General features: G+C 45.7%; 50 protein-coding genes and 2 pseudogenes (2 of these 52 running past the window's edge). 20 read left to right on the top strand and 32 right to left on the bottom strand.

The features are described from left to right. Positions 1-331: the start of an N-acetylmuramic acid 6-phosphate etherase gene (gene murQ, locus R7Q11_RS03110; RefSeq protein WP_225466166.1), read on the bottom strand. It extends 572 nt beyond the left edge of the window; only the first 331 of its 903 coding nucleotides appear in the window; the start codon lies at positions 329-331; its stop codon lies off the left edge, out of view. Positions 332-573: 242 nt separating this feature from the next. On the opposite strand from murQ, the gene R7Q11_RS03115 reads away from it, so the two are divergent. Beyond that, positions 574-1425 (top strand): SIS domain-containing protein, encoded by an 852-nt coding sequence (locus tag R7Q11_RS03115; protein WP_005383578.1) that lies wholly within the window; start codon positions 574-576, stop codon positions 1423-1425. 19 nt (positions 1426-1444) lie between these two features. Here the strand turns inward: R7Q11_RS03115 and mpaA are convergent, their stop codons facing one another. Further along, complete coding sequence (gene mpaA, locus R7Q11_RS03120; RefSeq protein ID WP_225466167.1) at positions 1445-2155, bottom strand: murein tripeptide amidase MpaA; 711 nt, start codon at positions 2153-2155, stop codon at positions 1445-1447. Between the two features lie 141 nt (positions 2156-2296). Here mpaA and R7Q11_RS03125 point away from each other — a divergent pair, with 141 nt between their 5' ends. Next, the gene (locus R7Q11_RS03125; RefSeq protein WP_225466168.1) at positions 2297-3922 is read left to right on the top strand and encodes an ABC transporter substrate-binding protein; all 1626 of its coding nucleotides are present in this window, start codon (positions 2297-2299) and stop codon (positions 3920-3922) included. 63 nt (positions 3923-3985) lie between these two features. Here the strand turns inward: R7Q11_RS03125 and R7Q11_RS03130 are convergent, their stop codons facing one another. After that, on the bottom strand, positions 3986-4570 hold the full coding sequence (locus tag R7Q11_RS03130; RefSeq protein ID WP_225466169.1) for a flavodoxin family protein: 585 nt from the start codon (positions 4568-4570) through the stop codon (positions 3986-3988). 222 nt (positions 4571-4792) lie between these two features. Between R7Q11_RS03130 and R7Q11_RS03135 the strand changes: the two genes are divergently transcribed. Beyond that, positions 4793-5101, top strand: coding sequence for a hypothetical protein (locus R7Q11_RS03135; protein ID WP_225466170.1), 309 nt, complete (start codon positions 4793-4795; stop codon positions 5099-5101). A 338-nt stretch (positions 5102-5439) separates the two neighbouring features. Here the strand turns inward: R7Q11_RS03135 and R7Q11_RS03140 are convergent, their stop codons facing one another. The 7 genes from R7Q11_RS03140 to R7Q11_RS03170 form a co-directional block, all read right to left on the bottom strand. Next, complete coding sequence (locus R7Q11_RS03140) at positions 5440-6033, bottom strand: mechanosensitive ion channel family protein (RefSeq protein ID WP_042522270.1); 594 nt, start codon at positions 6031-6033, stop codon at positions 5440-5442. Positions 6034-6526: 493 nt separating this feature from the next. Beyond that, positions 6527-8641, bottom strand: a complete 2115-nt coding sequence (locus R7Q11_RS03145; RefSeq protein WP_225466171.1) for a type I secretion system permease/ATPase — start codon at positions 8639-8641, stop codon at positions 6527-6529. 15 nt (positions 8642-8656) lie between these two features. Then, positions 8657-10570, bottom strand: coding sequence for an EAL domain-containing protein (locus R7Q11_RS03150; RefSeq protein ID WP_005383568.1), 1914 nt, complete (start codon positions 10568-10570; stop codon positions 8657-8659). A gap of 5 nt (positions 10571-10575) precedes the next feature. Beyond that, the gene (locus R7Q11_RS03155) at positions 10576-11259 is read right to left on the bottom strand and encodes a transglutaminase-like cysteine peptidase (RefSeq protein WP_225466172.1); all 684 of its coding nucleotides are present in this window, start codon (positions 11257-11259) and stop codon (positions 10576-10578) included. A gap of 114 nt (positions 11260-11373) precedes the next feature. Further along, a complete protein-coding gene (locus tag R7Q11_RS03160) occupies positions 11374-12765 on the bottom strand; it encodes an HlyD family type I secretion periplasmic adaptor subunit (RefSeq protein WP_005374562.1) in 1392 nt (463 codons plus the stop codon). 173 nt (positions 12766-12938) lie between these two features. After that, complete coding sequence (locus tag R7Q11_RS03165; RefSeq protein ID WP_005383565.1) at positions 12939-14162, bottom strand: sigma-54-dependent transcriptional regulator; 1224 nt, start codon at positions 14160-14162, stop codon at positions 12939-12941. Next, positions 14159-16030 (bottom strand): ATP-binding protein, encoded by a 1872-nt coding sequence (locus R7Q11_RS03170; RefSeq protein ID WP_225466173.1) that lies wholly within the window; start codon positions 16028-16030, stop codon positions 14159-14161. Before R7Q11_RS03170 ends, R7Q11_RS03165 begins: the two co-directional genes overlap by 4 nt. A gap of 115 nt (positions 16031-16145) precedes the next feature. Here R7Q11_RS03170 and pdxH point away from each other — a divergent pair, with 115 nt between their 5' ends. Next, positions 16146-16781 carry a pyridoxamine 5'-phosphate oxidase gene (gene pdxH / locus R7Q11_RS03175; RefSeq protein ID WP_005374570.1) on the top strand — a complete coding sequence of 212 codons (636 nt, stop codon included), beginning with the start codon at positions 16146-16148 and terminating at the stop codon, positions 16779-16781. A 73-nt stretch (positions 16782-16854) separates the two neighbouring features. Here pdxH and R7Q11_RS03180 read toward each other — a convergent pair whose 3' ends face one another. Then, entirely contained in the window at positions 16855-17574 is a 720-nt protein-coding gene (locus R7Q11_RS03180; protein WP_017820063.1) for a PAS domain-containing protein, read from the bottom strand. Positions 17575-18545: 971 nt separating this feature from the next. On the opposite strand from R7Q11_RS03180, the gene R7Q11_RS03185 reads away from it, so the two are divergent. The 4 genes from R7Q11_RS03185 to putP all read left to right on the top strand — a co-directional run bounded on the left by R7Q11_RS03185 (position 18546) and on the right by putP (position 25243). After that, positions 18546-19358 (top strand): AraC family transcriptional regulator, encoded by an 813-nt coding sequence (locus R7Q11_RS03185; protein ID WP_104976367.1) that lies wholly within the window; start codon positions 18546-18548, stop codon positions 19356-19358. 404 nt (positions 19359-19762) lie between these two features. After that, positions 19763-22894 carry a bifunctional proline dehydrogenase/L-glutamate gamma-semialdehyde dehydrogenase PutA gene (putA, locus tag R7Q11_RS03190; protein WP_213906628.1) on the top strand — a complete coding sequence of 1044 codons (3132 nt, stop codon included), beginning with the start codon at positions 19763-19765 and terminating at the stop codon, positions 22892-22894. Positions 22895-22905: 11 nt separating this feature from the next. Continuing rightward, complete coding sequence (locus tag R7Q11_RS03195; RefSeq protein ID WP_006740880.1) at positions 22906-23613, top strand: 1-pyrroline-5-carboxylate dehydrogenase; 708 nt, start codon at positions 22906-22908, stop codon at positions 23611-23613. Positions 23614-23749: 136 nt separating this feature from the next. Further along, positions 23750-25243, top strand: a complete 1494-nt coding sequence (gene putP, locus R7Q11_RS03200; RefSeq protein ID WP_005374582.1) for a sodium/proline symporter PutP — start codon at positions 23750-23752, stop codon at positions 25241-25243. 124 nt (positions 25244-25367) lie between these two features. Here the strand turns inward: putP and R7Q11_RS03205 are convergent, their stop codons facing one another. Then, positions 25368-25901 carry a GNAT family N-acetyltransferase gene (locus tag R7Q11_RS03205; protein WP_017820066.1) on the bottom strand — a complete coding sequence of 178 codons (534 nt, stop codon included), beginning with the start codon at positions 25899-25901 and terminating at the stop codon, positions 25368-25370. 148 nt (positions 25902-26049) lie between these two features. Here R7Q11_RS03205 and R7Q11_RS03210 point away from each other — a divergent pair, with 148 nt between their 5' ends. Next, on the top strand, positions 26050-26289 hold the full coding sequence (locus R7Q11_RS03210) for an RNA recognition motif domain-containing protein (protein WP_005374587.1): 240 nt from the start codon (positions 26050-26052) through the stop codon (positions 26287-26289). Positions 26290-26380: 91 nt separating this feature from the next. Here the strand turns inward: R7Q11_RS03210 and R7Q11_RS03215 are convergent, their stop codons facing one another. Both R7Q11_RS03215 and R7Q11_RS03220 read right to left on the bottom strand, forming a co-directional pair. After that, positions 26381-26815, bottom strand: coding sequence for a hypothetical protein (locus R7Q11_RS03215; RefSeq protein WP_017820067.1), 435 nt, complete (start codon positions 26813-26815; stop codon positions 26381-26383). Between the two features lie 5 nt (positions 26816-26820). Then, positions 26821-27096: pseudogene (locus R7Q11_RS03220) on the bottom strand (GNAT family N-acetyltransferase); the annotation flags it as partial. Between the two features lie 358 nt (positions 27097-27454). On the opposite strand from R7Q11_RS03220, the gene R7Q11_RS03225 reads away from it, so the two are divergent. Beyond that, complete coding sequence (locus R7Q11_RS03225; protein WP_005374593.1) at positions 27455-27703, top strand: hypothetical protein; 249 nt, start codon at positions 27455-27457, stop codon at positions 27701-27703. A 292-nt stretch (positions 27704-27995) separates the two neighbouring features. Next, on the top strand, positions 27996-28472 hold the full coding sequence (locus R7Q11_RS03230; protein WP_005374595.1) for an Lrp/AsnC family transcriptional regulator: 477 nt from the start codon (positions 27996-27998) through the stop codon (positions 28470-28472). Between the two features lie 103 nt (positions 28473-28575). Here R7Q11_RS03230 and R7Q11_RS03235 read toward each other — a convergent pair whose 3' ends face one another. Together R7Q11_RS03235 and R7Q11_RS03240 are read right to left on the bottom strand one after the other, a co-directional pair. Continuing rightward, positions 28576-29283 carry a DUF445 domain-containing protein gene (locus R7Q11_RS03235; protein WP_225466174.1) on the bottom strand — a complete coding sequence of 236 codons (708 nt, stop codon included), beginning with the start codon at positions 29281-29283 and terminating at the stop codon, positions 28576-28578. A gap of 591 nt (positions 29284-29874) precedes the next feature. Beyond that, positions 29875-31725 carry an ABC transporter ATP-binding protein gene (locus tag R7Q11_RS03240; RefSeq protein ID WP_005374597.1) on the bottom strand — a complete coding sequence of 617 codons (1851 nt, stop codon included), beginning with the start codon at positions 31723-31725 and terminating at the stop codon, positions 29875-29877. 404 nt (positions 31726-32129) lie between these two features. Here R7Q11_RS03240 and R7Q11_RS03245 point away from each other — a divergent pair, with 404 nt between their 5' ends. Both R7Q11_RS03245 and R7Q11_RS03250 read left to right on the top strand, forming a co-directional pair. After that, positions 32130-33131 (top strand): arginine deiminase-related protein, encoded by a 1002-nt coding sequence (locus R7Q11_RS03245; protein WP_033906610.1) that lies wholly within the window; start codon positions 32130-32132, stop codon positions 33129-33131. A 265-nt stretch (positions 33132-33396) separates the two neighbouring features. After that, a complete protein-coding gene (locus tag R7Q11_RS03250) occupies positions 33397-34635 on the top strand; it encodes a DEAD/DEAH box helicase (protein WP_064355017.1) in 1239 nt (412 codons plus the stop codon). A gap of 54 nt (positions 34636-34689) precedes the next feature. Here the strand turns inward: R7Q11_RS03250 and R7Q11_RS03255 are convergent, their stop codons facing one another. Then, positions 34690-35394, bottom strand: coding sequence for an MOSC domain-containing protein (locus R7Q11_RS03255; RefSeq protein ID WP_064355016.1), 705 nt, complete (start codon positions 35392-35394; stop codon positions 34690-34692). 111 nt (positions 35395-35505) lie between these two features. On the opposite strand from R7Q11_RS03255, the gene R7Q11_RS03260 reads away from it, so the two are divergent. Both R7Q11_RS03260 and R7Q11_RS03265 read left to right on the top strand, forming a co-directional pair. Next, a complete protein-coding gene (locus R7Q11_RS03260; protein WP_171053537.1) occupies positions 35506-36321 on the top strand; it encodes an AraC family transcriptional regulator in 816 nt (271 codons plus the stop codon). Between the two features lie 88 nt (positions 36322-36409). Next, the gene (locus R7Q11_RS03265) at positions 36410-37402 is read left to right on the top strand and encodes a zinc-dependent alcohol dehydrogenase family protein (protein WP_225466175.1); all 993 of its coding nucleotides are present in this window, start codon (positions 36410-36412) and stop codon (positions 37400-37402) included. A gap of 73 nt (positions 37403-37475) precedes the next feature. Here the strand turns inward: R7Q11_RS03265 and R7Q11_RS03270 are convergent, their stop codons facing one another. From R7Q11_RS03270 to R7Q11_RS03280, 3 genes are all read right to left on the bottom strand, one after another. Beyond that, positions 37476-38171 (bottom strand): VC0807 family protein, encoded by a 696-nt coding sequence (locus tag R7Q11_RS03270; protein ID WP_005383527.1) that lies wholly within the window; start codon positions 38169-38171, stop codon positions 37476-37478. Positions 38172-38337: 166 nt separating this feature from the next. Next, positions 38338-38868: a sigma-70 family RNA polymerase sigma factor gene (locus R7Q11_RS03275; RefSeq protein WP_255209459.1), complete on the bottom strand. Its 531-nt coding sequence runs from the start codon at positions 38866-38868 to the stop codon at positions 38338-38340. Positions 38869-38988: 120 nt separating this feature from the next. Then, a complete protein-coding gene (locus R7Q11_RS03280; RefSeq protein ID WP_005374612.1) occupies positions 38989-39675 on the bottom strand; it encodes a DJ-1/PfpI family protein in 687 nt (228 codons plus the stop codon). A 126-nt stretch (positions 39676-39801) separates the two neighbouring features. Here R7Q11_RS03280 and R7Q11_RS03285 point away from each other — a divergent pair, with 126 nt between their 5' ends. Both R7Q11_RS03285 and R7Q11_RS03290 read left to right on the top strand, forming a co-directional pair. Beyond that, positions 39802-40758: a LysR family transcriptional regulator gene (locus R7Q11_RS03285; RefSeq protein ID WP_017634524.1), complete on the top strand. Its 957-nt coding sequence runs from the start codon at positions 39802-39804 to the stop codon at positions 40756-40758. A 127-nt stretch (positions 40759-40885) separates the two neighbouring features. Beyond that, positions 40886-41425, top strand: coding sequence for a CAP domain-containing protein (locus R7Q11_RS03290; protein ID WP_017820077.1), 540 nt, complete (start codon positions 40886-40888; stop codon positions 41423-41425). Between the two features lie 77 nt (positions 41426-41502). On the opposite strand, the gene R7Q11_RS03295 is transcribed toward R7Q11_RS03290, so the two are convergent. From R7Q11_RS03295 to R7Q11_RS03310, 4 genes are all read right to left on the bottom strand, one after another. Beyond that, positions 41503-41922: a VOC family protein gene (locus R7Q11_RS03295; protein ID WP_005374615.1), complete on the bottom strand. Its 420-nt coding sequence runs from the start codon at positions 41920-41922 to the stop codon at positions 41503-41505. A gap of 1241 nt (positions 41923-43163) precedes the next feature. After that, complete coding sequence (gene ahpF, locus R7Q11_RS03300; protein WP_005374617.1) at positions 43164-44732, bottom strand: alkyl hydroperoxide reductase subunit F; 1569 nt, start codon at positions 44730-44732, stop codon at positions 43164-43166. 169 nt (positions 44733-44901) lie between these two features. Then, the gene (ahpC, locus tag R7Q11_RS03305; protein WP_005374632.1) at positions 44902-45459 is read right to left on the bottom strand and encodes an alkyl hydroperoxide reductase subunit C; all 558 of its coding nucleotides are present in this window, start codon (positions 45457-45459) and stop codon (positions 44902-44904) included. Positions 45460-45764: 305 nt separating this feature from the next. Then, positions 45765-46223 carry a MarR family winged helix-turn-helix transcriptional regulator gene (locus tag R7Q11_RS03310; protein ID WP_225466176.1) on the bottom strand — a complete coding sequence of 153 codons (459 nt, stop codon included), beginning with the start codon at positions 46221-46223 and terminating at the stop codon, positions 45765-45767. 137 nt (positions 46224-46360) lie between these two features. Here R7Q11_RS03310 and R7Q11_RS03315 point away from each other — a divergent pair, with 137 nt between their 5' ends. Beyond that, a complete protein-coding gene (locus tag R7Q11_RS03315; protein ID WP_005374640.1) occupies positions 46361-46783 on the top strand; it encodes an organic hydroperoxide resistance protein in 423 nt (140 codons plus the stop codon). Between the two features lie 78 nt (positions 46784-46861). On the opposite strand, the gene R7Q11_RS03320 is transcribed toward R7Q11_RS03315, so the two are convergent. Together R7Q11_RS03320 and R7Q11_RS03325 are read right to left on the bottom strand one after the other, a co-directional pair. Continuing rightward, a complete protein-coding gene (locus R7Q11_RS03320) occupies positions 46862-47959 on the bottom strand; it encodes a YdcF family protein (RefSeq protein ID WP_104976375.1) in 1098 nt (365 codons plus the stop codon). A gap of 298 nt (positions 47960-48257) precedes the next feature. Beyond that, the gene (locus R7Q11_RS03325) at positions 48258-49157 is read right to left on the bottom strand and encodes a GyrI-like domain-containing protein (RefSeq protein WP_213880237.1); all 900 of its coding nucleotides are present in this window, start codon (positions 49155-49157) and stop codon (positions 48258-48260) included. Between the two features lie 184 nt (positions 49158-49341). On the opposite strand from R7Q11_RS03325, the gene R7Q11_RS03330 reads away from it, so the two are divergent. Beyond that, complete coding sequence (locus tag R7Q11_RS03330; protein WP_064376333.1) at positions 49342-50205, top strand: helix-turn-helix domain-containing protein; 864 nt, start codon at positions 49342-49344, stop codon at positions 50203-50205. Positions 50206-50296: 91 nt separating this feature from the next. Next, a pseudogene (locus R7Q11_RS03335) lies at positions 50297-50884 on the top strand (GNAT family N-acetyltransferase). Positions 50885-50994: 110 nt separating this feature from the next. Here R7Q11_RS03335 and R7Q11_RS03340 read toward each other — a convergent pair. The 6 genes from R7Q11_RS03340 to R7Q11_RS03365 all read right to left on the bottom strand — a co-directional run. Next, the gene (locus R7Q11_RS03340) at positions 50995-51261 is read right to left on the bottom strand and encodes a DUF2999 family protein (RefSeq protein WP_038135740.1); all 267 of its coding nucleotides are present in this window, start codon (positions 51259-51261) and stop codon (positions 50995-50997) included. A gap of 79 nt (positions 51262-51340) precedes the next feature. Then, positions 51341-52450, bottom strand: a complete 1110-nt coding sequence (locus tag R7Q11_RS03345) for a lipocalin-like domain-containing protein (protein WP_213869410.1) — start codon at positions 52448-52450, stop codon at positions 51341-51343. Beyond that, on the bottom strand, positions 52450-54960 hold the full coding sequence (locus tag R7Q11_RS03350; protein WP_225466238.1) for an ABC transporter permease: 2511 nt from the start codon (positions 54958-54960) through the stop codon (positions 52450-52452). Before R7Q11_RS03350 ends, R7Q11_RS03345 begins: the two co-directional genes overlap by 1 nt. Then, entirely contained in the window at positions 54947-55657 is a 711-nt protein-coding gene (locus tag R7Q11_RS03355) for an ABC transporter ATP-binding protein (RefSeq protein WP_017820083.1), read from the bottom strand. Before R7Q11_RS03355 ends, R7Q11_RS03350 begins: the two co-directional genes overlap by 14 nt. A 225-nt stretch (positions 55658-55882) precedes the next feature. Further along, a complete protein-coding gene (locus R7Q11_RS03360; protein WP_005374689.1) occupies positions 55883-56128 on the bottom strand; it encodes a DUF3297 family protein in 246 nt (81 codons plus the stop codon). A gap of 105 nt (positions 56129-56233) precedes the next feature. After that, on the bottom strand, positions 56234-57671 hold the 3' portion of the coding sequence (locus R7Q11_RS03365; RefSeq protein WP_225466177.1) for a U32 family peptidase. The gene runs 554 nt beyond the window's last position; 1438 of the gene's 1992 nt are visible here — the last part of the coding sequence; its start codon lies beyond the right edge, outside the window; it ends in the stop codon at positions 56234-56236.

Raw genomic sequence — 57671 nt, forward strand, 5'->3', positions numbered from 1 at the left:
CTTTCAAAATCGCCTGATGTCCACCAGCAATTAAGCCAATCACCATATCTGGGTGCGTGCCGTAGGTAGGAGGACACTCGCTCGCATCAAGAATGCCTAAGCGACCTGACGTACCAGCTCCCATGTAAATTAAACGGCCACCATTTGCAAAAGCTTGGGTAATTGCGTCAACTGTCTCTGCAATTTGTGGTAGCACCGCTTTTACCGCGAGCGGGACTTTTTGATCCTCTTCATTAATGACTTGCAGCATCTCGATTGTCGAAAGCGTATCGATCTCGGCACTGGCTGGGTTACGGCTTTCTGTCACCAATCTGCTTAAATCAATTTTCATGTTTTGCACTCTTTGTAATGTTCAATCTGAGGGCGATTTTATGGAATAAAATATTCAGGTTTGGTGATAAAAATCACACTTGAGGTTATTCTTTATGCAGGAGAAATTTGGAATAATGAGAGAAAATATACGTCTATTACATCCGGGATTAACTGTCTTGGTTAGAATAATCAGGGGGTTAAATCAAACGCCTATTATTTCTGTTTTGGAATAATTTATTTAAAATTTTTGAGGTTTTTGTTGTGTCAGTTATCAATAGGATAGTAGCGAGGCGTACTCAGCTTTCGCAAAGCGGTCGTTTGGTTGGCGATTGGATTGTTGAAAACGCAGAAAAGGCGGCGCTGCTCACCAGCCAAGAACTTGCGGCGCAAGTAAAAGTGAGTCAATCGAGCATTGTGAAATTTACTCAGCGTATCGGCTTTAAAGGTTACAGCGAGTTTAAGTTAGCTCTGAATGAAGAGATTGGCCGTAAGCATGCGATGCAGTCGACACCGCTGCACAGTGATATTTTGGCTGACGACCCCATTGCGGTAATTTCACAGAAACTGGTGAAAGCGAAAACCGACGCTATGTTTCAAACCACCAATACGCTGTCTTACGAAGCGTGTCACCAAGCGGTGAAATGGTTGAGTGAAGCGCGTCGAGTGCAAGTGGTCGGGATTGGGGGCTCTGCACTGACCGCGAAGGATTTAAGCTTTAAACTGCTTAAACTTGGTATTACGGCGCTTTCTGAACAAGACAGCCACGTGCAGATTGCTGTTGCCCGCACGCTCTCTCCAGAAGATGTTCAGATCGCAATCTCGTTTTCGGGTGAGCGCAAAGAAATTCTCGTCGCGGCAGAAGCGGCAAAAGAGCAGGGCGCGAAGGTGATTGCGTTATCTGCGCCTGGAAGAAGTCGCTTGCGCGGTATTGCCGATATTACGTTTGATACGATTGCCAATGAAACGGAACATCGCAGCTCATCCATTGCTTCGCGTACCGCGCAAAACGTGATCACCGATTTGCTGTTTATCATCTTGGTTCAGCAAAGAGACGACAGTGCCCGTCAGTTGATCAGCGATATCAGTACCGACATCAAACAGATCCTAACATGATCGCTTGTTTAACAGCGGACTAGAGATCCGGATCGTGCCTCAGCAAAGCAATAAAAGCAGAGAGATGTTTTTCAATGGTGAGATCGGCAGAAATCGCTGGTAACTCCAACGTGATGCAAGGTAAATCACGTTCACTACACCAAGTGCCGAATGAGCCGGGTGTTTCGTAGTCGATATCGTCAACGATTGGCAGTTGGAACTGCTCGCCGAGCCATTTGGCAAGGTCGGAATGTTTGGGATCATCCACAAAAGCAAGCGGTTCATGAAACGACACCACAAACTTTGGCTTGCGCAGTTCAATCAAGTTAATTAATGCGCTAACTTCAGGCTCTAGTTGGTTTTTAGTGCCAGTTTTCACCTTTACGTCTCGAATGGGTGTGTGAGAGCTCCATCGATACACGGTGCCATGCTCAGTCCAATTTTGGGTTGGAAACGCGCGATTGAGATCCACTTGGTTTGCATTTGCGCGTGTGCCTAGCTGGTTGCCGTCCGGATTCATTGACAGAATCACATCATGTCGTAAGTTTTCTGCAGGCAAGCTTCTTAGCGCGCAGGACAAACCTGCAATCGAGGCCGTCTCGTCCCCGTGAGTGCCTGCCAAAATCAAACCTCGCGAAGCACTTTCGACTTGAGCCGGAAAATACAATAATGGCGCACCAAGCACGGATTGACCGTATGATGTTGGCCGAATTAAAAATGCCGCTCTTTCCGTTCTTGGAATTAGACTCACCGTAATCTCCTGATTGATGAAGTAGTATCAATATCTAAGCTAATTACACCTAGCTAAACTGAACCGTTTAAACTCGTCAACGGTTGAAATGTTAATTGTGGCACTTGCTTCACAAGACGCGTTAGGAGAACGAAAAACGATATGGATTTTAAAAAACATTCAACGGCGTTGCTGATTTCCTCTTTATTCACCCCTTTTCTTGCTACATCAGTTGCTGCGGATACCTTACCTAAAGGCATTCAACTTGCCGCAGAACAGCATTTAGTACGTGCGAATGACGCAGAGGCGGCGACGCTTGACCCAGCGAAAGCCGAAGGTCTGCCAGAAATGCATGTGATTCGTGACTTATTTGAAGGGCTTGTGATTCAAGATCGTGACGGAAACATTATTCCCGGTGTGGCAGAATCATGGGAAACCAACGACAACCAAACCTTTACTTTTCACTTGCGCAAAGACGCGAAATGGTCGAATGGCGAGCCTGTGACAGCGGATGATTTTGTTTATTCACTGCGCCGAGCGGTGAACCCGAAGACCGCTTCTCCAAATGTTTGGTATCTCAAACTCACCAAGATCAAAAACATCGCCGATGTAGCAGAGGGCAAAAAGCCTTTGGACGATCTCGGTATCAAGGCAGTGGATAAATACACCCTACGTTTTGAGTTGGACAGTCAAGTGCCGTACTTTGTTGCTATGACTGGGCACACGTCCATGATGCCAGTGCATCAAGCGACAGTGGAAAACCGCGACAAGCCGTGGAGCGATCCAGACCAATTTGTTAGTAACGGTGCATTCACATTGGATAAGTGGGTCGTGAATGAGCGCATTGAACTGGTTAAGAGTCCAAGTTACTGGGACAGCGCAGATACGCATCTAAACAGAGTGACTTACATTCCGTTTGAAAACCAAAACGCGTCTATCAATCGTTATGCGGCAGGAGAGCTGGATATCACGTCAGATGTGCCGACTCATATGGCGCAGAAGCTTAAACAAGATTACAAGCAGGCTTACACGGTGGTGCCATTATTGTGCACGTATTACTACGCGTTCAATACCACTCGTCCGCCATTTGATGATGTGCGAGTGCGTCAAGCGGTGTCGTACTCCATCATGCGCGATGTGATTACGAATGGTGTCACGCAAGTGGGCAACCTTCCTGCTTATACTTTTGCGCATCAGTACACCGCAGGGTTTGATGCGACGCCGCCTGAATACAGTAAGTGGAGTCAGCAACAACGTGACGAGAAAGCGCATCAGTTGTTAAAAGAAGCGGGTTACAGCCAAGACAAGCCGCTCGATTTTAAATTGCTGTACAACACCAGTGAGGCAAACAAATCGATCGCGGTTGCGATAGCGTCGATGCTACAAAAAAATCTCGGTGCAAACGTGGAGTTAGAAAACCAAGAGTGGAAGTCGTACTTAGTGGCGCGTAAACAAGGCAATTTCGATGTGATGCGCGCTTCCTGGTGTGGTGATTACAATGAAGCGTCTACTTTCCTGAGCTTACTTCGCTCAGGTTCTTCGGGTAACTTTGCACGTTACAGCAGTGAAGCGTACGACAACGCGATGAACAGTGCATTGGCAGCAACCGATGAGAAAGCGCGCCAAGGTTTCTATGATCAAGCCGAGCAATTGTTGGCGGCGGATATGCCAATCGCACCGATTTACTACTACATGCAAGCGCGTTTGGTTCGTCCTACGGTTGGCGGTTTTGCCAAGAACAACGTAGAAGGTCGTATCTACTCGAAAGACCTCTACATCAAGAAGTAGCGCTCAAAACAAGCGATAAATATGAAGCCCCGAAGATGTATCTTACGGGGCTTCTTTTTATTGTTAGCGAGTGGAGAGTTTATTCACGAGCATAGCGACTCGTTTGCCAAGATACTTCGCCGTTGCAACATCAGAGGCATGCAACTGACCATCTTCATCACCTTGTGCAACAATACCGCCTTGTACACCATAACGATTCAGGTTTTGCTCCCCAGAATTGCTGATCTTATCCAACCCGACCCACATCATGCCGTGTTGGTTAGCGAGCGTTTGGAGATATTGTAATGTGCAAGATTGGTCGCCATTCAACGCTCCTCCGCTAGTAAAACCTGCTGCCACTTTATTTGCCCACTTCTGGTAATACCAAGATTCACTGCTTGCATCTGCAAATGCTTTAAACTGTGCTGCTACACCGCCCATATAGGTCGGTGAGCCAAAGATAATCGCATCACACTCAGCAAGTTCATCCATTAGGTTAGGATTCACAAAACGTCCCTCAATAATCTCACTGCCTTCAATTCGGTGAGAGAGGATTTCACATTCACCTTGCTGCTTAATGCCTTGTTGTTCAACGCCTGCGGCAATCGCGCGAGCAAGTTGACCAGTAACGTCGGTTTTAGAGAAATAAATAATCGCAATTTTGGACACAATGGTTCCTTTTTTCATTGTTGATTTTTAATCGTGCGACTAAGGCTAAAACCTCAAGCTAAGTTGAGGTCAAGAAGAGATTTGAGATAGATAAAGTACGAATTGGTATCTAAAGAGCTTTCTTATAGGGTAAGTCGACGGCATAACTAAAGTGAATGCAACGACGATGAATGTCGTGTATAAAAGCGTTAAAGGAAGATCTTAAAGATGTAGAAAACTCTCTTGGAAACAATGATAAAGGTACTGATGCTAGTGATGATTAATAGGCGGAAAAATAGATTAAAATATGTAAACTCAGACCTGATCCAAGGCGGGAAAAGTACATTTCATCGTTTCTTAAGGCGAGGGATTATTATCATTATGGTAGGAGGCCTTTCTACAGCCTCTTCCACGGTATTTGCACACTTTATAGCGGGGGTGTTTGATGTGGATATGAATGTTCATCCAGAGAGCTTAGAAGAAAAAGTGCATGCACTACTTTTTGTTCCGGTCAGTCTGTTTTTTACCTCTTTTATGCCCTTATCTCGCTAAAAATTAGTGGGTGGCTCATAATGAAGCTAAAAATATAAGCCTAACTAAAACCATGTCCTTGTATTTTAAGGAAGATGGAACTAGTGACGATTTTTTCTTTGCTTGCACCATCTCTATTTTTTGTATTTATTTAAGGTTCGTAAATAAGAAGCTTCCTTTGGTTAAAGTGGCGCTTTTGGTTTCGGCGATGTGTCATGTTTTTATCATGAAAGAATACAGTGGTGACCTTCAGCTTATACGTTTTGTCTCTTCACTGTTTTTCGCCATTAACTTTGGGTTATTTGTGACCACCAGTTGATACTAAAAAGCCGATGTAGATACATCGGCTTTTTAGTGGGTTATTTCTTTCTGCGAGTATAAATCCGAGATTTTACTTTACTTGGCTCTGGCTTGTTTTTCGCCAGCTTTAGCACTGCTTTTTGCAAAATCTGGTTGTTTGGGTAAGTGATTAAGTTTCCGTTGTCGTGCTTAATTAACACGTGAAACATACTGATTTCTTGAATCTCACCGCAGATGTCTTCATCTTTATCTACGACTTTAATTCGGTCACCCACTCGGTATGGGAAGACAAAAAAGATCAAAAAGCTGGCAGTGATGTTGCTCAGAATTGACCACTGCGCAATAAACGCCACACCTAATACGGCAAAAATGGACGATAGGAACAAAGACACATCGCCATAGCCAATACCTGTGATAATGGCAAAAATAGAGGCGGTCAAAAATAGCAGCGCGACATTGAAACAGCGCTGAATAAAACTTAAACGAGCCTTTTTTACACCTTTCGTTGTTGCCAAATTTAGGATGGCTCGATTTACAATCCTCTTCAGGATGCGATACGCGATCAGGACAAAAATGCCCATCAATAGTTTGTAACCGAGGGAGCCCGTAGTGAAATACTGGCTCACTTGCTCTAATTGGATCCAATCATTCATTTCTTCATCTCGACGATATCTAGAAAGCGGCTTTTATAGCTGATTTTTTGCTGTAAGTAATCACAATTTTTCTTTACACCATTTGTCTCTGTGTTGAGGTTCCACAGAGTACTATATAAGTTAATCAAAGACTTAGTGAGTATTACGAACTCAATGGCTTCATTACTTATATTCAATCAAAGCTGACGTGATTTTGAAGAGAGCAATCTTTGAGCTGTATCCCATATCCGACATTCTATGACGCTAGTTCCTTATAAACGAGCTGAATATGACTTTTGTCCTGATAACCTAAGGTTTATTAATTGAAATAGCTTTTAGGGCGTTGAAAAATGGAAGAAGATGAAAAGGCGATTATGATTTTATTCGTGATTGTTGGCCTTGTACTCGTTTGGGTCGCGCTTGAAGAACTTAATTATCTCGGGCTCACAATAAAATAAGCCCCGTTAAACACAAGTTAAACGGGGCCCTTGTCTTTTATCAATGTGAATTCAGGCTAGCTAACCGCACGCACTTTGCCTTGTTTCAAATCGTTCAGCACTTGCGCTTTAGGGCCATCTGCGATGATGCTGCCTTTCTCCATCACAATTACGCGATCAACGATGTCGAGCATAGACGTTTTATGCGTAATCAGAATCAGCGTTTCACTAGGTTTCAACTGTGCTAATTGATGTTTAATGTGCATCTCTGAGCGATTATCCATCGCACTGGTTGGTTCATCCATGAGTAGAACAGGAGGACGACCCAAAAATGCACGAGCGATCGTGACTGCTTGACGTTGACCACCCGAAAGCATTGCACCGCCTTCACCAACTTGGCGTTCTAAGCCCGCTGGGTCAGATTGCGTAAACGCAGTAACACCGGCACGATTCGCTGCTTCTAGTACGTCACGGTCATCGGTTAATGGGCGACCTAGCGTAATGTTGTCGCGGATAGAACCAAAGAATAGATTCGAATCTTGCGGCACACAACCAATATTACGGCGAATGTCGACATGATGCAGTTGTGCGATGTCGGTATCATCAATGCGAACATGACCTTCCGTCGGCTGATACAAGCCCATGATGAGACGTTCTAACGTGGTTTTACCCGAACCGATACGGCCTATGATCGCTACTTTTTCGCCTGGGTTAATGGTCAAGCTCAAATCTCGAATCGACGCCACCGGTGAATCTGGGTAGTGGAAGGTCACGCGTTCAAGTTCAATTTTGCCTTGTACTATTGGACGGTGAATGTAACGTTTACCTTCTTCTTGTTCATCCGGCATCTCCATGACTTGATTGATAATTGTCATAGAAGACTTCGCTTGGTTGTAGCGCGTAGAGAGTAAGGATAACTGAACCAAAGGACCAATCGCGCGGCCGCTAAGCATGGTTGCGGCAATCAAACCGCCCATGGTTAAGTCGCCTTCTGCAATTAAGTAAACGCCTAGGATGATCATCCCTACGTTACTACTTTGCTGCACAAAACCTGCCGCGTTTTGAATGCTATCCGTAATTCGGCGGCTTTTTATATTCCAGTTCGCCATGTGCGCAACTGCCTCTTCCCAGCGGTATTGGAATTGGCTTTGCGCACTGAGCATTTTTACGGTTTCTAACCCAGCCAGGCTCTCTATCAAATTGGCATATTTTTGCGATGCTAGGCGTGAACCCTCCTCTATGGAGCGACGCAGCGGCCCTTGTATCAGTAGCGAGTGAATAATCAAAATGACCACGCCCACCATCGGTACATACACAAGATCGCCAGCCATTAGCCATATAATCACTAAGAACAGAATGGCAAAAGGCAAATCAATGAGAGCACTGACGGTCGCTGAAGTAAAAAACTCTCGAATAGATTCGAATTCTTGTAAATGGCGAGCGAAGGCACCGACCGAAGGCGGCTTCGATTCCATTCTAATCCCCATCACTTTGCTGAACAGTTTGGATGAAATCAGAATGTCAGACTTCTTGCCCGCCACATCAATGAAGTAATTTCTCAGCGACTTGAGAATGAAGTCAAACAGGAACACGACAAAGATGCCACTTGCTAGTACCCATAGGGTTTCAAACGCAAGATTCGGAACCACTTTGTCGTACACCAAGCGAGTGAATAGCGGAGCGGCAACCGCAAAGAGGTTGATGAGAAGTGATGCGATTAAAACATCACGGTAGATGCGTTTTGACTGCCACAAGGTTGACCAGAACCAGTGGCCTTCGTTGGTTTTGAGCACTTCGGGAGAGCGCTCATCGAAACGGAATTGCTTTTTAACTAAAAAGTACCGACCAGTGTATTGCTCAAGTAGGTCTTCTAATGGAATAGAGATCGGCACCATTCCACTTTCTAGGGTGGTGACTTCGGCCTCGCGTTTCTCCATATTGATGCTGTTGAGAACGCAAGAGTCACCGCCTTTAAGAACTAAGATTGCCGGCAGAATTAGGCTAGAGATGCTCTCCAGCTCTGCGCGGTTTTCCTTGGCAACCAATCCGGCCCTTTCCGCTGCTCTTGGTAGCAAAAATGGGGTCAGTTTACCGTCAGATAGCGGTAGTCCGTTGACTAGCGCTTCTGGCGAGTTAGCTAACCCATAGTAACGGCTAACGTAGATGAGCGAATTCAGTAAAGGGTCTTTCATCGTTGATAAACCTTTTTATTCCTTGTCGACGATGAATCCTTGGAATACCTCAACAAAATGTTCAGTGAGGAAGTCCAACTGGATTTGAGTTTCGATACGCGATGCGATAGTCGTAATACCAAGGTTGTGGGCAGTACGAGAGATCGACGTTAGCGTGAATTTCTGTTTTTCGTCGTGCAAGTTGTGTGTGAATAGGTAATCGAGCTTCACATAGTTCGGGCGGAACTCTTGGATGTATTCCAAAGATTGGAAGTTACGTCCGTAGTTATCTACGCCGAACTCAGCACCTGATTGGCGAATGGCATTACATAACAGTGCTGTGTGGTGAGGCTGATCGATAAAGCATTCCTCTGGAATTTCAAAGTGTAGCTTAGAGGCCACTTTGGCGTGTTTTTCCAGCATGCTAGTTGTCCAGCGAATAAACGATGGTTGAGATAAGCTGCTTTGCGCGATGTTAATCGCGACTGGGTCATTAAGTTCACCACTTTCTAGCATCTTAATCATTGATTCAATGACATACTGGTCAAAGATGTTGGTGGCGTCTAACTGTTCTAGTGCGAATAGGTATTGATTCGCACGATACGTTTCACCATCTTTTTCGATGCTTGAAAATACTTCGTTGTGGAATACTTTACCCCATGTGTTTTTCGCAGCTTGGAAACGGAATTTAACCCAATCACTATGAATGGCTTCTTCAACCAACGCTTTCCATTGCTGTTTACCCATCAAACTAGAAGGTGTATCACTGCCAATGAAGCCGTATGGCTTGTCTGGTTGCGCTTTGGCTTTCGATAGTGCGTTGTCCACCATCGAGAGGATTTCAGAGCGCGTTTTCTGATCTTTGCTGTGTGCAACCCCTAGTGACGCTTTAGGTTTTGCTAAGCCTGTTGGGTCAGTATTTAGGCCGTTCACACAATTGACGATGCTGTCCGATAAAATGCGTAACTCGCTCTCATCCATATGAGGGAAAAGCAAGCCGAACTCATCACTAGACAAGCGAGCAATAGTGGCTCCCGGTACATCAATGGTGTTTTTCAAACGTTGAGACAGTTCTTTAACGTGGGCATCTGCGCGTTGGTAATCTTTGGTCTCGTAAATGTCCCCAATGTATTCAGCATGGAGTAGCGCGATACCCCCTTGCGTTTGCTCTGCAAGCCATTGGTCGATTTGGTTGATGTAGAATGAGCGGTTACCCAATTTAGATATAGGATCGAGGTAAGCCTGAGCACGCAGACGTTGCGCCTCTTTGGCTTGCTCTTTGAATGATAGCTCGATTTGAGCAGACATCATGTTAATGCCATCTACCACCGCGATAAGATCTTTGGTTCTTGGACGAGCAAGCGGTTCACCAAATTGGTTATTCGCGATTTCATGCATTTTATTTACGATGGCCGTTAATGGTTTTAGCGAGCGACGTAGGATGTATGAAATTGCCACTAAACCAGCTAGAAAAATAACACTGAATACAGACAGCAAGCCAATAAAACCTTGCCAGAGCTGCTCGTAAGCTGCGCCTGGATGGCTAATGATTTCTACTTCGGCGAGCTGCATCCAACCACTGGTCACAACACGCTTATCGTGAATCGCTTTAAATAGATTCATGTCGATAAACCATTGTGGCACCGTACTTGGTTTAACTGGGTAAGTACGCACGATCTGGTAGTCAGAATCTAATGCTGTAAGACGAACAACGGAGTAGGTGCTGCCGTCAAATAGAGCATTAATCACGGACTCAACCGCGACTTTATCTTTGTCCTTTAGGTAAGGAGCCAGTGCCAAACCTACGGTGTTAATAGTGTTGTTGACCTCTGAACGTTGCTGTTGCTCCAAGCTGTCTCGAGTCGTGTTGAATTGGATTACGAATACTGATGCCAACAAGAGTATAAAGACCGTAACCATCCCCACCACAAGCTTCTTATATAGGGTCATGTTTCTCACTCGTCATAGTTAATTTTAGGTTTATTTAACTGCAACTTACGTTCGCGCGAGCGTAAGTCATTCCAAAGGCTCAACCGTGATGCTTTCCCTGCCAGCTCTCCAGTGCTAGCAGATGACTTCATCAACCACAGGTTTGTACCATTAAAACTGTATATCGGTAGCAAGTCGCTACGCTTAGAGGCTCGGACAATGTCAGGATTGATATTATCGAGAATGAGCGGCTCAGAACGTGGGGTAGGGTAGTAAGCTAATACCATGTGAAACTGATTCAGTTCGATGGCTTTTACGTATATTAACCGCATCTTTGAATCTGGTATTCCTAGCTCGAGTAAAGAGAAGTACTTAGCAATAGTGAAATCTTCACAGTCTCCTGCGTTACTCCCTAAAAATTCGAGTGGCGTAGCCCAATAATCTGTCTTTCCCCACAGTTTTATGTCGTCAACGAAATACAGCTGATTAAAAAAGTCGTTAACGCCAGCGAGCTGTTCATGAGTCTCTAATTGTTTAAATAAGTCGAGGTTCTTTCGCCATGTATTTACGCGCAATCCCGCACGTTCGCCGTACACCGCTGTGACCGTATTGACCCATCGTTGTTCTTTACTGTTCAGCGCACCAAGTTGGAACGACAAACAACTTAAGCTGATTAATAATGTAACTTTACGCTGCAAATTGGATCGCATATTCGACTCGTATCACAAGTATACTCTTCTAGAGAGTTCGTCAGTGAGAAATAAGTGCTTTTTATTTAATCACTTATCGCTCAATACTCTCTATCGCGAGTATCTTAATGTGGTTTACTCCTTCAAGGCGTTAGTTTTGGCACTTAAGATAGGCTTAAGTAGATACTCCAAAACGGTTCGCTTCCCTGTGATGATATCGACCGATGCTGTCATTCCTGGAATGATTGGTAAATCTGCATCTTGACCAAAGTTTGTTTTTTCGGTGCGTACACGAACAATGTAGAAGCTGTTGCCTTCTTCATCTTGAGTGGTATCCGCGCTGATATGTTCCAACTCACCCTCTAAACCGCCGTACTTTGTGAAGTCGTAAGCTGTAAACTTCACGATAGCATGAAGATCTGGGCGTAAAAATGCGATGTCTTTTGGCGCAATTTTCGCCTCTACCAATAGTGTGTCTTCTGTTGGTACGATCTCGACGATATCCATACCAGGTTGGATAACACCACCGACAGTATTGATGTTCAGTGTTTTGATTTTGCCTGTTACTGGCGAATTCACAACCGTTCGGTTTACTCTATCTTCCAAGCCCACCGCTGATTCAACCAAAGCAGATAACTGGTCTTGGGCGCTGTTGAGTTTCTCTTGCTGTTCAGAGCGGAATTTGAGTGCAACATCAATACGGTTGAGCATGGATTCTCGAATCGCTGATTGCAATACGGGAATCTTGAGCTCACTGGACGTCATTTCACGACGGGTATCGTTGACTTGGCGCTGTAATTTGAGCAGTTCAATACGAGGAACAACGCCCTCGTCTGCCAAAGGTTTGGTGATATCGAGTTCTTTTTTCGCGTATTGGTAGCTTTGACGCAAGTTCCTTACTCGTGCTTGGATCTCTACCAAGTCCTGCTGCTTTTGCTGCACTTGTTGGTCAATAACAGAAAGTTGGTTGCGTAAATTATCTAGATCTTCGCGATATTCTGCTTTTTGACGCTGTGTGAGTTGAGGTCGAGTCTCTTCCAAGGTTGGTGGGAAGGTCAGTTTACCGTAATCAAGTAGTACACTTTGACGCCAGTTTTCCGTTTCAAAATCACGATTAACGGCAACACTGTTAATAGAAGCGGATAGTTGCAGCACAGATGCGGTAAGGTTGGCAACTTGTTGCTCACGTTCACGAAAATCTGAGCGAAAGCGGGTGTCATCGATAAGCAGTAACTGTTGGCCTTTTTCAACCAACTGACCTTCTTTGACCAAGATTTCTTTGACTAAGCCACCTTCTAAGTTTTGGACTACTTGTATCTGTGAGGAGGGAATCACTTTGCCTTGACCAACCGTGACTTTGTCGATTTCAGCCCAAGATGCCCAACCTATTGCTGCAATGAAAAATAGCACCATAACCCAGAGCATAAAACGCGCGCTGTTGGGGGTATTGAGGAGCAATGCTGCAGTTTTGTCATCAACAAAATCCAACTCTTCATCGTTGAGTTTGTTGTAGTTATCTCGGCTCATCACAGTCCCTGCTTATATAATTACGGATTATCTTTTTGATCTTATTATTATTAACCGATCATGTCAGCATGCTCGGCTAATAAAATATGAGAAGAGGGTTATTCTCTCTTCAAATGAGCTTTCTTACACTTTCTAAATCAAACAAAAGCATAATTAGCGCCGGAGTATAGCTATTACGCCTTGAACTTGGCTTTATCCAACTGATGTTTTTTTAGTTTGTCGTACAAGGTTTTGCGTGATACCTGTAATTCTAGTTGAACCTCTTTGAGTCTGCCGCGATGTCTTTGCAATGCATCGAATAACAAGCAATATTCAAAGTATTCTGTGCGCTGAGTCATACTCTGAATTTCAAGACTTTTCTCACTGTTCCAATCTTCCATTCTAAAAGTATCTGGCTTGAGGGCACGAAGTTCAGCAAATTGGCGTAGCTGCTTAACGTTTTCTGGCCATTCGAGACTGGTGAGGTGTTTGACCTCTTCTAGGCTGATATGTGGCGGCTGTAACTGATATCGGCTCGCTGTGTGGCGCACAAAGTGCTTGTATAAAGGCCCTATATCTTCCTTTCTTTCATCGAGCGTCGGTAAGTGAATTAGAGTCGCCAGGGATTTTAGAGGTGGCTCGGCTTGGGTGGTCGCGCCAAAAACACGTTCAAGTTTCGGGTGCTTGAACAAGTATTCCCATTGTTCAAATGATACATGCTCTGCGCTATGTAAGTACAAACTGCAGTGGCGTTTTCCTTCACTTAAGCGGTGTATGGCTTTGTCGAGCGCTTCTAATGAAAGCTCATAGAGGTCTTCACCAGAAGCGGCGATTAGCTCACTATCTGGTGTTGCATGTATGTCGTGGGCAAATTGTGCAGCGAGTCGCCGACCCGTACCATCTTGACCTACAAAAATGAGCGGCTGGCTTGTAGGCGCACTGATCAAGGCGCGACGAATACTAACCATGGCCTTACTGTGACCAATCATTTTCGGACCAACATGAGTTTGCATGTCGAGCTCTTTCTTAAGCCAGATGTTTTCTTGCAACAAGTTCAGTTTATCGCTGGCATTGTTGAGCGATTTCATGAGCTGTTCCGTTGAAAACGGTTTTTCTAGAAAGTCGTACGCGCCGCTTTTCATCGCATCTACCGCGGTTTTCACATCTCCATGTCCAGTAAGTACGATGAATTGAAAGTGATCGTTTTTGCTTCGCAAAGTTCGCATAAACTCCAAGCCATCCATCACGGGCATATGGATATCGGTAATGATAATCGCAGGTGTATTTGAGTCGATTACGCGTAAGGCTTCTACTGCGTTTGGTAAGCAGGTGACGTCTATCCCTTCAATCAGCAGGGCTTGAGACACGGCATCACGAATGTGTGGTTCGTCATCAACAAAGAAAACTGGGTTATTCATGGTCGTTTTCCACTTCTGGGGGTACGTTTATTCTGATTGACTATTGGTAGCGTCACGATAAAGGTCATCCCTCCTGCTTGTTGTTCTGTGTTCTGATGTTTATAGGCACAGAGGGAGCCGTGATAGCTCTCTATAATCCGCTTGGAGATTGTTAAACCTAATCCAAGACCCTCCGGCTTAGTCGTAAAAAATGGGTCGAACACTTTTGCTAGGGCTTCGTCTGACATCCCTGGTCCGTTATCGGAAACAAGAATGTCGCAACTGTCATCATGACACTGAACAGCAATGGATATTTGCGGATCGATACAGTGGTTTTCCATCGCTTGTGCGGCGTTGTGGAAGAGGTTTATCAGCACTTGTTCTAATTCAACGCTGTGAATGGCCAGCTTCACATCATAGTCGATGGCCGGAACTTTTAGTGTTACTCCTTGCTTAATAAGCTTGTTGCTCAAAATGCTGGTGGCAGTATGTACCGCGTCGTGCAGTACTGAGATTTCATTGTGTGAATCGTGCGTGGCTTTCCGAGTAAAGACTTTTAAGCGGGCAATGACTTCCGAAATGGTGTCATTGAGTGTCAGCATTTTGCCCAAATTGTCAGCGACCATTGGGTATTTTTCCATTGCCAACAAACGCTGCGAGTTTTCGGTATAGGTTCTTAGTGCGGAAAGTGGCTGATTTATCTCATGATTAATACTGGCTGATAGCTCGCCCAACAGTGCCAATTTCGCGGCTTGCGTCAGCTCTTGTTGTGTTTGTTTAAGCTCTTGTTGGCTTTGTTCATATTGGCGGATGGTCTGTTGTAGCTTTTGGTTGGCTTCACTCAGAACTAGTGTCCGTTGCACTACTTTTTCTTCTAGGCTCACATTGAGATGAGCAAGGCGCGCTTTGTTAACTAGGGTTTGGAACCACGCTAACGCAATTAGAGCAATGAGCGCATATAAGATCAGGAAGACGATATCGGCCTGTAAAACGGCGGCAAGAACGCTGTTGTGGTTAATTAAGGCAACGACGCGAAACCCTTTATCCAATAAGTGTGTTGCGTATGCGAGGTAATTCGGTGATAGAAGCAATTGATTGTCATCAAACTCCGTGACACCACTGTGTGCCGTTAACTCACCAAAATATTCGGGTAAGGTATCGCCATATTGACGCGTTTCGGTAAGTTCATTTATTGCACTCGATGACAGTGGGAAAAGTGCACGATAGCGCCAGTCTGGTAAATTGCTCATAAACACGACATTGTGTTTATCTGTAATGAGTACGTCAGTCGTGGTTTGCGAAAGGCGCTGTTCTAATTGCTCCAAATTCACTTTTACTGTGATCACGCCAACGACTTCCTCATTTACCCACAGCGGAGATGAGAAGAAGTACCCACGTTTATTCGAGCGTACGCCTAATCCAACGTATTGAGCGGGCTCACCGCGTCGCGCATTTTTAAAATAGGGGCGATAGCTAAAGCTAGAGCCGACAAACGTATCTTCTTGCTGAAAGTTACTTGAGGCAATGACTAACCCGGTGCGGTCATGAACGTAAATCGTATCGGCCAAACTTTGCTTCAACCAATCTGATAACAGTAGGTTGAGCTCTTGAGAGGGCGTTCCGCGCTCTACTGCTTTGAGTAGTCTTGGGTCGTGACTTAATAGGTTTGGTATCTGTTCAAACTTTGCCAGTTCGTAGTCCACTTCTTGTGACACTTGCGCGGCTTGTCTCTCTAGCTTTTGTTGCCATTGATCATGTTGGTATTGAGTTGCGTAATGATGAGTAAGCGCAAGCCCTGAAATGCCAACGGCACACAGTAGCAGTAAAAAATGACGTAGGGCTTTGGGGTTGAGTAAGTTCACGATCGGCTCACTGGTTTTTTGTGTCATGGTATCAAATGACGCACTGTGATGCTGTGAGCGGCAACGATAACAAGCACAATGATGTCCTTGTATTTCCTCAGTATCGGGAGCACAATCGACAAAAACGAGTGAAGGAGTAAAGATGGAACTTGCTGATATTCGTCGTGAGTACACCAAAGGTGGGCTGCGTCGTAAAGATTTGAAAGCTGATCCTATTGATCAATTTAATCTGTGGCTAGAGCAAGCAGTTGAAGCGGGTTTAACGGACCCGACTGCGATGACAGTTGCAACGGTTGATGAAAATGGCATGCCGTTTCAACGCATTGTTCTATTGAAAAACGTCGACAAAGATGGTTTTGTGTTTTACACCAACCTAGGCAGTCGCAAGGCCCAGCAGCTAGAGCATAACAGCAATATTAGTTTGCACTTCCCTTGGCACCCGTTAGAGCGCCAAGTTCATATTACTGGTGTGGCTGAAAAGCTTACCGCCGTAGAGAATATGAAATACTTTACTTCTCGTCCTAAAGAGAGCCAGTTGGCCGCAATTGCGAGCAAACAAAGTAGTCGTATTTCTGCCAGAGGTGTGTTGGAAGGTAAGTTTTTAGAGCTAAAACAGAAGTTTGCTAAGGGTGAAATACCAGTACCAACCTTTTGGGGTGGCTTTCGCGTAAAACCAAAGAGCATCGAATTTTGGCAAGGTGGCGAACATCGCCTTCACGATCGTTTTCTTTTCTCCCAGCATGATGGAAGTTGGGACATTGATCGTTTAGCGCCATAGGCTTATGGTCCCTCATGAATAAACAAACACCGCCGAATTGGGGCGGTGTTTTTGTAGGTGGAAGCGATGTGAATTATCGCTCTCCATTCAACACAACCGATAATTGATGCTTAAGCAGGGTTTTGGGTACAACAGAGCCGTAGCCTGCTTCCATTGCTTTATCTATTAGCTCGTTCTTGCTGTTCGCTGCAAACTTATTACGTAAGCGTGCGACGTGACCTTCAACGGTTTTTGTTGATATGCCCATGACCTGAGAGATAAATTGAGGCTTTTTGCCATAGAGCAAGAGGAAAAGCGTTTCTTGCTCGCGGCATGTGAGCTTCTCTGGTTTTGGTTGTAAGTCAGAAAAACGAAAGATGGATTGTTGATTTGGGTTGGTACTGATTGCACGACAAACCCAATACCCGACTTCAATCACGGCGGTGTCGGTGAGTTCCCTTCCGTAGAAAATGGTGCCTACGATGTCGCCTTTGTCATCTCGCCACGGTGTTTTAGTAAATATATGTGCTCGCCAGCGGCCATCTGGATAAGGGTGGATATCCAGAATTTTTAGTGACTCGCCAGTTTCGAGAACGTGTTTATCTTGGCGTTGAAATTCTTGCGCGCATTCAGTGGTTGGGCTGGCCATATCAAAATCAGTTTTACCCAAGCACTCCTCGGGCGACGTGTGCCCTAACAGTTCTGCGTATTCCTGGTTTACGTATAGGAATACCGAATCTTTATCTTTGCATCCCCAACAACCTGGTAGCTGTTTAAGGAGGGATTGTTCTATGGTATCGACTGAAATATTCACAAAAGGACTCACTACATACTGCTTTTACCAATACAGAGACGTCCGTGTTACATGGCTCGTATTGATGTTGCCAAGTAGGCAGTTACGTTGCTAGAACACGTTCGTTGATTGGCGCTCAATCCAATTAAATTCATGGTGTTCGATGTTTTCGTCAGGTAGTCATAGACAACGACGAAATGGAACGAAGAGTTTAATTGGGAAAATGGTCTGTTTCATTACAGATATGTGCGCTCACGGATGTCCGCCAATGTTCGGCTTACAACTCGTATCGTCATTGATCATGCTTCCTACAACTCAGTTGTAATGTGGTTGACGTTCATATCACTTGTGAGCGAAAGAGCAGCACCTAAGCATATGAGAGGGACAGTGAGACAAACGCTATGATATCAGCTTATGCCATTGTTTTCATTGTTGAGAAGCGAAAAAAAAGCCAGCCTGAAGACGGGCTGGCAACACAAGATATAATCTTGTCGACGTGTAGAAGAGGTTCTAAATTACCTAGCGAGGGTCTGCTAAGTAAGTTAGAGGTATCAATGAGATACCGAGAGCCTTAGATCGTATGCATCTTAAAGCTCGATAACTAATGTATTGAATCAGAGGCATATTAGTAAGGGGGGAAATCCCTCTATGTTGAGTTTAAGCGTGGGTTTCGATCCGTTTCAGGGACGACTTATCTAATATGGAGCACGGTGTTTTACAAAATAACGGATTGTTCGGTAATAAGGATCTTTACATTGATTGATTATGTATAAGTAAGGTGTTGCCTATCTATCCGTTTTTGTTAATAAAATTGGTTGCTCACTGACCGTAAATTAATCTCGCATGATCATCGTTCCGGAACTATGATCATGTAAATGAACTTGATCATGCTGATTTGATCTTGTCGATTGAGTTGGGTAAAAGTTGCAACCCAACAAAGAAGGTATATGATGCGAAGACGTAGGCTGACCGTGTAAAGACGACTGTTTAAAATGAATGACTCAGATAACCAAAAAATCCTTTCATATCAAGAGATTATGCTGCCGAAGCCGGCGGAGCTGATCACACTTCCGTCTTATATGGATTGCCACGATCATTCTTATACGCAGATCGTGATTGGTTTAAAAGGGCAAGCCGAATTTGAAGTGCGCGGGCGAGGTAATCTTGTCGGCCCTGGTCAAGGTTGTGTGGTCACCGCATGCTCTGATCATGCTTTCGGTGGCGTCATCAATCAATCGGATATTTTGGTGCTGAATATGCCCAAACCGACAAATGATGATCCTGAAATGCTTCAAAAAATCAATAACCTGGAGAGAGACCATGTCTACTTCCAGTTAGATAGTCAAATTCAGAAGCTGATACAGATGTTGGTTCAGGAAATGCGAAACCATCCGGATGACCTGCTGTTAAGTCGTGCGTGTAACGACACTGTGATTGCGTTAATGCAGCGCCATATCTCGGCATTTGAGACCAGTCGAAAAGAGTCGCGCTTTGATTTGGAGGCGATTGATCGTTACATTGAGCAGCACCTGAGTCATAAGATTAGTGTGGCTCAATTGGCCGGGCGAGTGTTTCTTGGGGAAAGTCAGTTTCATTGCTTGTTTAAAGAGCAGATGGGGATTACACCTCATCAATATGTTCTCGGAAAGCGAATCGACATGGCTCGTGAATTAATCGAGCAAGGGCACCTTTCTTTAGGGCAAATTGCCGAGTTTACTGGCTTCTCAAGCCAGAGTACTTTTACTCATACTTTTACTCGCTTACAGGGAATATCACCTTCCCGTTATAAAAAACAAGTTGGATAACAACGCGTTTTTTTAGGTCAAATAATCATCAATTAGAATAAAGCCATGCACTATGCATGGTTTTTTATGTTTTATTCACGTGACCTATCTCTCGTTTTTTAAATTCTCTGTTCTTTGCAGTGGCTGATATGCCACTTGATCCTACATTTTCTCTTAGAACGAGCTCTTCACAAAAATCTTATTGATATTCTTGATATTTTGTTGTGAATGCAATGAAAAAATTAAAATTTACAACACAAAATATTACCTATTTGAATGTGACTATGTGGATGTTTTGTTATAAAAGCGAGTTTTTGGCAAAAATGTCGTAGTTTTTGACAAGTATTCTTATCGGCCTCAAAATACACTGCCAGCCATTGATAATCCTCGAAGCGGTTTTCGAGGAGTGAGATTGAGGAACACACATGTTTACAGCTACGAACGTGTTGACACCGGAATTTATCGGGCAGCCGCTTGATAAGTTGTGGTCACTGATCTCGCCATTATATATGGTGGACGAGTCTCAATGGCTAGAGCAACTATTGCCACTAGCGACGCCGACAGAGGATGAAAAATCGGCGATCACTACCCAAACGACCCACCTTATCGAAGCCATTCGTGCCGATAAGAAGTCAATCCAGATGATTGATGCTTTATTGCTGGAATACAGCTTAGATACTCAAGAAGGTATCTTGCTGATGTGTCTTGCAGAAGCATTAATGCGCATCCCAGATGCCGCGACAGCAGATTCTTTGATTAAAGATAAGTTGAGTGTCGCAGACTGGAAATCTCACCTGAAAAACTCTGACTCTGTGTTTGTTAACGCATCAACATGGGGCCTTATGCTAACAGGTAAAGTGGTTGGTCTTGGTGAGCAAGGTACCCAGAGCCCAGGTCAGGCTGTAAACCGTCTGGTAAATAAATTCTCTGAGCCCGTGATTCGTAAAGCCATGTATCAGGCAATGAAGATAATGGGTCACCAGTTTGTTCGTGGTCGTACGATCGAAGAAGCGCAGAAGAACGGTCGCCCAATGCGCGACAAAGGTTTCACCTACTCGTTTGATATGTTGGGTGAGGCGGCGTTAACTACAGCGGACGCGAACAAGTACTTCAAAGATTACCTAATGGCGATCGAAGCGGTGGGTCGCGAGACTTACGGTAACGACACCAGTCCAGCGCCTTCGATTTCCATCAAGCTTTCTGCATTACACCCGCGCTACGAAGTCGCAAATGAAGAGCGTGTAATGACAGAGTTGTATGACTCACTAATGCAACTACTAAAACGTGCTATTGAAGTCGACGTTGCAATCACAATCGATGCAGAAGAAGCGGATCGCCTTGAGCTTTCCCTGAAGCTATTTGAGAAAGTATACCGTAGCGATCTTGTGAAGGGTTGGGGCAAGTTTGGTTTGGTTATTCAAGCCTACTCAAAACGTGCGCTACCAGTCTTGGTGTGGCTAAATGCACTCGCAAAAGAACAAGGTGACGTTATTCCTCTGCGTTTGGTTAAAGGCGCGTACTGGGACAGCGAAATCAAGTGGTCTCAACAAGCGGGTTATGCAAATTACCCAGTATACACTCGCAAAGAAGCGACGGACGTTGCATACCTAGCTTGTGCTCGTTTCCTACTTAGCGAAGGTGTTCGCGGTAATATCTACCCACAATTTGCAAGCCACAATGCTCACACGGTGACGGCAATTGCTGTCATGGCGGAGCACAAAGAATACGAGTTCCAGCGCCTGCATGGTATGGGTGATTCACTGTATAACCATGTTATGAAAATGTACGGTCAGCCAGTACGTATTTATGCTCCTGTCGGTAGCCATGCTGATCTTCTTCCGTACTTGGTTCGTCGTTTGCTTGAAAATGGTGCGAACAGCTCGTTTGTACACCGTCTAGTTGATGCGCGTTGTCCGATTTATGAGTTGACCCATCACCCTGTGGATGTGTTGACGGGTTTTGACACGCTACACAACGACAAAATTCCATTGCCTGCCGATATTTTCCCTGAGCGTAAGAACTCATATGGCGTCAACATTGATATCGACAGTGAGGCGAAGCCATTTGAAGCGCAGGTAGAAAGCTTCATGGACAATCAGTGGGTTGCAGGCCCGATGATCAATGGTGAGCGTTTTGCCGAAAGCATGATCAAGGAAAATGCGGCTGAGATCATCACCGCACCGTACGATCGCCGAATTGAAGTCGGCAAAGTGGCATTTGCAACACTTGATCATGTTTCCGCTGCAATTGATGCGGCGCAAACTGCTTTCTCTGATTGGAAAGGTGTTCCTGTTGAGCAAAAAGCGGCTTGTTTAGAAAAGCTTGCTGACTTAATGGAAGAAAATCTGGCTGAGCTGGTGGCGATTTGTCACAAAGAAGCGGGCAAGACGATTCACGATAGTATTGATGAAGTTCGTGAAGCAGTGGATTTCTGTCGTTATTACGCGAAACAAGCGCAAAACCTACAGCCATTTGAGCTAGAAGGCTTTGACGGTGTGAAACGCATTTCTAGCCGTGAAGGTCTTGGTGTGTTTGTGTGTATCAGCCCTTGGAACTTCCCGTTGGCTATCTTCCTTGGTCAGGTAACGGCAGCACTGATTGCAGGTAACACTGTGGTTGCAAAACCTGCTGAGCAAACAAGCTTAATTGCCGCTCGTGCTATTGAATTAATGCTTGATGCTGGCTTCCCTGCAGGTGTGATTCAGTTACTTACTGGTCGCGGCGCTGAGATCGGTCATGCACTGACTTCTCATGATGCTATTGCTGGTGTGGCATTCACTGGCTCAACGGCAACGGCGCAACGCATTAACGTCACGCTCGCGGAGCGCAGCGCGAAACCGGTTCCGTTTATTGCGGAAACAGGTGGCCAAAACGCAATGATTGTGGACAGTACTGCATTGCCAGAGCAGGTGGTGCGTGATGTGATTCGTTCGGCGTTTGCATCTGCTGGTCAGCGTTGTTCTGCCCTTCGTGTTCTATTTGTACAAGAAGATGTAGCAGACCGTATGATCAACCTGATTCAGGGTGCGATGAATGAACTGCATGTTGGTTTACCTTACCTACACAAAACAGATGTTGGTCCGGTTATCGACAGCAATGCAAAACAAAAACTCCTCGCTCACCTTGAGCAAATGAGCAAAACACAGACTAAAGTCGCTCAGCTACAGCTGGATGAATCGTGCCAGCATGGTGACTTTGTCTCACCAAGTGCGTTTGAAATCTCGGGCATCGATGTGCTGAAAGAAGAACAATTTGGTCCAATCTTGCACATTGTTCGCTTTAAAGCGTCTGAATTACCGAACGTGGTTGCGCAGATCAACAAAACGGGTTTTGGCTTGACGATGGGTATCCATAGCCGTAACGAAACCACGTACCGTTGGATTGAGAAACATGCTCGAGTAGGTAACTGCTACATCAACCGAGACCAAGTTGGCGCTGTGGTTGGTGTACAGCCGTTTGGTGGTCAAGGCTTGTCGGGTACTGGCCCGAAAGCTGGTGGTCCACACTACCTATTCCGCTTTACTCAACATCTTCTTGCTCAAGCAGAAAACGCATAAGGAGTCGCATTATGGTTCATCAGATCACCTATTTTAAAGATGCATTCTCTGCGTGGGAGCAGTGGAATCTGACTGATTTTGATTACAAATGCGAGCATGTTCTGGCATTTAAATCTGCACTAGAAGGGCAGCAGTCTACCGTTGCCAAAGTGGTTTCTTACCACTTGCAACAAGCATCAACTCTTCTTGCAGAAACTCACCAGTTAGTTGGCCCTACAGGGGAAACTAACGAACTGTATGCCGCAGGACGCGGTGTGGCTTTGGTGATTTGTGAAAACAACATCGAGCCTGCTGATAATGCGTTATACAGTGCTTTTGCGATGATCACCTGTGCCTTAATTGCAGGCAACAGTGTGGTCGTTTGCAGTGACAATGCAGAGCTAAACCAACTGGTTAAGCAAGCTGTAGCGTTGGCAAACTTCCCATCTAACTTAGTCCAGGTTGTTGCGTACGATGCGTCTGCCCCGTTGCTTGAGAGCGATGTACGTAGTGTGGGTTATGTTGGGCGTTCACAGGTTGAGCATGCGCTCAATCTTCAACTAGCTAAGCGTGACGGTGCAATCGTCGGCTTAGTTTCTGAAACGGATTTAGAGTCACCGAAATTGGCTCATGATCCTCATCTCTCGTTGCGCTTCATTACTGAGCGCACTCGAACGATAAATATTACCGCGGTGGGTGGTAACGCAACTCTACTCGAGTTGGGGAACGAAACTCACTAACCTGACTTGTAATGCCAATCTGGAGTAACTGGACTGAGAGCCGGTCCAGATTGGTTTTTTATACTCTGATGTATTGCTGAGACGGTAAAATATCAGGGCAGGCAAGGAAGGAAATAATTATAACGAGGACTATCTAATGATAGAAAATAGCTTTGCTATCACGTCCACTTTTGTGGCGTATTTACTGATTATGGTTGCTATTGGCGTTTACGCGTATAAGAGGACTTCCAATTCATCTGACTACTTCCTAGGTGGCCGTAGCCTAGGTCCGTGGCCTGCTGCATTATCTGCAGGTGCTTCAGACATGAGTGGTTGGTTGCTGCTAGGCTTGCCTGGCTATGCGTACGCTGCGGGTATCGAGGCCTTCTGGTTAGCCGGCGGTCTACTTCTTGGTACATGGGCAAACTGGCTCATCAGTGCAAAACGCCTCCGTACCTACAGTATCCAAACTGACGCGCTAACGTTGCCAGAGTTCCTGTCACGTCGCTTCAACGATAAGTCGAAACTGATTCAGACAATCTCTGCGTTTTTCATTCTTCTATTTTTCCTTTTCTACACCAGCTCAGGTTTGGTCGCAGGGGGCAAACTGTTTGAGACGGTATTCGGTCTAGATTACACCTACGCTGTTATCATCGGTACGGTGTGTGTCGTTTCTTACACACTATTCGGTGGTTTCCTAGCGGTATCTTGGACTGACTTAGTGCAAGGTCTGCTAATGGCGGCTGCGCTAATGATTGTTCCTATAGCGGTAATGGACGGTGGTTTAGGTCAGCTAAGTTCTGATCTACATGACATCAACCCAGAACTTGCAACGCTATGGAATGACGCGAAAGGCGAACCATTGTCTGCGATTGCCATTATCTCTCTAGCGGCGTGGGGCCTTGGTTACTTTGGTCAGCCACACATCCTAGCGCGTTTTAAAGCGTCTCGTTCAAACAAAGATCTAACAACTGCACGTCGTATCGCAGTGATTTGGACGGCACTATCTATGGTTGGTGCAATGCTTGTTGGTCTTGTTGGTCTGGTTTGGGTTACGGGTCATCCGGGTACTCAACTAGAAGACGGCGAGAAGATCTTCATGCTATTGGTTAACGCAGTATTCCACCCTGTCGTTGCGGGTATGTTGTTAGCAGCAATCCTAGCGGCGGTAATGAGTACCGCTGACTCACAGCTCCTTGTTTCATCTTCAGCGCTTGCAGAAGATTTCTACAAGCAAGTATTCAAGCCAGAAGCGTCTTCTGAAGAAATCGTAATGATTGGTCGTATCGGTGTTATCGTTATTTCGCTTGTTGCGCTATTCCTAGCGATGACGCCTGATAGCTCAGTACTTGGTCTTGTATCTTACGCTTGGGCTGGTTTTGGTGCGGCATTTGGTCCTGCGGTTGTACTTAGCCTTTACTGGAGCGGTATGAACCGTAATGGCGCGTTAGCAGGTATTCTTGTTGGTGGTATCACTATCGTAGTTTGGAAGCAGCTAACAGGCGGTTGGTTTGATGTGTACGAAATCGTACCGGGCATCATCTTCTCTACGCTTGCCATCATTGTGGTAAGTAAAGCAACGGGTGGTGCTGCGCAAGACGTGTTAGACCAACACCAGTCGTTCGAGAAAAAACTGGTTGAACTAGACTAGTAACTTCCCGTATATGAACACAAAGCCCGCTATTTTAGCGGGCTTTGTTTTATCTGAAACTTAATTAACGTTAATGGTGGTAGCTTGAGATCAGAGCTTAGCATTGCTCGGTTAGATTGGAGTGTTAGTCGCGACGAATTTTGGCGTAAATAACGGTGTTACTCAGCTCTCCCGATGTGGTAAGACGTTCGTTTCTGAGCTCTCCTTCGAACTCATAACCACAGCGCTCGGCTACAGCCCGGCTCTTTTGGTTGGTGCTATCAGCATGAATTGCGATTCTCTTGGCGCCCAAGTCATCAAACGCATAGCGCTCAACTTCGAGCACAGCCTCGGCAACATAACCATTGCCAACGGCAGCATTATCTAACCAATAACCTATCTCAAAGGATGGTACGTCGGGATCTCGAATCATCAAGCCGACCGCACCCAGTAAGCGATCGCTTTCCTTTTCAATGATGTAGTAACGCAGCTCTTCTTCGAAGTTTTCAAAGTTTGCGATGGCTTTCTCTGTCCCTTCTATCATCGCTTCTAATGTCAGCACATGAGGCACCCACGGCAGATAGACTTCGAGAGTCTTTTGGCTGCGAACGACAGCTTGATGCGCCTCTTCGGCTCGTTCTAAACAAGCAGGGATGAGTTTGAGACGTTTCGTTTCCATGCCGACTCTCCTATGGGTGAAAAATGAACGGAAAATCATTTAAACAGATGTACTTAGAATGATCTAGTCAACGCCGTCATATTATTCACTTGGTTTGCCAGAGAGAAACTGAGAGAATCGAACCGTTATCAAACCAACTAGGTTCATTATGAAACTTTTAGTAAGAAACTTGGCTCGTCACATGACCGAGCAAGATATCCGCAAATTATTCTCAGCGTACGGCAAAGTAGAACTGTGTTCGCTAGTGCTTGATCAAGACACGGGTTTGTCGAAAGGCTTCGGTTTTGTCATCATGCCGGACGAAGCAGAAGCCATTTCTGCTCTTGAAGCACTGAATTTGACGAACGTAGAAAAAAGCAAAATTCGCGTGAAAGTCGCACAAGACTAACACAGAGAAAAGCCAGCGTTATTGCTGGCTTTTTTGTCTTTCTATTTAGAGACCAAATTGGCAACATTCTAGAATGTCTTCTCTTTTCGTTTTAGCGAGATTGATCATCAATTCTCTCTTCAAGTTGTTTCATTAAATCCTTTAACTGTAGAGAATCGAAATTGTCTGAATTCGGCACTTGGTAAGCGTCGTTGACTGTGTAGAGCATCAAACTTTTGCTAGAGAAGAACTCTTTCTGTATTTGGACTTTGACAATGTCATCAAGAGGTAGACGGAAGTAAACCGTTGAGCCCTGGCGGTACTTCAAGGTGTTGGTGCTTGCATCGATATCTAGCGTTTTAGGATTGAACGCGCGGCGCGTGAAGTACGTTGAGAGCAGTTTCAATCCTATTATTGTGAGTGCTACGAGTCCAAACTCGACGATCTTGTCTGCTAGGTAGGAAAAATAGAACAGCGACAACAATACAGTTCCTAGCAAGAAAGGGTTGTTCTTGGGCAGATTTTGTGAAGTTTCATGGATGATCATCCGACATATCCCTCTTCGATACGCGGTAAACTCACTGCACCAAGTAACTCCCCAGTGTTTCGCAAGGTAATAGCGTACGCCACGCCTTGATGCTGCTGATACATCGGATCGTGCCTATCTATCCATGCTTGCGCCATCGGTCGCTCATAAGGATGAGGGATGTTTGCTGTCATGTCGGCAATTCGCTTATCTCCAGCGAGTAAAGCCACTTGTTGGCAGTCATCGATATTGAATGGCCGGAGGACGAGTCTTTCGGTAGTGAGAATCGGTTGTATCGTCATGCATTTCTTCCTTGATGAGACGGCTATAGCTGCTAGCAACTGGTTTGCGGGGTAAATCGAGATAACAAGGCGTCTCGAAAGCTCGATCTAGCCAGGCGTGTAGTTGTCATGCGCCTTACTAAATAATAAGCCCGAACAATTGCTTATGTGTAATGTGTCGTATTATTACACACATAAGCACGTTTGCTCATATTGATGGTACAAAAGTTGAGGTCTGACCAATGTCTCAGTTTTTTGATACTTTCGTTCAATTTTTTGAAGATAGGGCACAAAAAATTAAAGGAGCTTTTTAATTGTGGAATTATTTTGAACAAAATATGTCAATTGTCAGTAGGACGAAAAAGTAGGGAGAAGAGAAATGCCGGATATATATTGCGCAGCTTGTAGAAAATCAACGCAACATAAAGTGATTATGAAGCGTTGCGAGCCTCAGTCTGTTGACTCGTTAACAGGCAAAATGGTGAGTTTTACACAGCTGATGGCGAAATTTGTATCAGGTGAACATTATTACGAGATGGAGCCTCAATACTACTGCCGTTGTTGTAATCATCGTGCAATTGGAGAGGTTGTTCCACATCCTACACGGCATACATCGGCCGCACTCTAATTCTGAGTGATAGCCATGATTAATGGCTAAATAGGGCAGTGTTGCCCGAACGACATATCTATACAGGCGTGTCATGCGCTTTCAAATTTGCGACTCCGCGGGAGCCGCTAGGTTGCTTTTTCTCTTCATATCACGGTTACTAAGTGAGCGGCAATAATCATAGCTCTTTCCCTCCTTCGTTGTTTTCTGGTTATTCTCTGCTGAATTTCACATGCTGTGCATTTGATGGTTTGCAATTGTTTGAGCAACGATTAATGTGATGCTTTCTAAGTGGTTACAAGGAAGCGGGTTAATGAGTTATCAATTGGACCGGATTGATTTACATATTTTGAGAGTGCTTCATTCGAGAGGCAGAATTCCGGTTGTAGAACTAGCAAAGCTGATTAACTTAACGACTTCTCCATGTTCTGACCGTGTAAAGCGGCTAGAAAAAGAAGGGTATATCAATGGTTACCATGCAGAGTTGAATGCGGAAAAGTTGGGGCTGGATGTGCAAGTATTCATCCATATTCGTTTAGACCAAACCAGTTTTTCTATTTTTGAAAAGTTTGCGAAAGCGGTGGAATTGATGCCTGAAATTGAAGAGTGCTACTCGCTCTCTGGAGATTTCGATACCATGATAAAAGTTCGTGTTAAGAGCATGAAAGCGTATCAGGAGTTTATGTCGAGTAAGTTAGGCACGCTTCCGGGCGTGATTCAAACTCGTAGTGAAGTGGTCATAGAAGAACATAAAACGGGATTTGGTGTTAATCCCGAGCTCCTTGGTTAGGCGAGGCATGTGTTGAGCCTCCTTATTTAACGTGGCTTGGTATATTACTTTTTCTCGATTAAAAAAGGAGCCGAAGCTCCTTTTTTAATAAATCGGTGAGCGATTATGCCCCGATAAAGGTACTGATAACGCCAATTAAACCACCAAAAACACCGCCCCAAACGACTAGCCAGCCAAGGTGTTCTTTGATCATCTTTTGCACCATTTCTTTAACTAATGCCGGTGTTAATTCGCTTAAACGTTGATCGATGATACCTTCAATGTTCTGCTTTATCTCATCCATCATTGCAGGAGATTCGAATTGCTCTTTCAGTGCTTCTTTGATGTTATCGCTCTTGCTCAACTCAATGATGGATTCTTGCATCTTTTCGACGAAAGGTTGGCGCATGGGTTGTAGCGCTTCCGAGCCGCCAAACATCGCTAGCATGCCACCAAACTGAGAGCCTTCAATTACTTCCACTAGGGAATCAAATGCTGGATTTAAATCTACTTTCTCAATTACTGGTTGAAGATCGATGTTCACACCGCCCGCCATTTCTTTATTCAAGAATCGGTCAATGTGCGCTTCAGTAAAAAACTGTTCCATCATCAGGTTTTTGATAGCCAGTTTAAACTCTTCAAATCGCGCGGGGATCACGCCAGAACCGTATAATCCAGGCACTTTCTCAAACAGCATATGGATGGCAAGCCAGTTGGTGATGGCGCCTGAGAACGCAAACAGCCCTGCATACCAAAGATAGTCGTTTTGTAATTGATGACCTCCAGCCATCAAAGCGATAGCGAGGACATTCGTTAGCAAACTTTTGTTCATAGTGACCAGTTATATATGAATATCGGAAAGAATAAGTGGGCCTGATTCTATACCTAAGTCACATTAAGATGCTAGGTTTTGCCGTGATGAGTAGTCTTGTAGCGAAGGGAAAAAAATGAATGCTCGGAAAAACAAAACCCGACAATCATTGTCGGGCCACTGCTTTTTCTTAGAAAAACTAAGATTCTATTTTTAATTTTAGATGCGGTAGATCTTACAACAAAGTTGGCATTTCCATCTTTCTGAGTAGCCAAATAGCTTGTCAGCCCAACTTGGTTTGAGTTGTACGATCTGCATTGAACCACATTTACACATAAGCTAATTACCTTATTGTTAATATAATAACTAAGCCATCTATTGAGTATAGCTGTTTCTCAAAAAGTGAAATGACAAATGAAGACGGCTCAATACTCTGTATTGTGTTCATTGCAATGGATACGCAACGAGGCGGTATATTAGCAGAAAAAGTGTGAGCTTTATCATGGAGAGTGTTTCATATATGAGAAACCACAATGGCTATATGAGCATCTAGCCATGGATTTAAATAAAAAACGGCGCTTAAAGCGCCGTTTTTATTGAGCTTATCACTCGTTAAGAAGCGTGTTGATTGTCTAGTTCTTCAGCGATAAATCCGCCAGTTTGATGCGCCCAAAGCTGGGCGTAAATGCCGTTATTCGCAATGAGTTCTTGATGAGAACCTTGTTCAACGATGCTGCCTTTATCTAGCACGATGAGGCGATCCATTTGTGCGATGGTCGATAATCGGTGAGCGATAGCAATAACCGTTTTCCCTTGCATTAATTCATTCAAGCTTTCCTGAATCGCTGCTTCGACTTCTGAATCCAGAGCCGATGTGGCTTCATCCAGTACCAGCAATGGTGCGTCTTTGAGTAGCACACGAGATATTGCGATACGCTGACGTTGGCCGCCAGACAGTTTTACACCACGTTCACCAACTTGCGCATCGTATCCGACATTACCAAATGGGTCGGTCAGAGTTTCGATAAACTCATGGGCATGCGCTTGCTTAGTGGCTTTCAGCAAATCTTCTTCTGTCGCATCTGGATTGCCATACAAAATATTGTCTCGAATTGAACGGTGTAACAGAGAAGTATCTTGGGTCACCATACCGATCTTTGAGCGTAAAGAGTCTTGTGTGACTTCTGAGATGTTCTGTCCATCGATCTTAATGCTGCCGTCTTCGACATCGTGGAAGCGAAGTAACAAGTTCACCAAAGTCGATTTTCCGGCGCCGGAGCGCCCGACCAAGCCTACTTTCTCTCCTGGTTTGATGTTGAGGTCGAGATGGCTAATCACGCCTTTGTTCTCACCGTAATGGAAGCTGACGTTATCAAAGTGAATGCCTCCTTCAGTGACAACCAAGTCTTTTGCGCCTGGTTTATCTTTAATATCAATAGGCTTAGAGAGCGTTTTCATTCCATCGACAACGGTTCCCATGTTTTCAAAGAGGGCGCCAACTTCCCACATTATCCACATAGACATACCGTTTACGCGCAATGCAAGACTAACAGCAATCGCAATCGCGCCAACGCTAATGGCACTATCCAACCACAAGTAAATCGATAAAGCAGCAACGGAAAATACCAAAATATAGTTTGAGATCTCTACAGCGACGTCGAAGCCGGTCACTAGGCGCATTTGACGATAGACCGTATTTAAAAATCCTTTCATGCCTTGCTCGGCATATTGGGTTTCGCGCTGGCTATGAGAAAACAGTTTGACGGTTTGAATATTGGTATAACTGTCGACGATACGCCCTGTCATTGTCGAACGTGCATCGGCCTGCGCTGAAGCGACGTCTTTGAGCTTAGGGACAAAATAGATTTGGATAGCGATGTAAGCGAGTAGCCAGACGATCATTGGGATCATCAAACGCCAGTCTGCCGTCGCTAACATAATGATCATGCTGGTGAAGTAAACCGTAACGTAAACAAACACATCCATAGCTTTCATCACGGTTTCGCGCACAGCTAATGAGGTTTGCATGACTTTCGTTGCGACTCGACCTGCAAAATCATCTTGATAGAAGTTCAAGCTTTGATTGAGCAAATACCGGTGTGCAAGCCAGCGGATAGACATTGGGTAGTTGCCCAATAACGTTTGATGAACGAGCAACGAGTACAAGATCACCAATATAGGCATGACAACCAGCAATAAGGCTCCGTAGAAAATCAAATCCGATTTGTTGTCTTGTAAGAACGTTTCTGGATTGCTGGTAGACAACCAATCAACCAATTGTCCCATCGCGCCAAACAACATTACCTCAACAACAGCCACAATTGTGGCCATCAAAGACATGATGATCAAAGGCTTTTCATAACCACGAGTGTAATAACGCAGAAAAGCGAACATCCCTGAAGGAGGCTGATCCGGTGTAGATTTGGGGAACGGCTCTGTAAAGCCTTCAAATCGTTTAAACATAACTCATCCTAAAGTTAAAACAGTGCCATTTGGGGTGGCTAAATCCATCGATTCACGCTGCTTTGGACGAAACCGCGTGTATGAGAGTTTTTTGCCTGCTCCTCGATAAAGCAGACCGATTGACGAGAGGGGCGAAAAAATAGTCTAACCGATTGTGTCTTAAATGTAACTAGTTGGTTATGAGTGTGATTGTCTATGGTTCTGATTCTTATGATGAATTCTTATCATGTTCATCGTGGTGCCATAAAAGCTTAAACCTGCAAAGTGACAATAAAATTTAAGGAAAAATGAACTTAATGCAGCAAAAATTACTTTTGTGCAATTAAATTAATTGTCAAAACAGCAAAACTGAAGTTAACAATAAATTTACAATCTCCTCATTCTAGTGATAAGGAATGTATTGGATGCTATTACACGAATCAGTGACCCAATTTGCTAATGGGAAAGAAGAAAGCACGCAAAGTGCTCAGCGCCAAACCGCAAACTGCGTAGTGATGGTGCCACCGAAAGAGTTTCGTTTTAATGAAGAAACCGCACAAGATAATGAGTTCCAACATAAAGTGTCACTCAGCCAAGAAGAAGTCTCACGTCGAGTAATGGCCGAGTTCGCGAGTATGGTTGCAACGCTGCGTCAAGAGGGCGTTCAAGTTGTTGAGTTTGATTATCCAACTTCAGATGTTGCGACGCCAGACGCGGTATTTCCAAACAATTGGTTTAGCACTACGCCAGATGGCACGTTGTACACCTTTCCAATGGCCTGTGAAAACCGTCAAAAAGAAGTACGTCCCGATGCGCTTGTAGCAGCACTAGCGCAAGCAGGGCGAGAAGTTCATCGACGCAGCAGTCTAACTGAATATCTTGACGAGCAAGCGTATTTAGAAAGCACGGGTGTGATGGTGTTTGACCACCTAAATAAAACGGTCTACGCCGCACTCTCACAACGTTGTGATCGTCTGGTTTTAGAAGATTACGCCGATCGTATTGGCTATGAACGAGTGATTTCTTTCCAAACTCGTTTGCCGTCTGGTGCGCCGATTTATCACACCAATGTGATGATGGCGGTTGGCGAACAGTTTTGCGTGATTTGTGACGAAGTGATCCCAGAATTTGAGCGTCGTTTTGTAATGAAGTCACTCGCCAAAGACAAGCAAGTCATCTCAATTTCGCTTGATCAGATGAACCAGTTCTGCGGTAACATTCTGCAACTGGAAACGATCAACGGCGACAAGGTGATTGCGATGTCGCAATCGGCGTACGATGCATTCTCACCTGCACAAAGAAAGCAATTGGCAACGCACGGTAAATTGCTGCCATTCGACGTTTCTACCATAGAATCTATTGGTGGTGGCTCGGTTCGTTGTATGTTGGGTGAGGTGTTCTTACCGAATCGTAAAGCTGTGCTTTAATAAACTGCACATTTCTTTTCAGCCGCAGTGAAAGGCTGACGAAGCGTTCTCTTCAAGGGTTTTTAGCCGTTAGCTCTGTGGCAGTACAGACTAACGGCTTTTTTGCGCTTTTTAGTTTTCTGACGATTTGCATAGGCGCCGCTTGGTTTAAGCGCCTAAAATAGGATGGTTCACCTAGCAGATTGTGGTAAAGTCCGCGCCTGCGTTTTACCGCATCTTCATTATTTTTATTGCTTCTTCAACCCAAAGTACAAGGTTTTCGTTAATGCCATTTTCTACTCTCTCATTGAGTTCTGAGCTGATTCACGCACTGCCAAAAGACTTCAAGAGACCGACCGATATTCAAGCGTTGGCCATTCCTGAGCTGTTGGCTGGTCAAGATCTATTGGCTTTGGCAAATACAGGCAGCGGCAAAACCCTTGCTTATGGTTTGCCTTTGTTGGAAAAGCTGAGTGTCAATCCAGAGCAAAAAGCGCTGATTCTTGTGCCAACGCGTGAGCTGGCAATGCAAGTGAGTGAAGCAATTAACCAAGTTGGTCAAGCTCTTGACCTCAACACAGTGTGTTTGTGTGGCGGCGTTGATAAAGAGCAACAACAGCAGGCGCTAGCGACAAATCCTCATATCCTTGTCGCGACGACAGGTCGTTTGGTTGATCTGGCAAACAACGGTTTAGACTTAAGCAATATCCATTACCTAGTGTTGGATGAAGCGGATCGTCTGTTGGATATGGGCTTTTGGCCTGACGTACAAAATATTGCGGGGCTTATTTCAAACCAGCGTCAAACCGCGATGTTCTCGGCAACGTTTTCAGATGAGTTGAAGGGTAAAGCGAAGCTGCTTATGCCGGCACCAAAGCAAGTTGCAGCGCATCAAGAAAACAGCACCAACCAAGATATTGCTGAAACGCTGTACCTCGTTAACAAAGGCAGTAAAACCAAGGCATTGATTGAACTGATTCAAAAAAACGCGTGGACTCAGGCATTAGTCTTTATTGGTGCGAAAGAGAACGCCGATGGCTTAGCGAAGAAGCTGAATAAAGCGGGCATCTCAACCAATGCGCTGCATGGCAATAAGAGTCAAGATGAGCGAGAAGAAGCACTGGCGCAGTTTAAATCTGGGCAAATTCAGGTGTTGATTGCCACCGATCTACTAGCGCGCGGCATTCACATTGAGCAATTGCCTGTAGTGATCAACTTTGAACTGCCAATGCATGCAGAAACCTATGTTCACCGGGTAGGACGCACCGCTCGCGCAGGCGAACAAGGTGTGGCGGTGTCATTGGTTTGTCATGGTGAAATGGACGCACTAAGCGCGATTCGTCACCTGACTCAACGTGCATTACCAGTGCAAGATATGGCAGGTTTTCCAGTAACGGATAAGCCATCAACTGGCGAGAGCAAACGCGCGCCACGTGATAAAAAAGCCAACCGTCGAACTCATGCTAAGAAGAGCATTAAGCAGTTTCAAGGTAAGTCGAAACGCCCAGCCCCGAGTGCGAAGTAAAACAAAAAACACGCTCTTGACGGCATAGTCGGTTCAGAGCGTGGCTTACAAATTTTACTTTTGAGTATTAACGGCAGTTGGGCCAATCAAGCGCATTTCCCAATCTTCGACTTCACCAGTTTCTAGACGGCGCTCGACCAGCTTGCCCCAAGACTCGACTAACGGCAGCTCAGACAGCTTAGTGAGTTCTTTTCTATCTAAACAGCCAGTGAAAACCGCGCCCATGATGCGAGCCAGTGGCCATTCTGGATAAGGTCTTTCGCACAGAATAATCTCGTCACCTGCACCGATATCGCCTTCTTCCAACACTCGGAAATACCAGCCTGTTCGAAGCGTATCTTGCAGTCTTCTCGCCATATCGTGTTGGTCAAAGCGTACGTTAAGTTTCCAACAAGGCATGCGACCTTGCGACACTTCCAGTAGTGTTGAGCCGATGCGAATTTTATCTTTCAAGCAAATCGTGGATTCGGTTACGCCTTCGGAGCTGATGTTTTCGCCAAAGCCGCCGGCGGATTGGAAAATGGTTCTTTCGCCTAATTCTTGTTGCCAGATTGGGTAGTGCTCGCTTGGGTAAATATGAAGCGCTTTTTGAATGCCACCATGAAAGCGCGGATCACCTTGCTCATCACTGATAAAACCGAGCTCTGTTGCATGCTGGCGCTCAGGCTGCACTTGTTTGTTGATTGCGCTTTGCGCTCCATGAGCATAAGGGACGGTTTTCCCTGCTAGCACAGCTTTTACGACGCCGATTTTCTTCATATAACCTCCTTATTATTTGAATGAGAGATAAAGTGTTTACCTTCATTCGCGATGCGGAGCATGATAGCCTAGTAAACTTGTGTCGGTATAGGGATGAAAAGACAACTAACAATGCTAACTCGCCAAATTGATTCGAAGTCAGGCGTCGTCACCTCCAATGAGATGATGGCCGCGAATTCCCATTCTCCTGTTTTAGTGAAAACCATCGACATGCCAAAAGGTTACATTGATGCGCTGCATCGACACACTTGGCATCAAATCATCTTTCCTATCAAAGGGTTATTGCAAACGCAAACGGAGCATTATCAGCATTTGGTTCCGCACACTTCTGCGTTATTTGTTCCTGCGGGTGTTCAACACGAGTCGATTGCTCTAAGCAACACGATATTTGTTGGCATTTACCTCAACCCTGAGTTTGGCGCAACGTACGAGCCACAAGTGAGAACCATTGCTTTAACGTCGTTTTTAAATGAGCTTTTACAAGAGATCCGCAGACAGTGTGAAGGTGAGACAAGCCACGAAGAAGTGCTGCATTTGCTGGCGGTGTTGCATGATCAAATTTTGAAAAGCAACGTGCAGACATTTCAGTTATTGCTGCCACAAGACAGACGACTAAAACTGATTTTCGAGCAATTGACTGACGAGCCCGCGTTAAGCTGTTCGCTAAAAGAGTGGGGGGAGAAAATTGGGGCATCGGAGCGTACTTTATCACGGTTGTTCGCCAAGGAATTCAACACTTCATTTCTGCTTTGGCGGCAACAAATTCGGCTAATTTACTCGCTTTCTTTGTTAGATGAATCGTTGTCAATCCAAGCCATTGCAGACCTAGTGGGTTATCAAAACGACTCATCCTACATCAAAGCATTTAAAGCCTATTTTGATATGACGCCACAACAGTTTAGAGTGAACGGCGCATCGCGCAGGTAGAAATACAGAGCTTCGACTTCACTTAATGTTTTTGAGTAGAAGTTACGAAACTTTCTTTTTTAATTTCAATTACATGGTATGAATAACAATGGCACCAACGATAAATACTCGAGTGAATCAATTCTGTTTTGGTCAACCCCAAACATCGCTGTCGTTGGAAAAAGAGCCCCTCAATCCGCTTGCTCAGGGCAAGGTTCGGGTGAGACTCGAAGCTACAAACATTAACCCAAGTGACTTGCTTTCCATTCATGGTGTTGGGCAATACCGCCGCGTTCACGTACCACCTCGCGTGCCGGGATTTGAAGCGGTTGGGCGTGTGGTGGAAGTCAGTGCAGTCGGTCAAACTGACCTTCAAGTTGGGCAAAAGGTGTTGGTGGCGATGAGTGGTACTTGGCAATACTACATAGATGCCTCGCCTGAGAATCTTTTTCCGCTACCTGAGAGTTTGGAGAACGGCTATGCCTGTCAGTTGTACATCAACGCGTTAACCGCGTGGGTGATCACCACTAAGGTAGCTAAGTTGAACAAAGACGATGTGGTGATCATCAATGCAGCAGGGTCAGCGATCGGTAAGATATTTGCCCAGCTCGCCCATTCACTGGGTTTTGCACTGATTGCTGTGACCTCAAAGCGAGACGAGTATCCGTACGATACCATTCCAGTGTTGGACGCGAAGAAAGACTTACAAGCGCAGCTGCAAACGCGCCAACTGCCACAACCAACGGTCGCTCTGGACGCGATAGGTGGTGAGGCTGGCACGGATCTCATTCGTACCTTGAAAGAAAACGGCCAATACATCAACTACGGAACATTGTCGTTAACGCCTTATACGCCTGAGTTTTTTGAATCGATGAAGGCCAACAACATCGACTTTAGTACATTCTTTTTGCGGTATTGGGAAGAATCGGTAGGTAAAGGCGGGAGAAAGACGGTGTTCGCTGAAATGTTAGAACACTTTATTAGCAGCGACATAAAGTTAAACGTTGCATATGATCTGCCGTTAGAGGACTTTCAAACAGCGATTGAAATGGTTGAGCGACGCTTGTCAGCAGTGTCAGGAAAAATCATTTTGACGCTGTGAATTACAGTGAGCCTGTTGAGAAAAGGGAGGATAAAATCCTCCCTTTTTTATGGGTTTACTTGTAATGATTGGGCTATTTTAGATGGAAGATTTGCTCTGTTTCGAGCGATGTCATCGCACGTACTTGACGCCAAATGTAATAAAAAATACCGAACATCATCAACATACTTGGGATGGCAATCATTGGGTAACTGTACAGCGTCATTTTCCCTAACTCTTCGTTAAAGGCAGCAGTACCAGAAGGGCTAGTCACAATCCAAGTCGCAAGGAAGTAGTTCATTGCAGATGAGAACGCAAAAGTACTTGCAAACAAGTAGTTAGAAGACATAAGGCAACGTTCGAACGCATCGGTTTTACCATTTTCTTTTAAACGTTGGTTAATCAACGCGAGATTCAACACTGTGTCATTCAGTACTAACTTCTGCATCAGTGGGTAGCGGGTAAACGTTGAACCCAAAACCGCTAAACCGATCAGGCCAGGAATCAGGGCTTCTTTTAGTGCTAACCAGCGTGTATCAAGCTCTAACAAGCCGATGCCACCAGTTAGTAGAACACTGATAAAGCCCAGAGCAGAAATAAAGTTAAATTTCTTGTTACGGACAAGGTCCATACCGCCATAAATGATAGGAAATAGCAAAGCGACAACCAGCGCCATTGCTGTCCCTAGATGCTCATCGCCACTAAACTTCATCAAAATGAAGGAAGGGATAAATACGTTGAAAAGGATTTCAAATAAGGGATTCGGCTTTTTCGCCGTCGTGTTACTCATAATGTTTTACTGACTCTACTCTATGTCGGCTGTTATTGTACTTTGACAAGAAGTGTTCATCTAGTCGCGCTTGATGTAAAGCGTTAAAGCGTCGAGTTGTGTAACGACTTATGAAATAGACCGGAGCATAGCCAGTTAGTTTACATGGTTGACTACTTTTTGTGTCTTAATGACTCTCCTTCTGTGCGATGATCTGATTACGCGCTCTGAATAATCGAGTCGCCACTGTGTTGTGGTTGAGCCTCAAGGCTTGGGCAATTTCATCATGATTCAACCCAGCCACTAAGCTCAAGAGCAACGGCTCTCGGTATTTGGGTTCGAGAATCATCATTTGTTTTTGAAGCCAATCTTGGGCCATGTCGTAGTCACTGCCAGGGTAGGTTTTTGTCTGTATTGCACACTCATCAATGTCGACAAAATCGTACTGTTTTCTATCAAAGCGCCGAGCATTCTCACGACGCAAAATAGTAATGAGCCAAGACTTCGCGGCGTTGGGGTCATTTAATTTATCAAAGAATCGCCACGCTTTCAGAAAGGTTTCTTGCGCTAAATCTTGAGCAAGGTGGTGATCTTTGCATAACCAATACGCGAGACGGTAAATCTCTTGGTATCGATCTTTCGTCAGTGCTTCGTAACGTTTATGTTTTTCCATAGCATTAAGATAAAAAGTTTGGAGAGCACGTTGTGTCTGCCAGATGAACGACAACCCTTTTTATCGCTTTTACAGTGATAAAAAGGGTTGTTCGATTAGGAAGACAAATTCGAAGAGTTAACCTTCCAAATATCGAAGGGTGACTCTGATTTCTTTCTTACACGCTTAAAATGGTTGGTTGGAAAAGCGTGAGTACTGGATGGCATCTGCGACTTCCTGAGCTTTAGACTCTGAAGTCATAAGGTGAAGTAGCTTAAGAGCAGCTTGATAGCTAACTAGGCTACCGTTCGAAGTGATAACGCCATCATCAATGACAAAATTCTGGTCGACTTGTACTTTGACTGCTGGGTAATCTCTTTGAAAGCCGTTTTCACCTCCGGCCCAAGTTGTTGCTTTTTTGCCGTTTAAAAGGCCAGCTTCGGCTAACAAATACGCGCCAGAGCAATTACTTGCCATCCAATCTGCCGCCTTTGAGGTAGTTTTAATAAAGTGAATGAGATCTTTATTTTCGATTAGTGCATCCATGTCATAGCTGGATGTTAAAACCAATACGTCGAGTTCCGGCAGATCACCAATCCAAGCATCCACACCAATTTTTAATCCTTCTTCAGTGGTGATGGTTTTCTGATCTGAGACGGAAATGGTGAGCACGTCATAATCACTAAACCAAGTGAGACGACTTGCGACGCCAAAGACCTCTAAAGGCGCAGTAACATCAGAGGTCAGTACGCCATCGTAAACCAGAATACCAATTCGTTTATCTGCGGCATGTGCTGTTTGAAGCACCCCAAAGAATAGGACTAGTGTCGCTATCAATAGTTGTAGTGCATTCTTCAATCCGTTTTTACCCATGGTTTTTTCCTCGCTAACAGAGCATCAAGTTATTGAGGTTCATTATATTTAGGCTAATTAGTGATTGAAGAGCCACTTGGTCTTTACTAAAGTGAATAAAATTCATGAATAGAGTTCATTGGTTATATGGATAAGATACGGTCCCTACGATTTTTTATTGCCACTTTAGATGGCGGTAGTTTTGCTGCGGCTGCCAAAGTGTATGGCACTGACCCTTCGACCGTGAGTAAAGCCATACATCGTCTTGAAAGCGATTTGGGTATACAGCTTTTTCAACGTTCTACGCGACAGAGCCGCCTGACAGAAGCTGGTCGTAGGTACGCAAATACTGCTAGGTTTGTACTGGAGGAGCTGGCGGCATGTGAGGATTCATTAAAAAGTCACAATGATGCGCTTTCAGGGCAGCTTAAGATTAATGTGCCAGTCTCGTACGGTCGCCTCTATATTCGTCCTTTATTAAAAGAGTTTTGTCGCCGCTACCCTAACATCACTATCGATATTCATTACGATGACGCCTACGTTGATATTATTGAGCAAGGTATTGATGTGTCGATTCGCTCTGGTGTCGTTCACGATAGTCAATTGATTGTGCGTCAGCTGAGCCCTATCGATTTTATCATTTGTGCCAGTCAGGATTACTTAGCGCGCCATGGTGTTCCGAGTGGCCCGGATGTATTCAATGACCATTCTTGGGTTCGTTTTCGTTTTAAACAAACGGGGAAACTGTTGCCGATTCGGATGCCAGAACCAGACGGTGCGAGTGAATATGACCCCGAAAGAAACTACATTGTAAATGACGGTGAATCTATGGCAGAGCTTTGCGCAGAAGGTTTAGGATTGACTCAGATCCCTCATTTTATCGCGAGGGACTGGCTTAAAGCGGGGCGTTTAGTGCCGATATTTCCGAGCATGCGCCAAGCAGGAAATGGCGTGTATCTTCTCTATGCCAACCGGGAATATGTGCCTGCACGAGTTAGGGTGTTCATCGATTTTATCACTCAATCAATACAGGATATGGATGAAACGCCATTCCATACTTGGGCTGAAACGTTGCCGATTTATCGACCGAACCAAGGTGATTGAAAACTTCATGTGAGTCTTTGGTTAAAAACCCCTAAGCTATATGGTGCTTTTATTGGTTTTTGTTAGTTTATTGGGCGTTATTATCGAAAAGCGCAGTTTGCTCTTCGTCACTCATAAAGGAAAGACAATGCCAACTAAGATCTTAGTGCCTGCTTTGGCCCTACTTCTCAGCGCATGTGGCGGCGATGGGGAGTCGTCAGCCCCAGCAGAAAGCGGCTCACAAAACACAGGTTCCACATCGTCACAAGGCACATTTGCCGAGCAGATGCTTGCAGCGGTCAACAGCGCCCGCTCTACTACACAACAGTGTGGCGCAACCACCATGCCACCTGTTGGGGCCCTGACTTGGAGCTACGATTTGGAAAGCGCCGCTTATCGACATTCAAGCGACATGGCGAACAGCGATTTCATGAGCCACACAGGCTCTGATGGCAGCAAGATGTCAGATCGAGTTAACGCAACGGGCTATGCTTGGAGCGCCATTGGTGAGAATGTCGCCGTAGGGCAAAGCAGCATTAACGCCGTCGTTAATGCTTGGTTATCGAGTGAAGGTCACTGCCTTAATATCATGAGTGCGGATTTTGATCAGATGGGCGCGTCGCTTGTCGAAAATCACTCTGCACGCTACGGATATTACTGGACTCAGGTTTTTGCCAAACAGCGCTAATGCGATAAAGAAGCCTGATAGATAAAATAAAACGCCAGCAGTCACTATCTGCTGGCGTTTTATTATTTACATCTCTTTTAGCTTGTCAGGTTACGAAGTTTTGGGTCATCCGCCAGGTATTCAACAAATTCAATCTCAAAACCGGCAGGGTCAACAAAATACACATTTTTGCGGTATGGTTCATCAGCACCAGGTTGGGCAATCGGATAACCTGCATCGGTTAGTCTTTTGATGATTGCATCGACGTTGTTGGTCACATAAGCAAAATGCGCTAGCCCAACTTGGTGCCCGCTCAACTCGCGGTTTTCTCCTTCGCCATGGTCACTCATGGCTATGTATTGATACTCGTCGCCAAAATGTAGCCAGTTTCTTGGTTTGCCACTCCATTCGCCTTTACCTTCATCACGCACGTACCAATGTGGAAATGCAGTTTGGTAAAACTTCAGCATTTCAGGGATATCTTTCACGACTAAGTTAATATGTTCTAGTTGGATCATGAGGTGCTCCTTTTTGTCATTTTCTAGCCAACGATGAATATGCTAAAACCTCAAGTTAAGTTGAGGTAAAGGGCTTTTTTAAAATTTTTTAGGGTTGATATCTTTGGAGCTGGATACATTGAGAGATTCGGTGGGTTTGGTGCTTTGAATCTGAGAGCTGGGTTAGGGGCTTGCAACCTTGTTTCACCTTTTGTTTGTTCGTGTTCTTGCTAAGCATTTTCGATCGAGTTTGTGGTGAGTAGATTCCCAGTCTCACCTAGGTTCGCGGGAATGACGGAAAGAGAGTGCTAAACGAAGAGCGTCATTCTGAAAGAGCCTAAGCGAGTATTCAGAATCTACTTTCAGTGTGTTGTTATGTTGCGTTGTGAATTGAACTATCCGCGAGCACAGAACCAGTTCCTCCCTTTTGAGCTCTGTGTGTTGAGAGCTTCGGAGTTTGATACAAGGGGAGGTTAGGTGGGGTTGCTGGTTGAATGTTGGGTAAGGTGCTTGCAACCTTGTTTCACCTTTTGTTTGTTCGTGCTACTCATTTTCGATCGAGTTTACGGTGAGTAGATTCCGAGTCTCACCTAGGTTCGCGGGAATGACGGGAAGAGAACGCTAAACGGACAGCGTCATTCTGAAGGAGCCTAAGCGAGTATTCAGAATCTACTTTCAGTGTGTTGTTATGTTGCGTTGTGAATTGAATTATCCGCGAGCACAGAACCAGTCCCTCCCCTTTGAGCTCGTTGTGTTGAGAGCTTCGGAGTTTGATGCAAGGGGAGGTTAGGTGGGGTTGCTAGTTTGAGTTTGAATGTTGGGTAAGGTGCTTGCAACCTTGTTTCACCTTTTGTTTGTTCGTGCTACTCATTTTCGATCGAGTTTACGGTGAGTAGATTCCCAGTCTCACCTAGGTTCGCGGGAATGACGGGGAGAGAACGCTAAACGAACAGCGTCATTCTGAAGGAGCCTAAGCGAGTATTCAGAATCTATTCGCAGCGCGTTGTGATGCTGGTGGAGTGAACTGAATTATCCGTGATTGTAGAGCCATTCCCTCCAGTTTGAACTCGGAGCGCTGAGGGATTTGCTTACACCTCTCCCCAAACCAAAAAAGCCAGCAGTTAATACCTGCTGGCAAAGTCTTTGGGCTTCTAGGTTTTTTTGATTTTATTTCTTGTTACTCATCGCTGTCACGGTGCCTCGATTGGTTTTCCGGGGAAGAAAACACAGCACCGTGCGCTTTGTGCTCAAGAAATTGGAGATTAACCTTGCTTACGGATTAGGTAGTCAAATGCGCCTAAGCTTGCTTTTGCACCTTCACCCATCGCAATGATGATCTGTTTGTAAGGAACGGTTGTTGCGTCACCTGCTGCGAACACACCTTCTAGGCTAGTATCGCCACGGCTGCCGACTTCGATTTCGCCGCGCTCAGATAGCGCTACTTCTGAATCTTTTAGCCATTCTGTGTTCGGTACTAGACCGATTTGAACAAAGATACCTGACAATTCAATCTCTTTGATTTCGTCTGTGTTGCGGTCTTTGTACTTCAAGCTTGTTACGCGAGTACCGTCGCCCACTACTTCTGTTGTTTGCGCCATCGTGATGATGTCTACGTTTGGTAGTGAGTTCGCTTTGTCGATAAGCACTTGGTCTGCACGAAGTACGTCTGCGAATTCAAGAACCGTTACGTGTTCTACGATACCAGCAAGGTCGATAGCTGCTTCGATGCCTGAGTTACCACCACCGATAACTGCAGTTTTCTTGCCTTTGAACAGTGGACCGTCACAGTGTGGGCAGTACGCGACACCTTTGTTACGGTACTCTTGCTCACCCGGAACGTTCATTTCACGCCAGCGTGCACCAGGGCTTAGGATGACACTCTTACTCTTCAGCGTTGCACCGCTTTCAAGTTGGATGTGAATCAAGCCATCTTCAGTGTGTGCTGCGCCCATTAGCTTCTCAGCTTGTTGCTCAGTCACGACGTCTACGTCGTATTCTTTTAGGTGTTCTGCTAGGTCTGTTGCCAGTTTTGGACCTTCAGTGCGTTTTACCGAAATGAAGTTCTCGATTGCCATGGTGTCCATAACCTGACCACCAAAACGCTTAGCAACAACGCCAGTACGAATACCTTTACGAGCAGCGTATAGTGCAGCTGCGCTACCACCAGGACCACCGCCGACAACAAGTACATCGTATGGGTCTTTTTCGCTCAGTGCTTTCGCGGCTTTCTCGCTCGCGCCGTCATCCACTTTGTTTAGGATTTCAGTCAGAGACATACGGCCTTGACCGAATAGCTCACCGTTCACGAATACGCTTGGTACGGCCATGATGTCGCGTTGTTTCACTTCATCTTGAAACAAACCACCGTCGATCATGGTTGCTTTTACTTTCGGGTTGATCGCCGCCATCATGTTGAACGCTTGAACCACGTCCGGACAGTTTTGACACGAAAGTGAAATGAAGATTTCTACGTCTAGATCTTTGTCTAGTGCTGCGATTTGCTCAATCACTTCTGGTTCTAGTTTGATTGGGTGACCGCCAGAATGAAGCAGTGCCAATACTAGAGAGGTAAATTCGTGACCCATTGGCAAGCCTGCAAAGCGTAGTGCTGTGCCTTTTGCTGGGTTAGTTACCGCCATCACTGGTTTACGTGCGCTTGCGTTGTCGTCACGTTCAACGGTGATTAGGTCGCTCATCTCTGCGATTTGGTTCGCTAGAGACAAAATGTCATTCGATGCTTTGCTTTCATCTAGACTAACCACTAAACGAACTTCTTCTTTTACATTAGCCAGATATTGTTTGAGTTGTTGTTGGATCGCTTGGTCTAACATAGTTGTTACTACCCTAAAAATATTAAAAGTGGTTACTGTAGATAAAACCTGAGGGGGAGAGAGCAAATCAGGCAGAAGGTCGTCAAGGTATCTAACCTGAAGTGCTCTCTAATTCAGTTCTAATCAGAAAAAGGAAATCGGAACTGATTAGAACTTAAATTTCAGTGGCTTAGATTTTGCCAACTAGGTCTAGTGATGGAGCTAGTGTCTCTTCACCTTCTTTCCATTTAGCTGGGCAAACTTCGCCTGGATGTGCTGCTACGTATTGAGCTGCTTTCACTTTGCGTAGTAGGTCTTCTGCGTCACGACCGATACCTTCAGCAGTGATTTCCATTGCTTGGATAGTACCTTCTGGGTCGATTAGGAACGTTGCACGGTCTGCAAGACCTTGACCTTCACGCATCACACCGAAGTTGTTTGTGATGTTGCCTGTTTGGTCGCCAAGCATGTAGTACTGAATCTTACCGATTGTGTCTGAGCTGTCGTGCCATGCTTTGTGAGTGAAGTGTGTGTCAGTTGATACTGAGTAAACTTCTACGCCACGTTTTTGTAGCTCTTCGTAGTGGTCTGCTAGGTCGCCCAGTTCTGTTGGACATACAAACGTAAAGTCTGCTGGGTAGAAGAAGAATACTGCCCATTTACCTAGAACGTCTTGTTCTGTTACTTCAACGAATTCGCCGTTTTTGTACGCTGTAGCTGCAAATGGTTTGATTTGAGTATTAATCATAATTTACTTTCCTTTGAATGTTTTAAGCTGAGCTGTTGTTGCTTTCGGAAAGTATATTCTCATCGGAGTGTGTTTAAGGAAAATCGCTTGTAGCTATCCTATTGATAGCCATTTCCTATTTCACTTGATAGGGAAATCCGATGTAAGTGAGTTTGCTTTGATAGGTTTTATTGAAGATGAAGGCAGATTAGCAATAGAGAATACCGATGATGACCTTAAGTGGATCGTCTGGCTAAGATCGAAAGAGCCTGCATCTCGGCAGGCTCTTTCTAATAGGAAGTGGGGAAGCGGATGCTTCTATTTTGTTAGCTCAGATTGTCGAGCACTTTGCCACACAACTTCTTCAGCATGATCATTTCATCTAGCTCTAAGGTGATTTTACACATCATGGCGTTTGGCACTGACTTGGCTTGTTCTTTGAGGACACGACCTTGTTCTGTTAGGTTTAGTACGCGAACGCGTTCATCGGTTTCACTTCGGCCGCGTTCCACATAGCCTTTTGCTTCTAAGCGTTTAAGCAGAGGTGTGAGTGTGCCTGAGTCCAAATGCAGTTGTGACCCCAATTCTTTCACGCTGGCACCGTCTTTCTCCCACAGCACCATCATCACTAAGTACTGCGAGTAAGTCAGATCAAGCTCGTCCAGCAACGGGCGGTAAGCTCGGATCACTGCATTTGCTGCGCTGTAGAGCGGGAAGCAAACTTGGTTTTCGAGTAAGAGTTTATCGTTGTCGGTCATGGTATTGTCGGTGTAACACTGGCTCATTGGTGTTGCCTACCTGCTTACAGAGAAAGAGAGTTATAAAATAAATTGTGCACAATATAGTTGCAAACTATCTTCACTTCGATGTAAGATTGCAAGCAATTAAATTGTGCGCAACTTAAATTAAGAAGGACACTCGCATGACTACTCTATACAAAACTCAAGCTACCGCTTTGGCTGGTCGTAATGGTCAAGTAAAAACTGATGACGGTCTTCTCGATCTAGAGCTGTCATACCCGAAGGAAATGGGCGGCACAGGCGCAGCAACTAACCCAGAACAGCTGTTCGCAGCGGGCTATTCAGCGTGTTTTTCTAACGCGATTTTGCACGTAGCACGTGAAGGTAAAGTAAACCTGAAAAGCGCTCCTGTAACGGCAGAAGTGGGCATTGGTCCAAATGATAACGGTGGCTTTGCACTGACAGTGAGCCTAGCGGTAGAGCTAGACATGCCACAAGAACAAGCGCTAGAGCTAACGCGCATTGCACACCAAGTTTGCCCATACTCAAACGCAGTTCGTGGCAACATTGATGTGGCAGTAACGGTAAACGGCGAAGCGATTTAAGCGGGTCTTACCACGGAACAAAGACAAAAAAGCCTGCAAGTACGCAGGCTTTTTTTGATTGGTATGAAGTGAGAATACTTAACGCGACTCTAGTGGGTAAGAGCGGTAGCTCCACATGCCGTAAGTACGCAGTGCATCGCGGTAAATACCAAGCAATTCGCCATCGCTGGCTTTGGCTAAGTCTTTCAGTGGCTTGTCTGGGTAGCTCACAGTGTCGAAAGTGATGCCTTGTGGGCCAGTTTGCCAGCTTGCGATTTCAAACAAGGTTTGACCACGACGTACGTGGCTCGCTGAGCTGATGATGGTCGCGTGCTTGATGTTATGACGTGCCAATGCATAGCTACTGAATAGGGCGTTACCTACCGTGCTGGTGGCGTAGTTTTCTTCAATGATGCGATCTTTGCTGATGCCTTTTTCAATCAGCCAATCCGCCATTAACTTGCCTTCGGTTTTGTGGTTCTTCGGTACACCTCCCGTCAACACGATCAACGCGTCTGGGTTTGCTTTCGCCATGGCTAGCGTGTTTTCCAAACGCTCAACCAAGATTTGATGCATTGAACCATCCGGATTCAGCGCGTATCCCAGCGTGACGATTGCGCCTTTGTCATCCAATTTGCCTTTATCGGCTTTCTCTTTTAGCGGCGTGGCAAGTACGCGGTCTACGGTGTCGAAGATGCGTTGGATGTCTGCCGCTTTACCTGTATTGAGCTTCGTGAGCGTCGCCATGTGTTTCGCTGATTCCGCTTGGTTGCCCTCAAAGCGTTGCCATACCGCTAAGTAAGCGTGCAAATCCACATCGTCTGGTGCGACCGAAAGGGCTTGTTCGAACAGTTCAATCGCGCGGTCTGCATTCTTGTTGTAGATCTGCGCATTTGCCGCAGAAATCAGCAGGTCAGTGCGGTACGGCTCAAGTTTGTAGGCCTCTAGTAAGCGGTCGGTAACAATCTCCATGTTGCTCGGCATTTTGGCGGTAAAACCCGCATGCGAGATACGCGCAGGGGATTTGAATGCCTGTACCGCGTCGTTGAGAAGTTGGTCGACAACCTGACGTTTGGTGACGATCTGTGAGTAATCGGCGGAAGATTGGACGGCAGCATCGTTAGCCGCGATAGAGTATGGGGCAGCAGTCAGCGCAATCACGCTACCAAGAGCAATGGCAAGTAAGTTCTTCTTCATGGAATGTCCTAGAGGTGCTGTAGTACCTAGTTTTTATTGTGCCTAGCGTTGTAGGTCGAACGGGGTCGATAGAATTTTTTCAGTCTAGGTTCGCTTCATGAATAATCTGTGAAATGAATCCCAACTCAGCCGAGCGAATGAACGCGCGTGGTCAAAACGCGAAGTAGGATCACGAAAATATTGAGGTATTCGTTCGTGCTCTAAGTAATTGGATTAAAAGATAAACAGCGTTTGGAAGAACGAATTTAAGCAACCAGAGTAAGAAATGAAAAAGCCTGCAACGATGCAGGCTTTTGGTTTATTTGATGGCGGTGCAGAAGCTAACGTCTGCATGGTGCGTTTGTGGGTCGAAGCTGTGGTAAAGCTCAAAGCAAGGACGGTCGTCGTTCTCAATACCGGATTCAATCACTTTGCTCATGACATCATCCCACGCTTTTGAGTATTGGCTCGGGTCAGTAATGTGCTGGCGCATCACCGCGTATTGACCGCCGGGGAAGTCTTGCAGCTCAATGCCTTTCGGAACTTCGGTATCTTCTGGCACCATGAGACAGATGTCAGTACGACACTTCTCGTCTGGCGTGATTTCTGGGTTGTCGTGGTAGATGAAGATGCAGGTATTGCCTGCCAAACCTTTCATTCCTGCCCATTGATACAAGCGACCTGATGGCTCTTCATAGCCTTGGCCGTAAGGGCCGTTTACACGAATGTAAGCCAGTTTTGCTTTTTCAAAGTTTTGCGTTTCCATTGTCATGCTCCATTTGGTGAGTTCAGAGCCAGTATATGAATCGCTTGGTGATACTTCGTTTCCATTCTTGCGCAACGTGTGTCCAATCTTGCTGTTTCGTGCTAATTCAGAAAATTGCTGGTAGTTTTCGCAGTCACGAAAGGCTGTAGGTGTGACGCCATAATGTTGTTTGAAGGCTTTGGCTAAGCTCTGTGAGCTAGAAAATCCGTACTCTAGGGCAATGTTCAATACCGGTTGCTTGGATTTGAACAAGTCATCGGCGGCGGCTTCTAGACGTAAACGTCGAATGAAGTCGGCCAGTGTTTCGCCTTGCACGGCTTTGAAGGTGCGATGAAAGTGATAAGGGGAAAGGTTCGCCAGCGCGGCCACTTCTGGTAGGTTGAGCGGTTCATTAAAGTGTTGTTCTAAATAACGAATCACAGGAACCAGTCGTTGGTGGTAGTCGACGCGCATCGGGGGATTTCCTTGTTCTTTTCAGCTTGTATTCTCTGCTCAAAGCCTACCGCAATCCAACAAGCTTGCAAGGGAGCAGGGTGAGAAATGCGTGGCGAGATGCGCGTCAATCAGTCACACTCAACGAGCTGGTGTTTAAGCAAAAACGTTGCGCTTATTATCTTTACTAACCGCTAGGACAATCATGATCGCTTGGAAACAGTCTCTGCCAGAGTACGAATGGCTTATTCATCAAATTTGGTACTTGGAAGTGCCAGAGGGTGAAGTCATTGACCCCAAGCCGCACCTTATTCCAAACCCGCGTGCTCACTTACTCTTTACGCCATCAGAGCAAGACTACAGTTACGATACGGGAGACACAAAGCTTGCTGGCAAAGGCTGCCACTTATTAACGGCTAACGAACATTTGCTGCTGTTGGAAGATACGGCTCCCATCAAGCGTATTGGTATCACCTTTCGTCCAGAGGGTTTGTATGCCATTGAATCACGGTTTAGTGATGCATCCCAAGTTGCAGCAATTAACCAATGCGAATGGTTTGATTGGCTCAACGCGGCGTTTGATGAGCGCTTTCAACAGGGGTTATGGCTGCTAGAGTTGCAAGATTCACCGCAATGTTTGCTGAACTACATCAAACAACATCTAGATTCGTTAGATATCGAACCTTGTTGCACCAAACCGTTTTTGGCGTCACAAAAAGCGGTGTCCGTGATGGATGCTCAAGCGCTACGCTCACCTGAGTTAGCGATGGATATTGATGAGATAGCCAAACAGTGCGCCTGCTCTCGAAGAACGCTTGAGCGCAGTTTCAAACAAGTGGTGGGGTTGAGCGTTAAGCAGTATCAACAAATGGCACGTCTGGAGCAGATGATTTTGACCCTCTACAAGCAACAAGAGGCGATTGATTGGGCGAGCTTCTCCCAGCAATTTGGTTTCAGTGACCAATCGCATTTAATTCGTACCCTCAAACAGCAGCTAAGAAAAACGCCGAGCAAATACTTGAAAAAGCGCGACTTAACCATCGATATCTATGGCGACTTTGAGTCGTAATTCATTGCTAATCAGCCCGAAAGTTGTCGCAAAAATCCAATTTTTCTCTTATCCGCTGAGCTACTATTTTCAGCAGATAACGAGGTAACACATGTCATATCAAAAACTAAAACAAGGCGAAGCCATCCCATTTAACGAATCGTTGACTATCCAACTGATTCAAGGCTCTGATCTACAAGATATTATCGAGATGTTGAACGATGATAAGGTCAATCAGTATCTGTTCTTCGCACCTGCTGACAACAGCCTATATGAGGGTTTCTTTGGCCCTATTATTGAAAATACGGCACAAGCGATTAAAGACAGTGTTTGGCCAGATAGCCCAACGTTCGTGATTCGTGACCAACAAGGCCAGTACATGGGAATGTGTGCAGTGACCGCAGTGATGTTCTTAACTGGCAACTACGAAGTAGGTTATCAATTACCAACTTGTGCATGGGGTAAAGGCGTTGCGACTCGCGCTTGCCAAATGATGACCGACATTGGCTTTACTGAGCTAAACGCCCATTAAGTCAGTGCCGATTGCTACGCTTCTAATGCTGGTTCTTACAAGACGTTAGAGAAAAATGGTTTTACTCAAGAAGGCCGTCAGAAAGACTACTACAAACGAGAGCATGGCTTCGACGACAAGCTTTACTACGGCATGACAGCAGAACAATTCGCGTCTTTAAATCGCTAATAATTAGCTGACAGAAAAGTAGTCAACAACAAAGTAGGAACAAAAAAGGCCGTTAACCCACATGCTCGGGTTAACGGCCTTTTCTATATTCAGCGCTAAATGATTAAGACTTAGTTGCCTTGGTTTTGGCTTTGAAGCTTCTCTTTTGCTTCTTCAACCTTTGAGAAATCCAATCCCAACTCGTCTACGGCTTCTTTGATTAGCGCAGGGTTTTGCATCACTTGCGCCATCAGCATTTGTAGCTTCTCTTGTGGCAGACCTAGTTGGCTGATGGTTGCCATTGCTGCGAGCGGGTTTTGCGTCAGAGTCTGGAAGATTTCGTTGATCTGTTCATCGCTGATGTTGTTCTCTTTCAGCAAGGCGATAATTGGGTTCATCATATTTCCTTTCAATCAGTGTATGACTTGGTTGCCAGTATTTGTTCTAGCAGAATAATTGGGGCTCCCGCGCAATATTTCAATACCCTGTTAGCTCCATATAACCTGTCCCAGAATGAGAGCCCTCAATACGTACTGGGCCTTCCCAATAAAGCACAGAAAGCGGCATTTTCGCGTTCGGGTTGAGTGCAGAAACGGTAAGCTCGATTTGCTGCTTAGGAATCGACACCTGCCACTGGGTTGGATACTTTCGCCCTTGGATTTCTGTTTGATTGGTTGCCTCTAACTGAATGTCTTTCTGTGGGATAGCGATGCCAGAACCATCTTGCTGCATCAGCCTTGCACTGGAGTAACTGGATGATCCGGTTTTAGAATCACGCAATTGGAACACCACCAAGTTGGTGTCGTCACTCAACCTTAGGGCAAACCAGTCCCAGCCTTGTTGTGAGTCGAGTAAGAATTGCGAGCTCCACTCTCGGTCTATCCAACCTTTGCCCGACACTTGATGGGTTTCGCCGTCGATCGTGACCTCACCGGACACATCAATAAACGGTTGGCTGTAGTAATACGAAGCCACCTGACCATCGGCGCTTTTGGTGCTGTAACCTTGCTCGCCTTGCTTTTGATAAGGTGCGCTGCTGGTAAGCGTCAGCGAATAGCCAAACTGTTCGGAGTTCGCCTTCAATGTGGCAGGGAAGAGGTCGGTGGTTGAAGAGGTCCACTGCCAATCATCGAGATAAACTCGAAATGGTGAAGTGTCGACGCCAGCGAGGGATGTTTGATCGCGCGACCATTTTTCATCGGCGTAGTGTTTGTCCGCGGTCGTGACTGCGCTGTGCGCCATGTAGATTTGTTGAGCTTGCCATTCGGTTTTCTTTACGTCATCTTCGCCAGTTGGCGGCGCAGCAGCAAAGCGAAATTGTGTCCACTGGACGCCAAGTGGGTTGCCATCTTCATCAATTAAGTTAGCGGTTAAGTACCACCATTCATGACGAAAATTCGGGTGCGCTTGATGGTCTGCCGGGAAGGTGAGTTCATTCCCTTTTTCTACGGGGGTGAATAGGTTGCTCTCGCTTTGCGTATATCCACTGCCCAGCAACGTGCCCATATTTTGTTGTTGGGGATCTTCACAACCGAACAGGAATAAGCTGCTTATGAGTAGAGTAAGTTTGCTTGCCAATCGAACCATCACAACACCTCGCTTTGCAAACTGGATACGACAGGCTTACTGACCAATCGCCACAGCGGAATCAAGGTTGCGATCACTGCCACTAAGATGGTGATCGCCGCAATGCTGAGGGCGTCACTCCAATTCCACAGATAATTTAAGCTCCAACCAAAAGCGCGTAAGGTGACGATGTCTGTCAGCACGTAACCCACCATGGCTCCGAGGGGCAGGGCGATAACCAGAGTAAAACTGACCAAAGCGACGATCTGTCCGACCACCATGGTCATTAATTTACGACGACTAACGCCAAGTGCATACAGCCTTGCAATGGCGGCTTTGCGCGCGTCGAGCAACATAAAACAAGCACTGAACAGACCAATTACCGCGACCATCAAAGTTACGCCGTTGAGTGCGCGCGTAATGGCGAAGGCCTGCGAGAAAATATCCAACGCGATGGATTTGATTTGCGCCTGATCGTAGAGCTGATTTGGGTGCAGATTCAATTGCTCGCGCAGTTGCTCGTAGACGATTTGTGGGTCACCCGAGACTTTAATACCAAGGCTTGTTGGCAGGTCGGTAAAGCCACTCTCTTGCCATAATTTGGGTGCTAATAAGACTTCACCGTTGGGTGAGCCGTAATCGTGGAATACCGCACCCACAAGCAGGTTCTTATCTGGAACAGCATCAAGCGTGAGCTCGCTACCCAGTGATAAACCCAGTTTGACCGCAGTAGGTTCACTGATCGCGACTAACTTACCTTGATAAAAGCGTGACCAGAAGTTTTCCAAGTGCGATTTGAATACCATGGTTTGTTCTAAGGTGTCTTTGTCTTTGGTGCCAAGCAAAATCGGTAAGCCTTGCAGGTTATCGTCGACGTAGTATTGCTTGTAGACGGTCTCAACCTTATCGAACTGCCCTAATGCGCGCTCTACATCAGCGATTTCTCCTTGCGCAGGGCTGACGTAAATATCGGCGTGCAGCCTTTGTTCTAACCACTGTTTAAGGGTGGATTCAAAGCTGCCCACTAAGGTGTTCATCCCCATATTGGCAGTAACGGCGAGTAGCAGTGCCATCATGGCGAGAGAAAGCGGAGAAATCAGCTCGCGCAGCTCAGCAAACAGATACTGCATCAAACCGGAACTGGTGCGTTTTTCACACCAATTGGCTAATACGCTGATTGTTTTGGGTAGATACAAAGGAATCGACACCACAAGCACGCCGAGCCACGCCATGGTAAATCGGTGGTGCTCACTCAGCCATAAACCCGCAAGCGCAAGAATCGTTAACGCAGCACCTATCAAAAACAATTGGTTTTCGTTAGAGGCTTCAGGTGCTTGATAAAATCCGCCATGAGAGGAAAGCGGTTGGCGCACTCGCTGTTTAAAGTGCTGCCAACATGCCAATAGGGTGGCAGCTAACGTGAGCAGCAATGCTTGCGCCCACCATTGCCACTGCCAAGTGCCGGGCAGCAGTGTTGCGCCGTAAAGTTGTTCTAAAGTCAGTGCTACGGTCGGGTGCAGCCAATGGCTGAGCTGTATGCCCAACACAAAACCGAGGGAAGCGCCGATGGTAACGAGAAGAGTGAGCTCAACTAACAGCGCAGAGAACACAATGCTCGGCGCAACACCCGCTTGTTGAATTTGCACTAACAGCCGATTGCGTTTCAGCAAGCTGTACTTTACGCCGTTGTAAGCGATGAACAGCCCGACTAAAAACGCGAGTAAGCTCATTGCGGTGAGGTTGAGGTGAAAGCTGTCGGTCAGCGAACCAAGGTCTGTACTTTGGTTATTGGAAATCCATTGCCCTTGATCGCTAATCAGCTTCTGCCAATTTGCCTGCGTGTCTTTATCCCCTTTATCACCCGAATGGAAAACTGCAATGTAACTGAGCTGCCCTTGTTTATTGAGCAGTTGCTGGGCAAAGCCAATGTCCATCAACATTCGGCTACCTAACTGCCATTCGTCTGGTAGCACCACCACTTGGGTTGGAATGTCATCCAGAGTTAGGGTTTCTACTTCCCCTAAGTTTTGATGTTGAGATTGGCTCATCATCACGATCGGCTTACCGGCCAAAAGCTCAGGTAAAGGTAAAGCACTGTCGAACAAAGACACGTTTTGTTGGTTTTCTGACGAATAGCGCGAACGTGAGGAAATTGCGGCAATCAACTCACTACCTTGCACTGACCAGCGACGCCCTTGTTCGTCTCTCACTCGCCCTTCGATTACAGGTAGTGCTGCACTGAGCCCGTTTTGTCTAAGGGTGAAATAAAGAGACTCGGGCAGATAGTTTTGCCCTGCTGGTGGAATAATTAAGTTCTGAGCTTGTGCGCTAAGCTGCTCGGTAGATTCCGCATAACTTCGTTTGGCATTGAGGTTGATGGCTTGCACCGCAACGAATAAGGTCACAGCCAACACGATACCGATCAGAATCGCGGCGGCTTGCAGTGGCGCCTGCCGATAGTGCGCTGCAAACAGATTCAGGGCGAGTCGAGTATGAGTGAATCTGTTGTTTGATGGCTTAGTTTGCTTCATGGTGAAGCTCATGTTTGTTTACTTGATGGCTGTTCTGTAGCTGACTGTTATCCAATCGCAGCCGTGCTTTCATAAATTCAGCGCATTCATGGCTGTGGGTCACCAAGAGCACGGCGGTATTGCCTTGGGTGGTGATTTCACTGAGTAGTTTCATCACTTCCAAGCCTGCTTTTTGGTCGAGGTTACCTGTGGGTTCATCGGCGAGTAGAAGCTTAGGTTTGTGTGCCAATGCGCGCGCAATCGCGACTCGTTGTTGTTGACCTCCGGAAAGGGCAGAAACATGCCTGTCGAGAAGTTGGCTGATACCTAGAGTCTCGACCAAATAATCGCACCAGTCGTTCCATTTCTGTTGATTCAAATGCAGAGGGAAGGCGATGTTTTGCTGCACGTTGAGCGGCGTTAATAGATTGAATTGCTGGAAGATAACACCGAGTTTTTGATGTCGAAATCGGCTCCATTGTGGGTCTTTCCAAGCCGCCGTGTTATCGCCATCTAACCACAACTCACCATCGGAAAGCGGCTCAAAGCCAGCGATGACATTGAGCAAAGTACTTTTGCCGCTGCCACTTGCGCCCGTCAGCGCAACACTCGCTCCTGTGTTCAACGTGAAGTCGACGCCTTCCAACACGCGATGTGTCTCTTTGCCATCGACAAAGCTTTTGCTGGCGTGTTTGAGTGTGACAAGTGGGCTTTCCATTTCCTCTCCCTGTATTCAAAAGGTGTCGTTTCTTTTGGCAATGCTTATTGCTGTTCGTTCTTTAGAAACTTTAGACAACAATCAGATAAAAACAGCGATTTACATCGATTTCTTAATAACTTGTACTGAAAAGAAGAGGGAAGAGATTAAATGAGGAGGGATATGACAGGCATTAAAAAAGCCCGAGTCAAACTCGAGCTTTCAAATACATTCAGCGTGGTCAGCTTACACGTAGTACGCTTCAACTTCGCCTTTAAGTTTGATTAGCATTGGGTTACCGAAACGGTCTTTTGCTTTAGGAGAAGCAATTTTTACCCAACCTTCGCTGATGCAGTATTCTTCTACGTCAGTACGCTCTTGGCCGTTGATACGAATACCGATTTGGTGCTCGAAGCATTCTTTGATGAAGAATGGGCTACGTGGGTTACCCGCTAGGCGATCTGGTAGAGCTGGTTTAGCTGTGTCTGTCATTTTGTGTGACCTAAATTCCGTAAAAAGTGCGCTATTGTAGTCAGTGCACTGTGTGTGTTCAAGATATGTTGAGAGTCGATGCGTTGTTTAACTTTCAAGTAACTCCTACAACCCCTTTAAATACTGCGCGTTGGCTGTTGGTTGAATCATGGCATTCAGCGTTTGGACGGTTTGTTCGCTGTGTTCTTCAAGTAGAGCTAAGAACGCGTCAATCAACTCAGGTTTGCTTGCTGAGACTTTCGTTTCGGTCTGGATATCACGCAGATCGATCAACACATCGGTAAACAATTGCGGCAGATCGTGCAGCACTTGCAGGTTTAAGATGTTGTGCTCGCTGTAGATTGAATTGTGGCTGCCTTTTTGTTTTTGCACCAAGTAAGGATTGTCTTTTAAGTTGATGATAGACGTGCGTTTGTCACAGCGTTTCAAACAACTTTTGTTGACCTTCACCTTACGGCATCCTTCGGTTTGTTGAAACAAACATTGGCGGCTCGTGAGTAGAGTGTTCGGGTGATAAATGCTGTAGAAGCTGCGCATGTTTTTCGGACGCTTTATGTGACGCACCTGCTTCATATTCAGCTCGTTAGAAACAAACGCGCCACTTGCCGCGAACTCGTCTTGAAGGCATTTAAACGCGTATGAGTTCACCGTGTTCAGTTGTGGGCCTGCCACCCAGCCTAAGCCGAGCTCTTTTGCGATCATGCCGACACCTGAGTTGTTGGTGATCAACAACTCAGGTTGGATGGTTTCCAAAAATACGCGCGCGGCGTGGTAGTCTTCGCCAATCAAAATGGCTGGGAACCAAGGTTTGAGCATTGGGTTGGCTTGGAACAATTCAATCATCGCGCTCAGTTCACCAGACAATCCCATTGGCAATTGATAGTAAACATCAACGTCGTGGTATTCGCACAGCATGGCTTCTTGTGCTGACGAGATCAGAACCGATAATTTTGGCGCACCTTGGCGAGGTTCTGGTTGAGGTAACGTTGGCAGAGTTGGCACATCAATCGACCCTTTCAAGCTGCTGCCGGATACTTGTGTTGAAGTGACATCGAACGACTTAGTTTGCTCTGCCACTTTCTCAATGATCGCGGTTTTGTCATCGTAGAGTTTCTTTTTCACCGCTTGTACATCATCAGCAGACTGGCATTGGTAAACCTTCGAAAAATGCTTTACAGCGTGGTCGCGCGGGTTGTCGATGTACATCGCCTTGCCGAAATCACCTTGCAAAAATGCGTTGGAAAAATCACGGTTGAACACCGTGTACAACTCGGTTGTGTCTTCAGAGAGTTCCAAACCTTCGCACAAGCGATCGATTTGCTGGCGCCAATTGTCGACCACGGTATAGACGTAGTGGGATTTCTTAATGCGGCCTTCCACTTTCAACGAATACACACCCGCATCAGCAAGCGCTTCTAAATCGCTAAATGCGGAGTTGTCTTTCATATTGAGTGGGTAGTTGTTGCCTGTTTTGGTCGTTTCGTACTGTTCGCGACAAGGTTGGCTACAGCGTCCACGGTTACCTGATGCGCCATTGCGAGCT

The organism is Vibrio sp. 970, from assembly GCF_033339075.1.

Bases quoted from the DNA above. Each gene is read 5' to 3' on its own strand.
- R7Q11_RS03125 (WP_225466168.1), top strand. From the start codon at position 2,297: ATGGATTTTAAAAAACATTCAACGGCGTTGCTGATTTCCTCTTTATTC.
- R7Q11_RS03140 (WP_042522270.1), bottom strand. From the start codon at position 6,033: ATGAATGATTGGATCCAATTAGAGCAAGTGAGCCAGTATTTCACTACG.
- R7Q11_RS03145 (WP_225466171.1), bottom strand. From the start codon at position 8,641: ATGAAAGACCCTTTACTGAATTCGCTCATCTACGTTAGCCGTTACTAT.
- R7Q11_RS03150 (WP_005383568.1), bottom strand. From the start codon at position 10,570: ATGACCCTATATAAGAAGCTTGTGGTGGGGATGGTTACGGTCTTTATA.
- R7Q11_RS03155 (WP_225466172.1), bottom strand. From the start codon at position 11,259: ATGCGATCCAATTTGCAGCGTAAAGTTACATTATTAATCAGCTTAAGT.
- R7Q11_RS03160 (WP_005374562.1), bottom strand. From the start codon at position 12,765: ATGAGCCGAGATAACTACAACAAACTCAACGATGAAGAGTTGGATTTT.
- R7Q11_RS03165 (WP_005383565.1), bottom strand. From the start codon at position 14,162: ATGAATAACCCAGTTTTCTTTGTTGATGACGAACCACACATTCGTGAT.
- R7Q11_RS03170 (WP_225466173.1), bottom strand. From the start codon at position 16,030: ATGACACAAAAAACCAGTGAGCCGATCGTGAACTTACTCAACCCCAAA.
- pdxH (WP_005374570.1), top strand. From the start codon at position 16,146: ATGGAACTTGCTGATATTCGTCGTGAGTACACCAAAGGTGGGCTGCGT.
- R7Q11_RS03185 (WP_104976367.1), top strand. From the start codon at position 18,546: ATGAATGACTCAGATAACCAAAAAATCCTTTCATATCAAGAGATTATG.
- putA (WP_213906628.1), top strand. From the start codon at position 19,763: ATGTTTACAGCTACGAACGTGTTGACACCGGAATTTATCGGGCAGCCG.
- R7Q11_RS03195 (WP_006740880.1), top strand. From the start codon at position 22,906: ATGGTTCATCAGATCACCTATTTTAAAGATGCATTCTCTGCGTGGGAG.
- putP (WP_005374582.1), top strand. From the start codon at position 23,750: ATGATAGAAAATAGCTTTGCTATCACGTCCACTTTTGTGGCGTATTTA.
- R7Q11_RS03205 (WP_017820066.1), bottom strand. From the start codon at position 25,901: ATGGAAACGAAACGTCTCAAACTCATCCCTGCTTGTTTAGAACGAGCC.
- R7Q11_RS03210 (WP_005374587.1), top strand. From the start codon at position 26,050: ATGAAACTTTTAGTAAGAAACTTGGCTCGTCACATGACCGAGCAAGAT.
- R7Q11_RS03215 (WP_017820067.1), bottom strand. From the start codon at position 26,815: ATGATCATCCATGAAACTTCACAAAATCTGCCCAAGAACAACCCTTTC.
- R7Q11_RS03225 (WP_005374593.1), top strand. From the start codon at position 27,455: ATGCCGGATATATATTGCGCAGCTTGTAGAAAATCAACGCAACATAAA.
- R7Q11_RS03230 (WP_005374595.1), top strand. From the start codon at position 27,996: ATGAGTTATCAATTGGACCGGATTGATTTACATATTTTGAGAGTGCTT.
- R7Q11_RS03235 (WP_225466174.1), bottom strand. From the start codon at position 29,283: ATGAACAAAAGTTTGCTAACGAATGTCCTCGCTATCGCTTTGATGGCT.
- R7Q11_RS03240 (WP_005374597.1), bottom strand. From the start codon at position 31,725: ATGTTTAAACGATTTGAAGGCTTTACAGAGCCGTTCCCCAAATCTACA.
- R7Q11_RS03245 (WP_033906610.1), top strand. From the start codon at position 32,130: ATGCTATTACACGAATCAGTGACCCAATTTGCTAATGGGAAAGAAGAA.
- R7Q11_RS03250 (WP_064355017.1), top strand. From the start codon at position 33,397: ATGCCATTTTCTACTCTCTCATTGAGTTCTGAGCTGATTCACGCACTG.
- R7Q11_RS03255 (WP_064355016.1), bottom strand. From the start codon at position 35,394: ATGAAGAAAATCGGCGTCGTAAAAGCTGTGCTAGCAGGGAAAACCGTC.
- R7Q11_RS03260 (WP_171053537.1), top strand. From the start codon at position 35,506: ATGCTAACTCGCCAAATTGATTCGAAGTCAGGCGTCGTCACCTCCAAT.
- R7Q11_RS03265 (WP_225466175.1), top strand. From the start codon at position 36,410: ATGGCACCAACGATAAATACTCGAGTGAATCAATTCTGTTTTGGTCAA.
- R7Q11_RS03270 (WP_005383527.1), bottom strand. From the start codon at position 38,171: ATGAGTAACACGACGGCGAAAAAGCCGAATCCCTTATTTGAAATCCTT.
- R7Q11_RS03280 (WP_005374612.1), bottom strand. From the start codon at position 39,675: ATGGGTAAAAACGGATTGAAGAATGCACTACAACTATTGATAGCGACA.
- R7Q11_RS03285 (WP_017634524.1), top strand. From the start codon at position 39,802: ATGGATAAGATACGGTCCCTACGATTTTTTATTGCCACTTTAGATGGC.
- R7Q11_RS03290 (WP_017820077.1), top strand. From the start codon at position 40,886: ATGCCAACTAAGATCTTAGTGCCTGCTTTGGCCCTACTTCTCAGCGCA.
- R7Q11_RS03295 (WP_005374615.1), bottom strand. From the start codon at position 41,922: ATGATCCAACTAGAACATATTAACTTAGTCGTGAAAGATATCCCTGAA.
- ahpF (WP_005374617.1), bottom strand. From the start codon at position 44,732: ATGTTAGACCAAGCGATCCAACAACAACTCAAACAATATCTGGCTAAT.
- ahpC (WP_005374632.1), bottom strand. From the start codon at position 45,459: ATGATTAATACTCAAATCAAACCATTTGCAGCTACAGCGTACAAAAAC.
- R7Q11_RS03310 (WP_225466176.1), bottom strand. From the start codon at position 46,223: ATGAGCCAGTGTTACACCGACAATACCATGACCGACAACGATAAACTC.
- R7Q11_RS03315 (WP_005374640.1), top strand. From the start codon at position 46,361: ATGACTACTCTATACAAAACTCAAGCTACCGCTTTGGCTGGTCGTAAT.
- R7Q11_RS03320 (WP_104976375.1), bottom strand. From the start codon at position 47,959: ATGAAGAAGAACTTACTTGCCATTGCTCTTGGTAGCGTGATTGCGCTG.
- R7Q11_RS03325 (WP_213880237.1), bottom strand. From the start codon at position 49,157: ATGCGCGTCGACTACCACCAACGACTGGTTCCTGTGATTCGTTATTTA.
- R7Q11_RS03330 (WP_064376333.1), top strand. From the start codon at position 49,342: ATGATCGCTTGGAAACAGTCTCTGCCAGAGTACGAATGGCTTATTCAT.
- R7Q11_RS03340 (WP_038135740.1), bottom strand. From the start codon at position 51,261: ATGAACCCAATTATCGCCTTGCTGAAAGAGAACAACATCAGCGATGAA.
- R7Q11_RS03345 (WP_213869410.1), bottom strand. From the start codon at position 52,450: ATGGTTCGATTGGCAAGCAAACTTACTCTACTCATAAGCAGCTTATTC.
- R7Q11_RS03350 (WP_225466238.1), bottom strand. From the start codon at position 54,960: ATGAAGCAAACTAAGCCATCAAACAACAGATTCACTCATACTCGACTC.
- R7Q11_RS03355 (WP_017820083.1), bottom strand. From the start codon at position 55,657: ATGGAAAGCCCACTTGTCACACTCAAACACGCCAGCAAAAGCTTTGTC.
- R7Q11_RS03360 (WP_005374689.1), bottom strand. From the start codon at position 56,128: ATGACAGACACAGCTAAACCAGCTCTACCAGATCGCCTAGCGGGTAAC.